This window comes from Pantoea eucrina, from assembly GCF_002095385.1.
Taxonomy (GTDB): domain Bacteria; phylum Pseudomonadota; class Gammaproteobacteria; order Enterobacterales; family Enterobacteriaceae; genus Pantoea; species Pantoea eucrina.
This window is the reverse complement of the sequence record NZ_MIPP01000013.1, coordinates 1-56,769: the sequence shown is the minus strand read 5'-3', so window position 1 is coordinate 56,769 and position 56,769 is coordinate 1. Positions and strand designations below refer to the sequence as shown.

Annotated in this window: 55 protein-coding genes, 3 tRNA genes and 2 pseudogenes (1 of these 60 only partly in view); 30 read left to right on the top strand and 30 right to left on the bottom strand. The window is 56.0% G+C overall.

Annotated features, from left to right (window positions below):
- Nucleotides 1-172: the start of a flagellar basal body rod protein FlgC gene (gene flgC, locus HA43_RS08000; protein WP_039383794.1), read on the bottom strand. It extends 233 nt beyond the left edge of the window; the window shows 172 of its 405 coding nt (coding positions 1-172); it begins with the start codon at nt 170-172; its stop codon lies off the left edge, out of view.
- 2 nt (nt 173-174) lie between these two features.
- Nucleotides 175-588 carry a flagellar basal body rod protein FlgB gene (flgB, locus tag HA43_RS07995; RefSeq protein WP_039383791.1) on the bottom strand — a complete coding sequence of 138 codons (414 nt, stop codon included), beginning with the start codon at nt 586-588 and terminating at the stop codon, nt 175-177.
- A gap of 152 nt (nt 589-740) precedes the next feature.
- Between flgB and flgA the strand changes: the two genes are divergently transcribed.
- The 3 genes from flgA to flgN all read left to right on the top strand — a co-directional run bounded on the left by flgA (nt 741) and on the right by flgN (nt 2,246).
- Nucleotides 741-1,400 carry a flagellar basal body P-ring formation chaperone FlgA gene (gene flgA / locus HA43_RS07990; protein WP_094111371.1) on the top strand — a complete coding sequence of 220 codons (660 nt, stop codon included), beginning with the start codon at nt 741-743 and terminating at the stop codon, nt 1,398-1,400.
- Nucleotides 1,401-1,503: 103 nt separating this feature from the next.
- Nucleotides 1,504-1,809 (top strand): flagellar biosynthesis anti-sigma factor FlgM, encoded by a 306-nt coding sequence (gene flgM / locus HA43_RS07985; RefSeq protein WP_039383785.1) that lies wholly within the window; start codon nt 1,504-1,506, stop codon nt 1,807-1,809.
- Between the two features lie 5 nt (nt 1,810-1,814).
- On the top strand, nt 1,815-2,246 hold the full coding sequence (gene flgN / locus HA43_RS07980; RefSeq protein WP_094111370.1) for a flagellar export chaperone FlgN: 432 nt from the start codon (nt 1,815-1,817) through the stop codon (nt 2,244-2,246).
- Between the two features lie 47 nt (nt 2,247-2,293).
- Here flgN and murJ read toward each other — a convergent pair whose 3' ends face one another.
- The 4 genes from murJ to rimJ form a co-directional block, all read right to left on the bottom strand.
- Nucleotides 2,294-3,832, bottom strand: a complete 1,539-nt coding sequence (gene murJ, locus HA43_RS07975) for a murein biosynthesis integral membrane protein MurJ (protein ID WP_039385797.1) — start codon at nt 3,830-3,832, stop codon at nt 2,294-2,296.
- Nucleotides 3,833-3,951: 119 nt separating this feature from the next.
- The gene (locus tag HA43_RS07970; protein ID WP_094111369.1) at nt 3,952-4,872 is read right to left on the bottom strand and encodes a Gfo/Idh/MocA family protein; all 921 of its coding nucleotides are present in this window, start codon (nt 4,870-4,872) and stop codon (nt 3,952-3,954) included.
- Nucleotide 4,873: 1 nt separating this feature from the next.
- On the bottom strand, nt 4,874-5,509 hold the full coding sequence (locus HA43_RS07965; RefSeq protein ID WP_094111368.1) for a YceH family protein: 636 nt from the start codon (nt 5,507-5,509) through the stop codon (nt 4,874-4,876).
- A 14-nt stretch (nt 5,510-5,523) separates the two neighbouring features.
- Nucleotides 5,524-6,120, bottom strand: a complete 597-nt coding sequence (gene rimJ / locus HA43_RS07960; protein WP_039383776.1) for a ribosomal protein S5-alanine N-acetyltransferase — start codon at nt 6,118-6,120, stop codon at nt 5,524-5,526.
- Between the two features lie 194 nt (nt 6,121-6,314).
- Between rimJ and grxB the strand changes: the two genes are divergently transcribed.
- The 9 genes from grxB (at nt 6,315) to HA43_RS07915 (ending at nt 12,729) form a co-directional block, all read left to right on the top strand.
- Nucleotides 6,315-6,962 carry a glutaredoxin 2 gene (gene grxB / locus HA43_RS07955; protein WP_039383774.1) on the top strand — a complete coding sequence of 216 codons (648 nt, stop codon included), beginning with the start codon at nt 6,315-6,317 and terminating at the stop codon, nt 6,960-6,962.
- A 108-nt stretch (nt 6,963-7,070) separates the two neighbouring features.
- Nucleotides 7,071-7,634: a lipoprotein gene (locus tag HA43_RS07950; protein WP_039383772.1), complete on the top strand. Its 564-nt coding sequence runs from the start codon at nt 7,071-7,073 to the stop codon at nt 7,632-7,634.
- 147 nt (nt 7,635-7,781) lie between these two features.
- A complete protein-coding gene (pyrC, locus tag HA43_RS07945) occupies nt 7,782-8,828 on the top strand; it encodes a dihydroorotase (protein WP_039383769.1) in 1,047 nt (348 codons plus the stop codon).
- Between the two features lie 68 nt (nt 8,829-8,896).
- Nucleotides 8,897-9,142 (top strand): DNA damage-inducible protein I, encoded by a 246-nt coding sequence (gene dinI / locus HA43_RS07940; RefSeq protein WP_039383767.1) that lies wholly within the window; start codon nt 8,897-8,899, stop codon nt 9,140-9,142.
- A 142-nt stretch (nt 9,143-9,284) separates the two neighbouring features.
- The gene (locus HA43_RS07935; RefSeq protein WP_094111367.1) at nt 9,285-9,554 is read left to right on the top strand and encodes a hypothetical protein; all 270 of its coding nucleotides are present in this window, start codon (nt 9,285-9,287) and stop codon (nt 9,552-9,554) included.
- A 283-nt stretch (nt 9,555-9,837) separates the two neighbouring features.
- The gene (bssS, locus tag HA43_RS07930; protein ID WP_039383762.1) at nt 9,838-10,092 is read left to right on the top strand and encodes a biofilm formation regulator BssS; all 255 of its coding nucleotides are present in this window, start codon (nt 9,838-9,840) and stop codon (nt 10,090-10,092) included.
- A gap of 107 nt (nt 10,093-10,199) precedes the next feature.
- Entirely contained in the window at nt 10,200-11,315 is a 1,116-nt protein-coding gene (solA, locus tag HA43_RS07925) for an N-methyl-L-tryptophan oxidase (protein WP_039383761.1), read from the top strand.
- Nucleotides 11,316-11,581: 266 nt separating this feature from the next.
- Nucleotides 11,582-12,157: a cytochrome b gene (locus HA43_RS07920; protein ID WP_071668724.1), complete on the top strand. Its 576-nt coding sequence runs from the start codon at nt 11,582-11,584 to the stop codon at nt 12,155-12,157.
- The gene (locus HA43_RS07915; protein WP_039383760.1) at nt 12,154-12,729 is read left to right on the top strand and encodes a YceI family protein; all 576 of its coding nucleotides are present in this window, start codon (nt 12,154-12,156) and stop codon (nt 12,727-12,729) included. Before HA43_RS07920 ends, HA43_RS07915 begins: the two co-directional genes overlap by 4 nt.
- Before the next feature lie 43 nt (nt 12,730-12,772).
- On the opposite strand, the gene trhO is transcribed toward HA43_RS07915, so the two are convergent.
- Complete coding sequence (trhO, locus tag HA43_RS07910) at nt 12,773-13,828, bottom strand: oxygen-dependent tRNA uridine(34) hydroxylase TrhO (protein WP_039383757.1); 1,056 nt, start codon at nt 13,826-13,828, stop codon at nt 12,773-12,775.
- Between the two features lie 260 nt (nt 13,829-14,088).
- Between trhO and HA43_RS07905 the strand changes: the two genes are divergently transcribed.
- From HA43_RS07905 to HA43_RS07895, 3 genes are all read left to right on the top strand, one after another.
- The gene (locus HA43_RS07905) at nt 14,089-15,012 is read left to right on the top strand and encodes a Kdo(2)-lipid IV(A) acyltransferase (protein WP_094111366.1); all 924 of its coding nucleotides are present in this window, start codon (nt 14,089-14,091) and stop codon (nt 15,010-15,012) included.
- A 499-nt stretch (nt 15,013-15,511) separates the two neighbouring features.
- Nucleotides 15,512-15,778: a hypothetical protein gene (locus HA43_RS07900; RefSeq protein ID WP_065649626.1), complete on the top strand. Its 267-nt coding sequence runs from the start codon at nt 15,512-15,514 to the stop codon at nt 15,776-15,778.
- Nucleotides 15,779-15,897: 119 nt separating this feature from the next.
- Nucleotides 15,898-16,296 (top strand): MysB family protein, encoded by a 399-nt coding sequence (locus HA43_RS07895; protein ID WP_071668723.1) that lies wholly within the window; start codon nt 15,898-15,900, stop codon nt 16,294-16,296.
- Nucleotides 16,297-16,298: 2 nt separating this feature from the next.
- Here HA43_RS07895 and HA43_RS07890 read toward each other — a convergent pair whose 3' ends face one another.
- The 3 genes from HA43_RS07890 to HA43_RS07880 all read right to left on the bottom strand — a co-directional run bounded on the left by HA43_RS07890 (nt 16,299) and on the right by HA43_RS07880 (nt 20,722).
- Nucleotides 16,299-16,535, bottom strand: coding sequence for a YceK/YidQ family lipoprotein (locus tag HA43_RS07890; RefSeq protein WP_039383751.1), 237 nt, complete (start codon nt 16,533-16,535; stop codon nt 16,299-16,301).
- 106 nt (nt 16,536-16,641) lie between these two features.
- Entirely contained in the window at nt 16,642-19,194 is a 2,553-nt protein-coding gene (mdoH, locus tag HA43_RS07885; RefSeq protein WP_039383749.1) for a glucans biosynthesis glucosyltransferase MdoH, read from the bottom strand.
- Nucleotides 19,187-20,722, bottom strand: coding sequence for a glucan biosynthesis protein G (locus HA43_RS07880; RefSeq protein WP_211279575.1), 1,536 nt, complete (start codon nt 20,720-20,722; stop codon nt 19,187-19,189). The genes mdoH and HA43_RS07880 overlap by 8 nt, the downstream gene beginning before the upstream one ends.
- Before the next feature lie 277 nt (nt 20,723-20,999).
- Between HA43_RS07880 and mdoC the strand changes: the two genes are divergently transcribed.
- A complete protein-coding gene (gene mdoC / locus HA43_RS07875; protein ID WP_039385787.1) occupies nt 21,000-22,130 on the top strand; it encodes a glucans biosynthesis protein MdoC in 1,131 nt (376 codons plus the stop codon).
- Between the two features lie 31 nt (nt 22,131-22,161).
- Here mdoC and HA43_RS07870 read toward each other — a convergent pair whose 3' ends face one another.
- The gene (locus HA43_RS07870; protein ID WP_094111364.1) at nt 22,162-23,622 is read right to left on the bottom strand and encodes a phospholipase D-like domain-containing protein; all 1,461 of its coding nucleotides are present in this window, start codon (nt 23,620-23,622) and stop codon (nt 22,162-22,164) included.
- A gap of 148 nt (nt 23,623-23,770) precedes the next feature.
- On the opposite strand from HA43_RS07870, the pseudogene HA43_RS07865 reads away from it, so the two are divergent.
- Nucleotides 23,771-24,912: pseudogene (locus HA43_RS07865) on the top strand (glycoside hydrolase family 1 protein).
- On the opposite strand, the gene HA43_RS19435 reads toward HA43_RS07865, so the two are convergent.
- The 5 genes and pseudogenes from HA43_RS19435 to HA43_RS07845 all read right to left on the bottom strand — a co-directional run bounded on the left by HA43_RS19435 (nt 24,900) and on the right by HA43_RS07845 (nt 29,976).
- A complete protein-coding gene (locus HA43_RS19435) occupies nt 24,900-25,073 on the bottom strand; it encodes a hypothetical protein (protein ID WP_158086437.1) in 174 nt (57 codons plus the stop codon). The pseudogene HA43_RS07865 and the gene HA43_RS19435 sit on opposite strands and share 13 nt — an antisense overlap.
- A gap of 326 nt (nt 25,074-25,399) precedes the next feature.
- Nucleotides 25,400-26,772: pseudogene (locus HA43_RS07860) on the bottom strand (efflux transporter outer membrane subunit).
- Nucleotides 26,769-27,860, bottom strand: coding sequence for an HlyD family secretion protein (locus HA43_RS07855; protein WP_039383736.1), 1,092 nt, complete (start codon nt 27,858-27,860; stop codon nt 26,769-26,771). Before HA43_RS07855 ends, HA43_RS07860 begins: the two are co-directional and overlap by 4 nt.
- Before the next feature lie 11 nt (nt 27,861-27,871).
- Entirely contained in the window at nt 27,872-29,542 is a 1,671-nt protein-coding gene (locus HA43_RS07850; protein ID WP_094111363.1) for an MFS transporter, read from the bottom strand.
- A gap of 2 nt (nt 29,543-29,544) precedes the next feature.
- A complete protein-coding gene (locus tag HA43_RS07845; RefSeq protein WP_039383731.1) occupies nt 29,545-29,976 on the bottom strand; it encodes a MarR family winged helix-turn-helix transcriptional regulator in 432 nt (143 codons plus the stop codon).
- A gap of 429 nt (nt 29,977-30,405) precedes the next feature.
- Here HA43_RS07845 and HA43_RS07840 point away from each other — a divergent pair, with 429 nt between their 5' ends.
- Complete coding sequence (locus HA43_RS07840) at nt 30,406-31,905, top strand: SulP family inorganic anion transporter (protein WP_094111362.1); 1,500 nt, start codon at nt 30,406-30,408, stop codon at nt 31,903-31,905.
- Nucleotides 31,906-32,081: 176 nt separating this feature from the next.
- Nucleotides 32,082-32,252 carry a hypothetical protein gene (locus HA43_RS19015; protein WP_039383726.1) on the top strand — a complete coding sequence of 57 codons (171 nt, stop codon included), beginning with the start codon at nt 32,082-32,084 and terminating at the stop codon, nt 32,250-32,252.
- 289 nt (nt 32,253-32,541) lie between these two features.
- Here HA43_RS19015 and HA43_RS07835 read toward each other — a convergent pair whose 3' ends face one another.
- The 7 genes from HA43_RS07835 to uvrY form a co-directional block, all read right to left on the bottom strand.
- Nucleotides 32,542-35,175 (bottom strand): hypothetical protein, encoded by a 2,634-nt coding sequence (locus tag HA43_RS07835; protein WP_128083789.1) that lies wholly within the window; start codon nt 35,173-35,175, stop codon nt 32,542-32,544.
- A gap of 461 nt (nt 35,176-35,636) precedes the next feature.
- Nucleotides 35,637-35,722, bottom strand: a tRNA-Leu gene (locus HA43_RS07830).
- Between the two features lie 11 nt (nt 35,723-35,733).
- Nucleotides 35,734-35,807: transfer RNA gene (locus HA43_RS07825), tRNA-Cys, on the bottom strand.
- A 42-nt stretch (nt 35,808-35,849) separates the two neighbouring features.
- Nucleotides 35,850-35,925, bottom strand: a tRNA-Gly gene (locus HA43_RS07820).
- Between the two features lie 149 nt (nt 35,926-36,074).
- Nucleotides 36,075-36,623, bottom strand: a complete 549-nt coding sequence (pgsA, locus tag HA43_RS07815) for a CDP-diacylglycerol--glycerol-3-phosphate 3-phosphatidyltransferase (protein ID WP_039383718.1) — start codon at nt 36,621-36,623, stop codon at nt 36,075-36,077.
- A 68-nt stretch (nt 36,624-36,691) separates the two neighbouring features.
- Nucleotides 36,692-38,524 carry an excinuclease ABC subunit UvrC gene (uvrC, locus tag HA43_RS07810; RefSeq protein ID WP_094111360.1) on the bottom strand — a complete coding sequence of 611 codons (1,833 nt, stop codon included), beginning with the start codon at nt 38,522-38,524 and terminating at the stop codon, nt 36,692-36,694.
- A complete protein-coding gene (gene uvrY / locus HA43_RS07805) occupies nt 38,517-39,176 on the bottom strand; it encodes a UvrY/SirA/GacA family response regulator transcription factor (protein WP_039383715.1) in 660 nt (219 codons plus the stop codon). Before uvrY ends, uvrC begins: the two co-directional genes overlap by 8 nt.
- A gap of 401 nt (nt 39,177-39,577) precedes the next feature.
- Here uvrY and HA43_RS07800 point away from each other — a divergent pair, with 401 nt between their 5' ends.
- On the top strand, nt 39,578-39,805 hold the full coding sequence (locus HA43_RS07800) for a DUF2594 family protein (RefSeq protein WP_039383713.1): 228 nt from the start codon (nt 39,578-39,580) through the stop codon (nt 39,803-39,805).
- Between the two features lie 29 nt (nt 39,806-39,834).
- Here the strand turns inward: HA43_RS07800 and HA43_RS07795 are convergent, their stop codons facing one another.
- The 3 genes from HA43_RS07795 to HA43_RS07785 form a co-directional block, all read right to left on the bottom strand.
- On the bottom strand, nt 39,835-40,446 hold the full coding sequence (locus tag HA43_RS07795; RefSeq protein WP_094111359.1) for an acyl-homoserine-lactone synthase: 612 nt from the start codon (nt 40,444-40,446) through the stop codon (nt 39,835-39,837).
- A gap of 123 nt (nt 40,447-40,569) precedes the next feature.
- Nucleotides 40,570-41,292, bottom strand: coding sequence for an autoinducer binding domain-containing protein (locus tag HA43_RS07790; RefSeq protein WP_094111358.1), 723 nt, complete (start codon nt 41,290-41,292; stop codon nt 40,570-40,572).
- A gap of 825 nt (nt 41,293-42,117) precedes the next feature.
- The gene (locus HA43_RS07785; RefSeq protein WP_094111357.1) at nt 42,118-42,816 is read right to left on the bottom strand and encodes an extensin-like domain-containing protein; all 699 of its coding nucleotides are present in this window, start codon (nt 42,814-42,816) and stop codon (nt 42,118-42,120) included.
- 286 nt (nt 42,817-43,102) lie between these two features.
- On the opposite strand from HA43_RS07785, the gene cycA reads away from it, so the two are divergent.
- Nucleotides 43,103-44,494, top strand: coding sequence for a D-serine/D-alanine/glycine transporter (gene cycA / locus HA43_RS07780; RefSeq protein ID WP_039383706.1), 1,392 nt, complete (start codon nt 43,103-43,105; stop codon nt 44,492-44,494).
- 41 nt (nt 44,495-44,535) lie between these two features.
- On the opposite strand, the gene HA43_RS07775 is transcribed toward cycA, so the two are convergent.
- Together HA43_RS07775 and rutR are read right to left on the bottom strand one after the other, a co-directional pair.
- Nucleotides 44,536-45,510, bottom strand: coding sequence for a metal-dependent hydrolase (locus tag HA43_RS07775; RefSeq protein ID WP_094111356.1), 975 nt, complete (start codon nt 45,508-45,510; stop codon nt 44,536-44,538).
- Nucleotides 45,511-45,529: 19 nt separating this feature from the next.
- The gene (rutR, locus tag HA43_RS07770) at nt 45,530-46,165 is read right to left on the bottom strand and encodes an HTH-type transcriptional regulator RutR (RefSeq protein WP_094111355.1); all 636 of its coding nucleotides are present in this window, start codon (nt 46,163-46,165) and stop codon (nt 45,530-45,532) included.
- Nucleotides 46,166-46,457: 292 nt separating this feature from the next.
- Between rutR and rutA the strand changes: the two genes are divergently transcribed.
- From rutA to rutG, 6 genes are read left to right on the top strand one after another with little or no spacing between them, the layout of a single operon-like run.
- Entirely contained in the window at nt 46,458-47,549 is a 1,092-nt protein-coding gene (rutA, locus tag HA43_RS07765; RefSeq protein ID WP_094111354.1) for a pyrimidine utilization protein A, read from the top strand.
- A complete protein-coding gene (gene rutB / locus HA43_RS07760) occupies nt 47,549-48,262 on the top strand; it encodes a pyrimidine utilization protein B (protein WP_039383697.1) in 714 nt (237 codons plus the stop codon). Before rutA ends, rutB begins: the two co-directional genes overlap by 1 nt.
- A gap of 25 nt (nt 48,263-48,287) precedes the next feature.
- A complete protein-coding gene (rutC, locus tag HA43_RS07755; RefSeq protein ID WP_039383696.1) occupies nt 48,288-48,683 on the top strand; it encodes a pyrimidine utilization protein C in 396 nt (131 codons plus the stop codon).
- A complete protein-coding gene (gene rutD, locus HA43_RS07750) occupies nt 48,683-49,486 on the top strand; it encodes a pyrimidine utilization protein D (RefSeq protein ID WP_039383693.1) in 804 nt (267 codons plus the stop codon). Before rutC ends, rutD begins: the two co-directional genes overlap by 1 nt.
- A gap of 16 nt (nt 49,487-49,502) precedes the next feature.
- Nucleotides 49,503-50,024 (top strand): NADH-dependent FMN reductase RutF, encoded by a 522-nt coding sequence (gene rutF / locus HA43_RS07745; protein WP_039383691.1) that lies wholly within the window; start codon nt 49,503-49,505, stop codon nt 50,022-50,024.
- Between the two features lie 45 nt (nt 50,025-50,069).
- Nucleotides 50,070-51,395, top strand: coding sequence for a pyrimidine utilization transport protein G (gene rutG / locus HA43_RS07740; RefSeq protein WP_094111353.1), 1,326 nt, complete (start codon nt 50,070-50,072; stop codon nt 51,393-51,395).
- Here the strand turns inward: rutG and HA43_RS07735 are convergent.
- The gene (locus HA43_RS07735; protein ID WP_039383685.1) at nt 51,392-52,306 is read right to left on the bottom strand and encodes a DMT family transporter; all 915 of its coding nucleotides are present in this window, start codon (nt 52,304-52,306) and stop codon (nt 51,392-51,394) included. The two genes, rutG and HA43_RS07735, sit on opposite strands and share 4 nt — an antisense overlap.
- Before the next feature lie 269 nt (nt 52,307-52,575).
- Here HA43_RS07735 and wrbA point away from each other — a divergent pair, with 269 nt between their 5' ends.
- The 3 genes from wrbA to HA43_RS07720 are packed head-to-tail and all read left to right on the top strand — an operon-like array spanning nt 52,576 to nt 54,851.
- Complete coding sequence (wrbA, locus tag HA43_RS07730) at nt 52,576-53,175, top strand: NAD(P)H:quinone oxidoreductase (protein ID WP_065649652.1); 600 nt, start codon at nt 52,576-52,578, stop codon at nt 53,173-53,175.
- A gap of 18 nt (nt 53,176-53,193) precedes the next feature.
- Nucleotides 53,194-53,424: a YccJ family protein gene (locus HA43_RS07725; protein ID WP_039383674.1), complete on the top strand. Its 231-nt coding sequence runs from the start codon at nt 53,194-53,196 to the stop codon at nt 53,422-53,424.
- A 53-nt stretch (nt 53,425-53,477) separates the two neighbouring features.
- Nucleotides 53,478-54,851: an NAD-dependent succinate-semialdehyde dehydrogenase gene (locus HA43_RS07720; protein WP_094111352.1), complete on the top strand. Its 1,374-nt coding sequence runs from the start codon at nt 53,478-53,480 to the stop codon at nt 54,849-54,851.
- Between the two features lie 50 nt (nt 54,852-54,901).
- Here the strand turns inward: HA43_RS07720 and agp are convergent, their stop codons facing one another.
- The gene (gene agp, locus HA43_RS07715) at nt 54,902-56,548 is read right to left on the bottom strand and encodes a bifunctional glucose-1-phosphatase/inositol phosphatase (protein ID WP_094111351.1); all 1,647 of its coding nucleotides are present in this window, start codon (nt 56,546-56,548) and stop codon (nt 54,902-54,904) included.
- Nucleotides 56,549-56,769 lie beyond the last annotated feature (221 nt).

The window sequence follows — 56,769 nt, the reverse complement described above, 5'->3', positions numbered from 1 at the left end:
CCGCGCCCTGGGCGGCATTGGTCTGGAAAATCACCTGCTTCGCCACGTAGGGCTGTCCATCCGGTCCGGTTACGCTGTCGGCGTTGGCCAGGTTACTGGCGCTGACGTTAAGCCGCTGCGACTGCGCGGTCATCGCCGAGCCGGCGATATCAAATATATTCAGCAATGCCATGCTTATTGCCCCTGCAGTACGCTCATCATGCCTTTAATCTGGCTGCTGATGAGGGTGAGATCGGTTTGATACTTCAGGCTGTTATCGGCGAACTGCGTACGCTCGCGATCCATATCGACCGTGTTGCCATCTGCAGCGGGCTGGTCGGGAATGCGATACAGCAGATCCATCGCGGGCTGCGCCTGCGTTTGTGCTTCAATATGGCGCGATGAGGTCACATTCAGCGCCAGACCGCTGCCCTGCGCGCGGCCGTTCTGCATCACTTTGTTCAGCTGGCTGGCAAAGTCGATATCGCGCGCCTGATACCCGGGGGTATCCGCATTAGCGATATTTGACGCCAGAATCTCCTGACGCTGTGCACGCAGGTTTAACGCTTCGGTACCGAATCGCAGTGCGGCATCGAGTTTGTCGAGCATGCTTCCTCCGCGAATGAAAATTTTGAGCTGACAGCTTAATCGGGGGATTGCAAGGGCGATCGTCTGAATAACAGCAAAAACCACGGCTATTTTTACCCTTGATTTTTTTTTGCAGCGGGTAGACTCATCAGCAACTTTCAGTGGGAGGCGTTATGCGCAGAGCAACACAAGGGCTGTTTCTGGCGGTACTGCTGCTGGCGCTGCCAGGCTATGCGGCCGATCTGAACGCGCAGCTGACATCCTATTTTAAAGCGCGCGATCCGCAGCACGCCGCTGGCATGGTGGTTATTGTTCGTACCCCATCCGCACAGTGGCCCGCCTGTGAGACGCCGCAGCTGCAGCTGCCCGGTAACAGCCGTCAGTGGGGTAATCTGAGCATCGCCGCCAGCTGCGGACAAAATCGCCGCTATCTGCAGGTGCAGGTGCAGGTGACCGGTGACTATCTGGTCGCGAATCACCAGCTCACGCGCGGCACTGCCGTCAGCGCGGCTGATTTCAGAACGGAAACGGGCCGGCTCGATACGCTGCCGGCTCGCGCGCTGGTTGACGGCACGCATCTCGCAGAGGCGATTGCCCTGCGGGATATACCGCCCGGGCAGCCGGTTACGGCTTCGATGCTGCGCCAGCCGTGGCGGGTTAAAACCGGTCAGTCGGTGATGGTCACGGCGAGCGGCGACGGCTTTAATGCCAGCAGCGAAGGCCGCGCGCTGAGCAATGCCGGCGTCGCGCAGACGGTGCGGGTACGTATGGGAAATGGTCAGGTGGTAAGCGGTCGCGTCGGCGAGGATGGGAATATTCTGATATCACTCTAAAGCGCTAAAGAACAGAGGTGTTCAGCCGATAGAGATAACAGCTAAAATATAACCCTATGCCGATTCAGTGGGCGCATTCCACTGTACTTACAGGAGCCAAGCCATGAACGTCGACAAAACCGAACCGTCAAAACCGGTCAGCACGGTACAACCCCGTGACGCCAGCGACAACGCAGGCAGAATCCGTCAGAACTCCGCGCCGGCCGCCCCTGCCGCCAGCGAAAAGAGTGCCGAAGTCAGTCTGAGCTCAAGTCAGGCACAGCTGCTGGAGCCCAGCAGTCGCGATATTAATACCGCTCGCGTTGAGCAGTTAAAAACCGCCATCCGCAATGGCGATCTGAAAATGGATACCGGCAAAATTGCGGATGCATTAATTGCCGATACCCGGAAATATTTAGAAGGCTACTGATCCCGATGGATAATCTGCTGACCACCCTGGATAAAATGCAGGATGTACTGGCTTCACTGACTCAAATCATTGAGGAAGAGCAGCAGCAGCTCGCAGCCGGTCAGGTTAACGGCAACCTGCTGCAGCGCATTACTGAAGATAAAGCCGCGCTGCTGACAACCTTAAATTATCTGGATGAGATGCGCCATAATACGGAGAAAACGCTCGGTATAGAGGCGCCCTATCGCGGTCAGCAGGATATCGCCCGGCGCTGGGCCACTATCGCGCGCGTCACGCAGCAGCTGCGCGACGCCAATCAGCATAACGGACTGCTACTGCAGCATCAGGTCGCGTTTACCCGCGATGCGCTGCAGGTGCTGAAGCCGCATCAGACCCAGGCCTTTTATGGCCCGGACGGACGCGGACTGGGTCAGGCCATGCTGCGCAGCAAAGGCTGAGGCCTCAGCCGCGACCAGGGCAGCCGGGCTGCCCTGGCAATGCGCACTCAGGCAACGGTGCGGCGGGCAAAATCGCGCGGCCGGAACCCGAGCGCGCCAAGCACCACAAAATAGGCTCCCCCGCCGACGGCACAGACCGCCGCCAGGCGCACCAGCCGCCAGGCCATCTCGCCCTCTTCCCAGGCAGGCATCACCTGCAGCATCCCCAGCAGCGCGGCGGCCATGACCGCAACCGCGATAAACAGGCGTAATAAGAAACCCATCCAGCCTGGCTGTGGCTGAAAAATATCCTGTTTGCGCAGCTGCCAGTAGAGCAGCGCGGCGTTGAGGCAGGCCGCCAGCCCAATCGACAGCGACAGCCCCGCATGTTTCAGCGGACCGATAAACGCCAGATTCATCAGCTGCGTCATAATCAGCGTCACTATCGCTATCTTCACCGGCGTTTTAATATCCTGCCGCGAGTAAAATCCTGGCGCCAGCACCTTGACCACAATCAGCCCCATCAGGCCGACGGAATAGGCGATCAGCGCGCGCTGCGTCATTGCCGCATCAAACGCGGTAAATTTCCCGTACTGAAACAGCGCCACCGTCAGCGGTCCGGCCAGAATGCCCAGCGCCACCGCGCAGGGCAGCGCCAGCAGAAAACAGAGGCGTAATCCCCAGTCCATCAGCCGCGAATACTCAGCCTGGTTGCCGCTGGAGAAGCTCTTCGCCAGCGACGGCAGCAGAATGGTCCCCAGCGCCACGCCCAGCACGCCAGAGGGAAACTCCATCAGGCGGTCAGCGTAGTACATCCAGGAGACGGAACCTGACACCAGAAAGGAGGCGAAAATGGTATTGATGATAAGGGAAATCTGGCTGACCGATACGCCGAGGATCGCCGGTCCCATCTGGCGCATCACGCGCCAGACGCCGGCATCGCGCAGATTAATGCGCGGCAGCACCAGCATACCAATCTTCTTCAGGTGCGGCAGCTGGTAGCCAAGCTGCAGCACGCCGCCTACCACCACCGCCCACGCCAGCGCCATAATTGGCGGATTAAAGTGCGGTGCGGCAAATAGCGCAAAGCCGAGCATGCTGATATTCAGCAGCGTGGGCGCAAACGCCGGAACCGAAAAGCGATTCCAGGTGTTGAGGATCGCCCCCGCCAGCGACGCCAGCGAGATCAGCATAATATAGGGGAACGTCACCCGCAGCAGCGCGCTGGTGAGGGCAAATTTATCGGCGGTATCCGCAAAGCCAGGGGCCGTGATCATAATCACCCAGGGCGCGGCGAGCATGCCCAGTACCGTCACCACAGCCAGCGCCAGCGTCAGCAGGCCTGACACATACGCCACAAAGACCTGCGTCGCCTCTTCACCCTGCTTCGCTTTGTACTCCGCCAGAATCGGGACAAACGCCTGCGAGAACGCGCCCTCGGCAAAAATCCGGCGCAGCAGGTTGGGCAGCTTAAACGCTACAAAAAACGCATCCGTCGCCATTCCGGCGCCAAATACGCGCGCCACAATGGCATCGCGGGCAAAGCCCAGCACGCGGGAAAACAGGGTCATCGAACTGACCGCAGCCAGCGATTTTAGCAAATTCATAATGAAGGGTGCGTCCTGAAAAAGTCGGGAAAAAGCGCCATGCAGCACGGGCATCCGCGATGCCCGGCGTTAGTCTACTGAGGTCGCGGCAAATGACCAGTACCGAGTGTTACAAGGCGTTATTCCCGCTCCACCTCGCGGATCAGTTTTTCTGTCAGACGCTGCGCCACCAGCGCCTGCTCGCCGCTGGTTTCAGGCATAGTCTGATTTTCCACGCAGCGGATAAAGTGATGCGCCGCGCCGGTAAAACCGCGCTGCGTCAGATGGCTTTGCCACGCAGGCGGCACCTCACGCAGCAGCCCGCGGCTGTTCTCCTGCTGCCAGTCGCGCATCTCCTCAATCTGGTAGTAGTCTCCGTCGCAGACCGCGGTGACCACCTCCCGCTGCGTGCCGGCGCGCCGGTGCATACTGGTAGAGACCTGAAGCCCGCCGGCGCTGAAATGGTGCTCTGCGTAGAGCAGTGCGCCTTCATCTGTGGTCCGGATATGGCCATCACCCGGCTGCAGTTTGCCCCCCGCCAGCCACAGGGCGGTATCCACCACGTGCAGATAATCATCCAGCAGCGTAAAGCGCAGCCCCTGCGGACCCACGCTGTCCATGCGATGCTTTTCAATCCGCAGCGAGGCGGCGCGCGGCATTTCCTGCTTCAGCTGCTGATAGCGCGGGGCAAAGCGCCGGTTAAACGCCACCATGAGTTTGCGCTGCCGTTTTTCCGCCAGCGCGACCAGCGCTTCAGCCTGCTGCAGCGTCTCTGCCAGCGGCTTATCCACGCAGACATCTTTGCCCGCCAGCAGCAGGGCCTGAACCACTTCAAAATGTGAGGCGGTGCTGCTGTGCACGAACACGGCGTCGCAGGCGGCGGCCAGGGCGTCAAGCCGGTCAAAACAGGGAATACGATAGCGGGCGCATACCGCCTCCGCCTTAACCTGATTGGGTGAAAACGCCCCCACCAGCTGCCAGCTTTCTGCCTGCGAGAGCACCGGCAGCCAGGCTTTCTGCGCAATCCCGCCTAAACCGGCAATACCAATTCGCAGCGTCATCTTAATGCTCCTGTGCCAGCAGCTGAGTCAGCTGCATCTGCAGTTCAGCCACCTGCTGCTCCAGCGCGGCAACCCGATCGCTAAGCTCCGCTTCACCGGCGGCGGGAGACGGCGAGCAGGTCGTCTCCTCTGCGGCCAGCAGGTGCCGGTAGCGGCTTTCGCGGCGGCCCGGCTCACGCGCCATTTTTGCCACCAGCGGTCCCTCCTGCCGGCTCATCAGCCCCTCCAGCGTCTGTTCGGTCTCACTGACATCGCTGAACTCATACAGCCTGCCGCTGCGGGTACGCAGCTCGCCTGGCGTTTGCGCCCCGCGCAGCAGCAGCAGGGTCATCACCGCGACTTCGGCGGCGCTGAGCTGCAGCTGACCAAACGCAGAGTTACAGAAGCGCTGCGCATATTTGCTGACTCGCTGGCTGGCGCCGCTGCTGGCGGTGACCAGGTGCTTTTTAACCAGCTCATCCAGCTGCGCCTGCACCTCCTCTTCGCTGAGCGTCATAACCGGCTCGCGGTTCGATTTCTGATTACAGGCGGCTACCACACCGTTCAGCGACAGAGGGTAATATTCAGGCGTAGCGATCTGCTTTTCCAGCAGCGCACCCAGCACGCGTAGCGCCTGGGAAGAGAGCGCGATTTTCATGGATCCGTTTCCTTTTAAAATTGAGTGCGCTTATCCGGCGTCCACGCGTGCCAGGTCAGCGCCGTCAGTACGTGATCCTGCCAGCAGCCATCAATAAGCAGATAGTTTTTTGCATAGCCTTCCTGCTCGAAGCCGAGCCGTGCCAGCAGATCGCCGCTGCGCTGATTGTGCGGCATATAGTTAGCCATAATGCGGTGCATGCGCTGCTGTCGCTGCATATAGCGAATAGCCGACTGCAGCGCTTCAAACATCATGCCCTGCCCCTGCCACTTTTCGCCCAGCGAATAGCCGAGATAGCAGGCGTGAAAGGAGCCACGCAGCACGTTGCTGAAATTTGCCACGCCGCGGATCTCATGTTCATCGGGGTCCATCAGCACAAAATAGAAAGCTGAGCCCTGCTTATGCAGATCGCCAATCAGGCCGAGCCGCGCCTGCCAGCCGGAGGGATAGCAGTGGCTGTCATCGCGCACCGGCTCCCACGGTTTGAGGAACGCGCGGTTTTCTGCGTAATAGTCTGCCAGCCGCCAGGCGTCGCGTTCATGCACCAGACGCACCACCAGACGATCGGTCGTAAGCCGCACGCGCGGGCCTGCAGAGCGATAGCCAAACATCGAATCTCCTGAAATCCTTAGCGAAAGAGAGCGGAACGCCGCTGGCGTTTTCTTCACTATAACCGCCCCACAGGCTGCGACACAACGTTGCTGAACAGGGGCAGGGTTTGCCCCTTCCACGGTTCTCTTCCATACTTCCGGCAGGATCGGAAAAAGGGTGAATCCCTCACCCGGAAAACCACAGGAGAAACGGGATGAAACTTTACATCTACGATCACTGCCCCTTCTGCGTCAAAGCGCGCATGATTTTTGGCTTAAAGAATCTGCCGGTAGAACTGGTGGTTATGCTCAATGATGACGAGGCGACGCCGGTAAAATTAATCGGCCAGAAAATGGCGCCGGTATTGCAAAAAGCGGACGGCAGCGCCATGCCGGAGAGCATGGATATTGTGCATTGGGTAGACAAACAGGATGGCGAACCGCTGCTGACCGGCAGAACCAATCCCGCTATCGCCGACTGGCTGCGCCACGTCAACGGCTATATCAATAAGCTTTTAATCCCGCGTATCGCCGATGCTGCTTTTGCTGAATTTGCCACCCCGGAAGCGCGACGCTATTTTCACGATAAAAAAGAGGCGAGCCTCGGTGATTTCACCGAGCTGCGTAAACATGCGCCTGGCCTGATCAAGAAGATCAGTGACGATCTGCGCCAGCTGGATCGGCTGATTGTGAAGCCTAACGCCGTTAACGGCGAGCTGTCCGAGGATGATATCAACCTCTTCCCGCTGCTGCGCTCACTGACGCTGGTGTCCGGCATCGACTGGCCAAGCCGCGTCACCGATTACCGCGATAACATGGCGAAACAGACGCAGGTTAATCTGCTCTCTTCTATCGCCGCCTGAATGTTAAACCGGGAGGAACCCGTTCGCGGGTTTCTCATCTTATCTGATGACACCTTGCGCCGATTCAGGCAGGCTTAGCGCTGTTTGCCACACCGGAACGAGGATGCAATGAAAAAGAAATTTTATGGGATCGCGGCGCTGTTCGGCATGCTGCTGCTCAGCGGCTGTAATCAGTTGACGCAATACACCATCACGGAACAGGAAGTGAACCAGGCGCTGCAAAAGCGCAACAATTTTGAAAAAGAGATCGGCGTATCCGGCCTTATCAATGCGCATATCGTACTCAGCGATCTCAGCAGTGAAATCGGACGTGAAGAACCTGACCGCGTCACCCTCTCCGGTAAAGCGAAAATTGATGTCACCTCACTGTTTGGTCCGCAGCAGGCTGAGATGCTGCTGAAAATGAAGGCACAGCCGGTTTATAACGCGCAGGAAGGCGCTATCTATCTGCACAACCTGTCGATTGTTGATGCGCAGGTCGTACCGGAAAAAATGGCGTCGATTGTGAAAACGCTGACCCCCTATCTCAATCAGTCCCTGCAGCACTATTTCAATGAACGGCCCGCCTACCTGCTGAGCGCTGACCGCAGTAAAGGCGAAGCGCTGGCGAAAAAGCTGGCGAAAGGACTGGAAGTCAAACCGGGTCAGCTGGTGATCCCTTTCACCGACTGATACCGTCCCGTGCGGCCAGCGTTTATCTGGCCGCACGGGTCATCGCTTTCCGGCGATAAAAAGCCGTGCAAACGGTTGCCTGCCCGCTTAAGATATCGCCCCGGCCTGAATGCGCCATTCTGTTTTCACTTAAGCCGGAGCCTGACCATGACCTCTCAACCTCAGCACATCACCATTCGCCGCCCTGATGACTGGCATATCCACCTGCGCGACGGCGTGATGCTTGAAAGCGTACTGCCCTATACCAGCGCCGTGAATGGCCGGGCGATTGTCATGCCAAATCTGGTGCCGCCGGTCACCAGCGTGGCGGCGGCCCGTGAGTATCGCGCGCGCATTCTTGCCGCCCTGCCCGCTGCGCACAATTTTACGCCGCTGATGACCTGCTATCTGACCGATTCACTCGAACCCGATGAGATTGAAGCGGGGTTTCGCGCGGGCGTATTCACCGCTGCCAAGCTCTATCCGGCACACGCTACCACTAACTCAAGCCACGGCGTAACAAACACCTCGGCGATTGCTGCGGTGCTGGATCGCATGCAGCAGATTGGTATGCCGATGCTGGTGCATGGTGAAGTCACTGATTCCCACATTGATATTTTTGATCGCGAAGCGCGCTTTATTGAGACCGTACTGCATCCGCTGCGCCAGCAGTTTCCCGGCCTGAAAGTAGTCATGGAGCACATCACCACAAAAGAGGCCGCTGACTATGTGGCTGAGGGCAATGCGCTGCTGGGCGCAACCATTACGCCGCAGCATCTGATGTTTAACCGTAACCATATGCTGGTGGGCGGGATCCGTCCTCATCTTTATTGCCTGCCTGTTCTGAAGCGCAACACACATCAGCAGGCGCTGCGTCAGCTGGTAGCCAGCGGCCATCCGCGCGTTTTCCTTGGCACCGATACTGCGCCCCACCTGCGGCATGCCAAAGAAGCAAGCTGCGGCTGTGCGGGCGTCTTCAACGCGCCGACCTCTCTGCCTGCCTACCTTACCGTGTTTGAAGAGCTTAACGCCCTGCAGCACTTTGAAGCGTTCTGCTCAGAAAACGGTCCGAATTTTTACGGCCTGCCGCTTAACGAGGGAACGCTGACGCTGGTCCGCGAACCTTGGCAGGTGGCTGAAAGCGTCACCGCAGGCGACGATACGCTGGTGCCGTTTCTTGCCGGCGAAACGCTGAACTGGCGCATTAAAGAATAAGCGATAACTGCTTGCCTTCGGCATTAATATACTGTACAAATAACCAGTATATTAAACCGGAGGCGTCTATGCGTATCGATATTACCGTAGCGAAAAACCGCCCGCTGCCCGCAGGTGCACTCGATGCGCTTAGCGCGGAGCTTTCCCGTCGTATTGCACACGATTTTCCTGAAGGCGAGCACCACGTTAATGTGCGCTATGCCACCGGGAATCAGCTGAGCGTGACCGGCGGCTGTAAAACTTCACGCGACCGCATTACCGATCTCCTGCAGGAAACCTGGGAAAGCGCCGACGACTGGTTTACTCACGATTAACCGCCAATGTGCCGTTTTTGCCGGGTTTCGCCCCGGCTTTTTTTGTTTCATTTCCCCTCGCCAGAAAAACAGCCGCCATCTAGACTCAGGTTTATCGATCCCCTATTCTTGCCTCGCCATGCTTACAGGAGGTGTTTGACCGATGATCACAGATAAACCCGAAGAGGCGATGACCTTTGGTGAACTGCTGGCGCTCATTGCCGAGCAGCAGCGCCGTTTAACCGTCCTTGAAACTGCCTTTACCAGTCTGACGCTTTCGCTCGATGCGCCCGCAGTCCAGCTGCTTGCCCATAACCTGACGCAGGAAGCGCAGAACCAGCAGCACGATGCCTCGCTGCAGCAGCAATTTTTCCGCCTGGCGAAGACGCTCCGGCAGCGCACAGATCCGCTCTCTGCTGAAGCGCAGCCCTGATATTCCGCGACTGAGTCCGGCATGTTCCGCTGAAGTTTCTGTCGCTTTCGCCGATAAAACAGGTAATGTTGCCGGGCTGGTTACGTCTGTAGCAGGAAACCAGCCCGTTATCTTCCGGCGCTTTTACAGCATTTTCTGGTGCATTTCGCAGTCATATAGCCGCATTTCATTACTATTGACCTGTCTGACCGCTATTTCATGTTATAATTAGCTCGCTAGTGCATGTAGCAGCCGCATTGAACCTCAAGAAGCACTTCGTTTAACGAGTAATAAGGAGGTTATAATGGACAGTAATAAAGACGTCATCCAGACTCATCCCCTGATTGGATGGGACATCAGCACCGTTGACAGCTATGACGCTATGATGATACGCCTGCACTCGCTCTCCTCGCAGGATCAAAAAGAAGAAGAAGCTGACGTCGGTTTGACCTACTGGTTAACCACTGACGTTGCCAGACAGTTTATCTCCATACTGGAAGCTGGCATTGCTAAAATAGAATCTACTGAGCAAAACCTGCGCGATAGTCGCAAGCACTGACCGTTCCTGTTGCGCGAAAAAGGCACCCATAGGGTGCCTTTTTCATATCGCTCCCGCTTTTGGTATGCTGTTGAAAAATTTCGCCGTTTTGCAGGAGTGTTCGTGTCATGGTTTACGATCTGATTATCGTGGGCAGTGGGTCAGTCGGGGCCGCTGCGGGTTTCTACGCTACGCAGGCTGGCTTATCGGTGCTAATGATCGACAGCGCGCATCCCCCGCATCAGCAGGGAACACATCACGGCGAGACCCGCCTGATTCGCCACGCCTATGGTGAAGGAGAGCGTTATGTGCCGCTGGTGCTGCGCGCCCAGTCACTGTGGGATGCGCTGGAGCAGCAGAGCGGCGAGCGTATCATGCATCGCAGCGGCATTCTCAACCTGGCACCCGCTCATTCGCCATTCATTGAGAATGTTATTCACAGTGCGAAAACCTGGCAGCTGGATGTCCAGCTACTGCAGGCGGATGAGGTGCGGCAGCGCTGGCCGCAGTTTACCGTGCCGGATGGCTACATCGGCGTCTTTGAGCCGAAGTCGGGCTATCTGAAATGTGAAGAGGCGGTGCGCAGCTGGATAAAACTGGCTGAACAGGCTGGCTGTGCACAGCTGTTTAATTGCCCGGTCAGCGATATCGGTCGCGACGGCGAGCTGCAGCAGGTCACCACGCTGGATGGGATCTATCGTGCGCGCAAGCTGCTGGTCAGCGCCGGTACCTGGGTCAGCGAGCTAATAGCCGATCTGCCGGTTACGCCAGTGCGTAAAGTGTTTGCCTGGTATCAGGCTGACGGCCGCTACAGTGAAAACAATCACTTTCCCGGTTTTACCGTAGAGACGCCAGACGGCAGTCACTTTTACGGGTTTCCGGCAGATAATAACGCCCTTAAAGTGGGCCGGCACGATGGTGGTCAGGTCATGCAGACCCCGCAGGATCGCAAACCTTTTGGTGCTGTGGCCTCAGATGGCAGCGAAGCGTTTCGCTTTTTGCGGCAGTTCCTGCCCGGCGTCGGCGTCTGTTTACACGGCGAGGCGTGCAGCTATGACAATACCCCTGATGAAGATTTTATTATCGATACCCTGCCGGATGAACCCAACCGCTTAATCATTACCGGCCTTAGCGGTCACGGTTTTAAATTTGCCAGCGTTCTGGGCGAGCTTGCCAGCGAATTTGCTCAGGATAAACCTTTCAGTTTCGATCTTACGCCCTTTTCTTTACGGCGCTTTTCCTGATACTCAGGCTGGCAGCACCGCAGCTGCCAGCCCTCCCATTTACATTTGTTTACGCCCGACACTCAATAATGCCTCATCCTGTGTAGTAATTATATTTATTACCTTAAAATGCCCTGCTTTCAGTCAATATTACTGAAGCAGTAGCGCGCCGCTATTTTAAAATTTTGACAACGATCCGCTTTTTTATAGAAAAGTAAGGCTCATTGCTTTTAGTTAATGAATTAAGGATGCTTGCAGCACTTATTTCATGGACAGGAATAAAGGCTATGTGGCGCAACACTGCAGATCGATTCGGCCTGCTCTCAATTATTATCCACTGGAGCATGGCGGTTGCCCTCTATGCGATGTTTGCCCTGGGATTATGGATGACAGGCCTGGGCTATTATGACAGCTGGTATCATACTGCACCGGACATTCATAAAAGCGTCGGGACAATACTGTTTATTCTGCTGTTGCTGCGCCTGCTCTGGCGCTGGCACTCCCCTGTACCCGCCCCGCTCGCCAGCTATTCTGCCACGGTTCGCCGTACCGCCCGGGGTGTGCATGCCCTGCTTTATCTGCTTTTCCTCCTGCTGCTCGTTAGCGGCTATCTGATTTCTACCGCTGACGGTAAACCGGTCTCTGTATTTGGCTGGTTTAACCTGCCGGTAGTCGTTGCTGGCGGACCACAGCAGGCGGACCTGGCAGGCACGCTGCATTTGTGGCTGGCCTGGAGCCTGGTTCTGCTTTCAGCGCTGCATGCGCTGGGGGCGGTCAAACATCATATTATCGATCGGGACGCGACGCTCAGGCGCATGCTCGGTTTACGCTCACGTTCACTCTCTCAAAAGGATGTATCATGATCAGAAAAACGCTTCTGGCCGTCAGTGCCGCCGCGCTGTTTGCCACCAGCCTTAATGCCAGCGCCGCAGAGTATAAAATTGATAAAGAGGGGCAGCACGCATTTGTACAGTTTCGTATTCAGCACCTCGGCTATAGCTGGTTATATGGCACATTCAAAGATTTTGACGGCGGATTCACCTTTGACGATGCTAATCCGGCAGCCGATAAAGTGAATGTCACCATTAATACCGGAAGTCTGGATACCAATCATGCTGAGCGCGACAAACACCTGCGCAGCGCAGATTTCCTTAATACCAGCAAATATCCTCAGGCAACGTTCACCTCAACAGAGGTTAAAAAAGAGGGAGAGCGTTATAAAGTCACCGGCAATCTGACGCTGAACGGCGTAACAAAACCCATTACGCTGGATGCGCGCCTGATGGGTGAAGGTAAAGATCCGTGGGGCGGTTACCGGGCAGGTTTTGAAGCCAGCGGCGAGGTCGTTCTGAAAGAGTTTAATATCAGCAAGGATCTGGGCCCTGCCTCTCAAAAGGCTGAGCTGATTATCTCTGTAGAGGGAGTACGTCAGTAAGCGGCAAGCCGCCTGAGATCACTTCCTCAGGCGGCACCCGTCATTATGACTTATCGGGCGCGGGAATGGTCATCGTCATATTCAGCAGACCACGCGATTTGTTAAACACCTTATTGCCGTTTTCGCGTCCGGCACGACGTGCGCGCTGCTCTTCAGGCGACAGTTTTGCTTCTTCCATGCAGATTGGGCTGCAGCAGTTCTGATATTTTTCAGCGCAGGCGGGACACTGAATAAACAGCAGATGGCAACCGTCATTAACACAGTTAGTATGGCTGTCGCACGGCGTACCGCACTGATGGCAGCTGGAGAGAATATCATCAGAAATACGCTCGCCCATACGCTCATCAAAGACAAAATTTTTGCCTTTGAAACGCACCGGTAATCCCTGCTCGCGCGCGCGGCGCGTATATTCAATAATGCCGCCTTCAATGTGATAAACATCATCAAAGCCGTTATGCTTCATCCAGGCGCTCGCTTTTTCGCAGCGAATACCGCCGGTGCAGTACATCACAATTTTTTTATCTTTCTTATCCTGCAGCATATCGACTGCCATGGGCAGCTGATCGCGGAAGGTATCCGCAGGCACTTCCAGCGCATTATCAAAATGGCCCACTTCAAACTCATAGTGGTTACGCATGTCGACAAATACGGCATCAGGATCGTCCAGCATCGCATTAACGTCTGCTGCCTTCAGGTAGCTGCCCACATCGCTGGCGTCAAAACTGCCATCGTCGATGCCATCGGCAACAATACGGTCGCGCACTTTCAGGCGCAGCACCCAGAATGATTTACCGTCATCGTCCAGCGCAATATTCATGCGCAGATTATTCAGCGCCGGATCAAAAGCGTACAGCATCGCTTTCATCGCTTCATATTTCCCGGCCGGCACGCTGATCTGCGCGTTAATCCCTTCCCGGGCCACATAGACACGACCAAATACGCTAAGCTGCGTCAGCGCAATATAGAGGCGATCGCGGAACGCTTTGGGATCGGCAATCTGGAAATATTTATAAAAAGAGACTGTCGTACGCGGCTCTGTTTCCGCCAGCATGCGATCTTTCAGCTCTTTATTGGAAACGAGGTTATGTAACACTGGCATGGTGAACACCTGTTAGCAATGAGAGAATTTCAGGGCGCACATGATACCTGAATTCACAGCTGTGCCTAGCCCCCGAACCGAATTGGTGGTGATACACGCGTGCCGATTTTCTGCGCTGTTCGTCTGTTAATGCGGCAAACACCAGCCTGACGGGTGTTGTGAACGCGGTGTGATTACAGTTAACGACAAAAAATGGCATAATTGCGTTAAATAACAGAAACCGGACTCTCTGGTACAGAACGCAGGATACTGATTCTTCCATGACCCAACTTCCGCAATTTACCCGTGAACTGCTTCATCCGCGCTACTGGCTCACCTGGCTGGGCATTGGATTTTTATACGTGCTGGTTTTACTTCCCTACCCGCTTCTGTATGCATTTGGTTGCGGCCTGGGGCGTATTGCCATGCGTTTTATGAAGCGCCGCACAGAGGTTGCGCGACGCAATCTGGAGCTCTGCTTTCCTGATATGCCCATCAGCGACCGCGAGGCGATGGTTAAACACAACTTTGAATCAGTCGGAATGGGACTGATTGAAACCGGCATGGCCTGGTTCTGGCCCGACTGGCGTATCCGTAAATGGGTTAAGCCGGAAGGACTGGAGAATGTGACTCAGGCGCTGGCAGAAAAGCGCGGAATTCTGCTGATCGGTATGCATTTTCTGACGCTTGAGCTGGGCGCTCGCGTTTTCGGCATGTACAACCCGGGTATTGGTGTGTATCGCCCGAACGATAACAGACTGCTCGACTGGCTGCAGACCTGGGGTCGGATGCGCTCGAATAAAAGTATGCTGGATCGCAAAGATCTCAAAGGCATGATCCGGGCACTGAAGAGTAATGACATCATCTGGTACGCGCCAGATCACGACTACGGCCCGCGCAGCAGCGTGTTTGCCCCTTTCTTTGCCGTTAAGGAAGCAGCCACCACAACCGGAACCCATATGCTGATTCGGCTGGCTAATCCCAGCGTGGTGCCTTTCCTGGCACGTCGTCTGCCGGACGGACGCGGCTACGAGCTGAAACTGATGCCGGATATTCGCCATCAGTTCTCACTGGAAAGTGAGCTTGATACGGCAACGGTGATGAACCGCGTTGTTGAAGAGACGGTGTTACTCGCGCCTGAGCAATATATGTGGCTGCACCGCCGCTTTAAAACCCGTCCGGAAGGCCAGCCGTCGCGCTACTGATGCAGCACAGCGTTCAGGCTATCAGCGATATCTGATAGCCTGAACCGCACCTGATATGTCCATCAGATCCAGCATTATTTCTGGTTTCGTCTGAAAATCATTAGCTCCGGTAACAGGTTATGTTACCGGATTTGCCTGCACAGGCGCTCTGCAGCAGGCAATCAGCCGTCTGACACCGGCTTTCTGGGCCACACTTATCAATTAAAAGAGTGCAATCTGGTCCTGATCATCTATAATTCCAGGCCTAATCCTATTTATTTTTTTCAAAATCGTTTGACTTACTTATCAATGCAGAAAAATTGACTTATTTTACAATGCGTTGTCGATAAAACAGGCTGCTTATTCCATATTGTCATTTTAAAAATTTTTTTAATTACTTTATTACACTGGTTCACTCCGCTGATTCCGGTTAATTTCAGTTGCAACAGTTAACCAATTAACTGTTCTCAGAAAAATAAAAAAGATTACACACAGCAAATCTCATGCAGGACAAAATAATATGAACAAAGGTCATTATTATTACGTTACGATCGGTACCGATCAGGAAGGCTATCATCTGCTGCATCGTAAAGAGTGCAAACGGATGCCGCTTAAAGAAGATATGGTGTTTATTGGCACCCTCTATAACCTGAATCAGGCGCTGGCCACCGCGCGTATTAACTTCAAAAAAGTAAAGCCGTGTATCAAATGCTGTATTCGCTACTCTGCACCGGTAATGCGCGAAACTGTCCGTCCGGTTCTGCACTTTCCGCAAAAAATGCTCTGATGCGTATGGGCGGGTGATTTTTTCCTCACCCGCCCGTACTGCTCGCCTGCCCGCCTGCGTTCTGCAAATTTTCGTCTATCCTTCTGTAAAATCCCCTTTTTACAGTCAAGGAGTCATCAATGGATCTGTTCAGCACTTTAGAAGAAGCAATTGAAGCCGCACGTGAAGAGTTTATGACCAGCCAGCAGGGCGTATCCGAAGAGGATGTCAACGTCAGCCAGTTTGGCCTGCAAAAATATGTCATGCAGGATGGCGACATCATGTGGCAGGCGGAGTTCTTTGCCAGTGAAGATGAACAGGGTGATTGCCTGCCGCTGCTTAGCGGTGAGGCGGCGCAGGCGGTATTTGACGGCGATTTCGACGAAATTGAGATGCGTCAGGAGTGGCAGTCTGAAAATACCCTGCACGAATGGGATGATGGCGAATTTCAGCTGGCGCCACAGCGCGATCTTGAAGAGGGTGAAGTGGCTGCTGAAGAGTGGGAAGATGACAACACGGATTCAGATAATCTGGCGTAATCTCACTCATAAGGCCCATGCTGCGCGTCAACCGGCAGCAGCAGCGTGTCCACTATCAGCGACAGCGGCAGATCGAGGATGGTGACGATGCGCCACGGGCCGTCGCGCACATCCCACTGCACGCCGGGATAATAGTGGTTACCGTGCCCCTGTCCGGGCACGGTACGGCTGATAATGCTGCCGCACCCGCTCAGCATCAGCACACTGCCTGCCAGTATGACCGCCAGAACGCTTTTCACATCGCTTATCCTCACTGATTGACCTGCTACTATACCTGCCCTGCCCGGCTTTAGCAGCGGCAATAAAAAAGCGGCATCGCTGCCGCTTTTACTGTTTTACTGCTGCTCAGGCACGCGGTGGCAGTGCCTGCGGATTCAGCGTCAGCTTCTGATAGCTCTCCAGCCACTGATGATACTTATCCGCGTTTTCCCACAGCCGGGTATGCACGCGCGCCAGAACCACAGGATCGCTGATCAGCTGCAGACGCTGTTCGCGATTCAGTTTTTCCGGTGCATCGCTCAGCGCCTGATCGACATGCCGGTCACGGGCGTGATCCAGCAGCGTGCTCTGTTTATGACGCGACGTAGCCAGTGCGGTTGCCAGCGCATTGAACGCCGGGTTAAACAGCGCATGCATAAAGCCATGCTTCAGCGCCCGCTCGCGGTTGATCTGCAGATAGTGATCTGTATCAACCAGCTCTTTTGGCGGCTCATACTCTTCCGGGATCAGGAACAGTTTCGCCCGCCGGCTTTTCAGACCCACGGTCGCGCGGCTCGACATCACCGACACAAACGGCGACAGGATCAGCGAGAAGACAATAGGTGCCAGCCACCACAGGAAGTTGAGGTCCAGCACGCCCATGCCCACGGCCCAGACGATGCCAAGCAGCATCTGCGAACCGTGACGGCGGAACGCTTCGCTCCACGGAGTGGCATCATCATCACGCTGCGGTGAATTCCAGACCACCTCCCAGCCGAGGAAGGCGCTGACCACAAACACGGTGTGGAACAGCATGCGCACCGGCGCCAGCAGCACCGAGAACAGCATCTCCAGCATCAGCGAGATGAACAGACGCAGCGCGCCGCCATAAGCCTTAGCCCCTTTGCACCAAATCAGCACCACGCTCAGCAGCTTCGGCAGGAACAGCAGCACCAGCGTGGTGGAAAAGAGCGCAATAGCCAGATCGGGACGCCATTGCGGCCAGACCGGGAAGAGCTGACGCGGCTGCAGGAAGTAGGTCGGCTCCATCAGGGTATGGACCACCTGCAACGCCGTGGAAAGCGCAAGGAACATAAACCAGAGCGGCGCCGAGAGATAGGACATAACGCCGGTCAGGAAGACGGCACGGTGCACCGGATGCATCCCTTTTACCAGGAACAGGCGGAAGTTCATCAGGTTACCGTGACACCAGCGACGGTCGCGCTTTAGCTCATCCAGCAGGTTAGGCGGCAGCTCCTCATAAGAACCCGGCAAATCGTACGCGATCCAGACGCCCCAGCCGGCGCGGCGCATCAGCGCAGCTTCAACAAAGTCGTGCGAAAGAATTGAACCGGCAAATGAGCCTTCACCCGGCAGCGGCGCCAGCGCACAGTGCTCGATAAAGGGCTGTACGCGAATAATGGCGTTATGTCCCCAGTAGTGCGACTCGCCCAGCTGCCAGAAGTGCAGCCCTGCGGTAAACAGCGGCCCGTAAACGCGGGTGGCAAACTGCTGGCAGCGCGCATAGAGCGTATCCATACCGGAGGCTTTTGGCGAAGACTGGATAATCCCGGCATTCGGGTTCGCTTCCATCATACGTACCAGACCGGTCAGGCACTCACCGCTCATCACGCTGTCAGCGTCCAGCACCACCATGTAGCTGTAGTTGCTGCCCCAGCGGCGACAGAAGTCATCGATGTTACCGCTTTTACGCTTCACGCGGCGGCGGCGGCGGCGGTAAAAAATCTTGCCCGCTCCGCCCACGTCGCGTACCAGCTCCATCCACGCTTTTTGCTCGGCAATCGCGATATCCGCATCGTAGCTGTCGCTGAGAATATAGACATCAAAATGCTCAGCATTCCCGGTGCGCTTTACCGACTCCCAGGTGGCGCGCAGTCCGGCAAAAACACGCTCCACATCTTCGTTACAGATGGGCATGATCAGCGCGGTGCGGTGCTCCGGGTTCAGCGGCTCATCACCCGTGGTTGAGTAAGAGATACTGTATTTATCGCGTCCAATCAGCAGCTGCAGGAACCCCATCAGCGCCGTCCAGAAGCCCGCCGATACCCAGCAGAACAGAATAGCGAACAGGAACAGAATGCCGGTCTGCAGAATATAAGGCAGGATCAGCTTCACCGACTCGATCCAGTTCTGCTGAAACAGCCCGACAGGATCGAGCAGCGTCCAGCCCTGATAAGGCAGAATGGTTTTCATATACCAGGTCGCGACCACGGTCTGCGCGATGGTCAGAATCAGCAGCGTATAGCGGCGCATCGAACCGACATGACGCCACTTATCCTCCGCGCGCTGCTCCTCTGCGGTTGCGTAACGCGGTTGCACTTTTTGCCCGCGCAGCGAGTTCCAGGCGCGCGCCAGCGGATTGGTACGCCAGGCTTCCGGGAACATCAGCGAGCGTTTAACCGGCGGCATCGCTTTTAACGTCGTGCGATCGAGATAATCTTTACTGAACTGCTGGCCATCCGCTACCGCATCCGGCCATGTCATCGCTATGCGTGATGAGACAGATTTCAGCGGCGCATCGTCAGGCCGATCGCTGGCTGCGTTATCCTGCCCCAGCACCGTATGAATGGCGTGGAAGGCGGGCGCATTTTGCAGCGATGTGCTGAGCCGCGCGCGACCTGCCGCATCAAGCGGCAGCGCCTCCACATAAGATTGAGGTAAAAAAGTCGATTTATTCATTGGCAGGTAACTGATAGCTCCAGGTTTCCGTCAATGTCTTGTCACCGCTTACCAGCGCGGCGCGCATTTCGGTTGATTGCTTGCTGTCTTTCACGCGCAGACGCAGCACCAGACGCCAGCCTTTGGTCACCGGATTGTAGCGTACGCTCTGCTCAACCACTTCGGCGTTATCGCCAACGCTAACCTGCGGTGCTACCTGCGTATCCTCCGGCAGCATGCTCATCGCTTTACCGGTGAAGTCGAGGGTAAAGGCGACAGAACCATCAGGCTGGCGGACCAGATTAGACTGTTTCACATCACCCGCAGAACGCAGGGTATCTTTGACCCAGGCAACATCATCCTGATGCAGCTGATTCTCATCGCGGGTGAAGTGCAGACGATAGTTGAAATTCATCTCTTTGCCCGCGTCAGGCAGTTTTTCCGGCGTCCAGAAGGCGACGATGTTGTCATTGGTCTCATCCGCAGTCGGGATCTCAACCAGCTCAACGCGCCCTTTACCCCAGTCACCCTGCGGCTCAACCCAGGCGCTTGGACGCATATCATAGCGATCGTCGAGATCCTGATAGTGGCTGAAGTCGCGTCCGCGCTGCAGCAGACCAAAACCTTTCGGGTTTTCAATCGTAAAGGTGCTGACCGCCAGATGGCGTGGATTGTTCAGCGGGCGCCAGATCCATTCACCGTTACCGGCGTGGATCGAGAGGCCGTTGGAGTCGTGCAGCTCCTGACGGAAGTTGCTGACCGGCGAAGGCTGATTAGCACCAAACAGGAACATACTGGTCAGCGGTGCCACGCCCAGTTTACCCACGTTATCACGCAGATAAACTTTAGACTGCACATCCACCACCGAGGCTTTGCCTGGCTTCAGCACAAAGCGGTAGGCTCCCGCAGCGCGCGGTGAATCAAGCAGCGCGTAAATAACCAGCTGCTTCGCCTGAGGTTTCGGGCGCTCGATCCAGAACTCTTTAAAGCGCGGGAACTCTTCACCAGAGGGCAGCGCGGTGTCAATTGCCAGACCGCGTGCGGAAAGACCATAGACCTGGTCTTCCCCGATTACGCGGAAGTAGCTGGCACCAAGGAAGCTGCTGATCTCATCCTGCTTTCCTTTGTTATTCAGCGGATAGAGTACTTTGAATCCGGCAAAGCCGAGATTTTTTACCGCATCAGCGTCATGTTTGACGTTGCCGAAATTGAAATAAGCCGGATCGTATTTAATTTCACTCACCGATGAGGCGGTGACTTCGTTAATCTTCACCGGCGTGTCGAAGTACATCCCCTGATGGTAAAACTCGAGCTTAAACGGCGTGCGCAGCTTGCCCCAGTATGCCTTGTCGTGGTTAAACTGGATCTGCTGATAATCCGCAAATTTCATTTCACGAAATTGAGAGGGTAAATTACTTTTTGGCGCTTCAAAACCTTTACCTGCCAGGGCCTTAGCCTGTTTTGCCACATCATCAATGTTAAACGCCCAGCTATTATTTGCGTACAGCGCCAGCAGTACTGCTGCGCTGGTCCAGCGCATCTTCACCAGCCCGCTATTATTTTTCACTTTATTTAGCACATCCCCCCCTTTCGTGTGCTCAGATCAAACCCACTCATCTTAATGGATTATTCGGTTTTCCGACAGCTTATGTAAAACATTGTTCCGCGCAGCGCCAAGCCTCCAGAGCACTTTTCGGAATATTAAACCCGGCAGTTTAAGAAACAGAATCAACTGATAGTATAGGCTGTTAACCGGCAACAGAATGTTCTGCTGCACGATCTGGTTTCAGGGTGAAACCAGCCTGTATAGGATGAACCGGAAGCTTATGAGCGCTGTAAAACCTGAACGCGAATATTTTCTCGACTCGATTCGAGCTTACCTGATGCTGCTGGGGGTGCCGTTTCACGTCTCGCTGATCTACTCGACACAGCGCTGGTCCGTAAACAGCCAGGATGCCACGCTGTGGCTGACCATTTTTAACGATTTCATCCATGCATTTCGCATGCAGGTGTTTTTTGTTATCTCCGGCTATTTTTCCTACATGCTTTATCTGCGCTACCAGCCGGCACGCTGGCTGAAAGTCAGGCTGGAGCGCGTGGGCATTCCGCTGCTCGCCGCTATCCCGCTGATTACGCTGCCGCAGTTCTTTCTGCTGAAATATCTCACTCACAAGCTTGATGGCTGGGATCGCTTTTCAGCGTATGACAAATACAATGCTCTGGCGTGGGATCTGATCTCGCACCTCTGGTTTCTGCTGGTCCTGGTGATCCTGACGGCGCTGGGTATGCTGACATTTCGCTGGCTGCGCAACCAGCAAAGCACGCGTAACTATCAGCAGACAGGCTGGGGTAGCGTAACGCTGGCACTGCTGGGCTACGCGCTACTGTGGTGCCTGCTGCGTCGCACGCTGCTGCTGCTGACGCCGGGCATCATGATGGATGGACTCTTTACCATTGCGGTTATGCAAACGCTGACGTATCTGCCGTTCTTTATGCTGGGCGCGCTGAGCTGGAAACATCCGCCGCTGAAAGCGCTGTTTGTGCGGTTCAACCCGCTGATCTGCTTTGGCACCGTGCCGGTCTTTATCGCCTACTACCTGAATCAGCGCTATGGCAACGGCGACGGCTGGCTCTATGAGACCGATATGCTGCTCTCAACGCTGATGGGCGTGTGCATGCTGAACGTCTGCTATAGCGTCGGGCACCGCCTGCTGAACAGCCACTCTCCGCGTATCGTTTATCTGGTTAACGCCTCGCTGTTTATCTATCTCGTCCATCATCCGCTCACTATCCTGTATGGGATATATGTGACGCCGCACATCAGCAATAACACGCTGGGTTTCTTTGTTGGGCTGATAACGGTATTTGCCGCAGCGTTTGCGCTTTATGAGATCCACCTGCGTATCCCGCTGCTGCGCTTTCTGTTTTCCGGCAAAAAGGCGGCGCAGAAAGGGTGAGGCTGCACCGGCGGCGCGTTTCAGCGCGCCGCTACAGCAGCCACTCTACCGGCAGCCGCCATACCAGCCGCACCAGCAGGCGCTGCAGCAGCGTTGACTGCGGTTCATGTTTATGTACCACTTCTGCGCCCTGCTCATCCTGTTCTATCCAGTTCACCCGGCCCCACTTGTCCAGCCGCAGCGTCCAGGCCCGATGTTGCATACCGCGACTGAAGCGATCATGCGTCTGGCGCGCCAGGGCTTCACTCTCAATGACCAGTCCCATTTCGGTGTTCAGCACCGCAGAGCGGGGGTCAAAATTAAATGAACCCACAAAGACTTTGCGATTATCAACGGTAAACGTTTTTGCATGCAGGCTGGAGCCGGAGTTACCCGTTAACCCGCGATCGTGCGGTGGTTCGCCGGCGTGTGCCTGAGGTTTCAGCTCATATAGCGCAATACCGTGACGCAGCAACTTTTTTCGCCAGCGCGCATACCCGGCATGCACCACGGTGACATCATTGGCCGCCAGTGAGTTGGTCAGTACGGCGATACGCACGCCGCGCCGGCGCAGTGACAATAGCTGCGCCACCCCGGCGCGGGTCGGGACAAAATAGGCTGAGATAATATCGAACTGCTGCTGTGGCGTGCCGATGACCTCCAGCATCCGCTGCGGCAGCAGGCTGCTGCGTCTGGCTTTGCCCAGCCCTTTGCGCGGATCGTCGCTCAGCAGGCGCGCCTCAGCCCAGGTCATCGCCAGCGCGCCCTGCTCCAGCTGGCTGACAAAATCGGAGTGGTTAAGACGCGCCAGATAACGCTGCACCGCCTTGCTCTGCTGCCACTCCGGCGGCAGGCGCACCGCTTCGCCCTCATCGCTGCGCACGTCCACTACGCTGCGCAGCGGCGATACCGCCTGGCTATGCCAGTAGCGCTCGAAATCTGCGGTAACCTCATCGACGACCGGCCCGATGGCCAGCACGTCGAGATCGGTAAACAGGGGCTCATTGCCGGTACCAAAATATTCATCCCCGACGTTGCGCCCCCCCACCAGCGTTGCGGCGCCATCTACCGTCAGACTTTTATTATGCATCCGGCGATTGAGGCGCGCGAAGTCAGTCAGGTAGCCCAGCGCGCGCAGCGTGCGGAATGAAAACGGGTTAAACAGCCTGACCGAAATGTTCGGATGACGTTCCAGCTCCGCCAGCGTGTTATCCAGCCCCGGCGTATTGTTATCATCCAGCAGTAAGCGCACCCTGATACCGCGGCCGGCAGCGTCCAGCAGCGCGCTGAACAGCAGGCGTCCGGACATGTCGTTATGCCAGATGTAGTACTGCACATCGATAGTGTGCCGCGCCATGCTCATCAGCAGGTAACGCGCAGCAAACGCGTCAAGCCCGTCGTTAAGCGGATGGATGCCGCTCAGGCCGGGATGCTGCGCGCACTGCTGCGCCACGCTTTGCCGTAATTCATCGCCCGCGGCTAACTGGCCGGGCAGCGCTGCTGCTTCGCTCATACTGGATCCCTGAATACGTAATCACGCTTATTATTGGCATTGTCGCTGTGGCAGGCAACCTGCACGCCTGACCGGCAGAGCCGGCTGCTAATTTAGTCTAGACTTAGCCCGTGGTTCTGCATCGGGCGATTACCCTGAGGAGTGAAATATGACCGCGTTACTGCCTCATTATCAACCCCGGCTTTTTCGCAGTTTTTTTCAGGGCAGCTTTCCCTGCTCTACCGCCTGTCGCAGCGGCGGCCGCCGTCTGGATATGGTTGTCAGTAGCGGACACGATATGCTGCTGGACAAAGATTACGCCGCGCTGGTGCGGGAAGGTTTGCTCACGGCGCGCGACGGTGCGCGCTGGCATCTGATTGAAGCGACGCCTGACCACTACGACTGGCGCTCCTTTCTGCCAATGATCCATGCGGCCGCACGCCACAATATGCAGATTATCTGGGAGCTGGCGCATTTTGGTTATCCGGCACACCTCGATATCTGGAAACCGGCGTTCGTTGAGCACTTTGCCCGCTATGCACGCGCTATGGCACAGCTGATGCGCGATGAGGGCGTGGAGCAGCCGTTTTTTACCCCGATTAATCAAATCTCATTCTGGGCCTGGGCCGGGGCTGATGTTTCATGGCTCGATCCTTACGCCAGCGAACGCGGACGCGATCTGAAGCGCCAGCTGGTGCGCGCCTCGCTGGCCGCGATGCATGCGATCCGCGATGTCTATCCTGAAGCACGCTTTGTGCTGACCGATCCGCTGGTGCAGATCGCTGCGGATCCGGATAAGCCAGAGAGTGCCGGGCATGCTGCCCGGCAGCATGAGATGCAGTTTGAAGCATGGGACTGGCTGGCCGGGCGCGCTGAACCGGGACTCGGCGGACAGGCGGACTTTCTCGATATTCTGGGCCTGAACTACTATCCCGACAACCACTGGTTCTGGTCAGGCGATACCCTGCCACCCGATCATCCGCAGCGTCAGCCCCTGCACCAGCTGCTGCTGGCGTGCTGGCAGCGCTATCAGCGTCCGCTGCTGCTGGCGGAAACGGGGGCTGAAGGCGATGCGCGCGCGCCCTGGCTGCGGCACGTCAGTGCGGAAGCGCGGCTGGCGCTGGCTCAGGGCGTTGCGCTGGAGGGAATTTCACTCTATCCGGTGGTGGAGTATCCCGCCTGGGCGGACGATCGCCGCTCTCCCGGCGCCTGTTCGGGCTGGGCGATCCTAACGGTAATCGTACTCTGCATGAGGGACTGGCCCTGGAGCTGCGCGGTCAGCAGATCAAATGGCAGCGTCAGGAGCGCTGAGCGTGACGGGAAGCGGGCGCACAGCTTCTGGCGTCCTGCAGCGTATCGGCAGGACGGCGCACATCGGTAAGCCAGGTCATGGTAACAAGAAAAATCACGCCAATCAGACAGGCACAGAGTAAGGCGATGATAGCGATCAGTTTATCGTCGCGAGCGTCCATTTAGCTCTCCTTGCAGGCGTTGATACTGCGTTGCAGGCGTTAGCTCATCCACAGAGTGAGCATCAGGACAAAGATTATAAGCGTTACCGAAGTGACCGCAAGAACCACGATAGCGAAGTGCGCATCATCAAGCGGTTGACGGTGAGACTCGTCGTTATCGTCAGGTGGGGACGGCAAACTCATGAAAACTCAATAGCGTAAGCAGAATCAGGGCAAAATTGCGCGCTGAGTGTAATGGAAAGTGATAAATATTTCACGACTATTTCTGTGCGAAACAGATACCGCGCGTGACTTTATTACTTTCCTGCTACCGCCAGGATCCCGCTTCAGGCGGCGTGCCAGCCGCCACCCAGCGCCCGATAGAGATCGATTTGCGCCTGCAGCAGATTATTTTTTACCGAGACAATATTAAGCTGCGTGCTGAACAGCGTACGCTGTGCATCAAGCTCATCAAGATACGAAGCATAACCATTCTGATAGCGATTCCGGGCAATCCGGTACGCTTCCGCTACAAACTGCTCCTGCTTTTGCAGTTCCGCCAGCTGCTCCTGATTACGGCGGATCGCATCCAGCGCATCCTCTGTTTCTGAGAAAGCGTTACGCACCGTTTTTTCATAGCTATAGAGCGCCTGATTGCGCGTAGCCATCTGCACGTCAACCTGTGCCGTCAGCGCTTCGCGATTAAGCAGCGGTGCCAGGATACTGCCCCCCAGGCTCCAGAGACGAAACGGATTATCCAGTAGCGTATGCAGCTCGCTGCTTTGCAGCGTGCCGCTGGCGGTGAGGTTGAGTGAAGGCAGCAGTCTGGCGCGTGCGGACGCCAGAGAGGCATCTGCTGCCAGCAGCTCACGCTGCGCCTGAACAATGTCGGGACGCCGGTTCAGCAGCTGCGACGGCAGCAGCGCGGGCAGAGCGTGCGGCCGGATGTTGTCAAAGCGATGGCTGCGTGCGATTTCACGCGGGTTCATGCCCGCCAGAACGCTTAATGCGTTCTCCTGCTGCGCGATCTGATGCTGCAGCTGCGGAATTTGCGCGCTGGCCGTCTGGTACTCTGACTCCGCCTGCATCCACTCCAGTCGCGACGTATAGCCGGTTTCAAACTGCGCCGGGCAAGCTGGCGGGAGTTTTCGCGCGTTGCCAGCGTCGCCTGCGTCACGCGCAGCTGTTCATCCAGCGAGGCAAGCGTAACGTAGCCCGATGCCACTGAGCTGGCAACGGTAAGCTCAGCCGCCGCCGCAGCAGCGCGCTGCGCCTCCAGCGTCGCCTCCGCCGCGCGTATGCTGTTACTGCGGCTGCCCCAGAGATCGACCTCATAATTAGCCTGCAGTAAACCCTGAAACACCGCGCTTTCATAAGGCTGGCCGGTTGCCGCCGAGAGCGAACGCTGACGGCTGGCAGCCACACCGGCAGAGAGCGCCGGAAAGTTATCGCCCTGCGCCGCGCGCACCTGCGCCCGGTACTGATCGACCCGCGCCCGGGCAAGAAGAATATCGCTATTATATTTCAGTGCCTGACTGACCAGACGATTCAGATCGCTGTCGCCAAAGGTGCGCCACCATGCGGCTTCCGGCGGCGCCTGCGGTCCGGTCCGATCGCGCCACTGCTCCGGGATGGGCAGCGAAGCGGGCGCTTTTTCAACCTGGGTCGCACAGCCGCTGAGCAGCAACAGCGCAAGTGATAAAGGTAACAGTGGCTTCACGGCGTCTCCTTCGCCGGCTCTGCGGCAGTATCGATGCTGACCTCCACTGACATGCCCGGACGCAGCAGCTGCTGCGCATCGGGATCGAGGCCGATCCGTACCGGAATGCGCTGCGCAATCTTCACAAAGTTTCCGGTGGCATTGTCGGGGGAGATGGCGCTGAACTCTGAGCCAGCCGCAGGAGAGATAAACTCTACTCTGCCGCTGAAGCGACGGCCGTTAAGCGCATCAACGCTAAACGTTACCGGTAAGCCCGGGCGAATATGTGCCAGCTGCGTCTCTTTAAAATTGGCAATCACCCACTTTTTATCCGGCACCACCGAAGTGAGACGCGTACCGGCGGTAACATAGGTTCCTTTACGCACGGAGAGCTGTCCCAGCTGACCACTATCAGGTGCCACAATCCGGGTGTTAGCAAGGTCGATATTCGCCAGCTCCAGCGCCGCACGGGCGTTAGCCACGTCAGCTTCCAGCGAAGCGCGGTTTACTACCACGGTTTGCAGATTCTGTTGCGCTACGGCAACCTGCGCTTCGGCCTGCCGCATCTGCGCCTGCGCCTGCGCATCCGCGGCACGCGACGCATCACGCTCGCGCACCGAAAGCGACCCATCCGACGCCAGATTTTCCACCCGTTTCAGGTCGAGCCCGCTTTTCTGCCTCTGTGCCCGGGCATTCTCCAGCGCGGCTTTATTGCTGAGAATGGTCGCTTCAGCGCTTTTTCGCTGCTGCTGATTATTTTTCAGTGCCGCCACTTTCATCTCCAGCTGCGCCTGAGCCTGATGCACGCGCTGACGATAGATACGATCGTCAATGGTCATCAGCAGCTCGCCCTGCTTCACCGGCTGCAGATCCACAACTTCAACGCCGGTCAGATAGCCGCTGACCTGCGGACTGATAAAGGTGATCTGACCGCGCACATAGGCGTTTTCCGTGGTCTGTACGCTGCTGGTAAACGGCCAGAGCTGCCAGGCATAAAGAATTACCAGCACACCCACAATCACAATTCCCGCGCCAGCGGCGATGGAAAGCGTGCGGCGGCGATGCGCACGTTCGCGCTCAGCCACCTGCAGATCATCCTGTTGACTCATCTCTTCTCCGTTTAGTTCGCTGAGGGCGCTGTCTGACGCGGCTCATCATGATGATTTTTCGCCTGCCGCCACGCAAGATAACGCTGACGCGACAGCCGCCATAATACCCACAGCAGCGTGCACATCGCCAGGGCTGCCGTGAGCAGATAAGTGTCATTATACGCAAGGACGTTCGCCTGCAGCGTGGCGACGGTCTGCAGCTGGCTGCTGCTCTGGGCGCCCAGCAGCACGCTATCGGTCAGCTGACTGCGAAACAGCGCGCTGTACTGATCCAGCCGTTCCGTCACGTTAGGATCGAGCTGCGAGAGTTGGTCGGCCAGCAGGCTGGAGTGATACTTCTCCCGCCAGGTCTGAAACGTTCCGAGAATGGCTGAACCAATCAGCCCGCCCAGATTCTGGCTCATACCAAACAGCACCACAAAGCTGACCAGGTTTTTCGGCTGCGTCACCACGCTGCCGATCCCCAGCAGCATCGCTGGCGCCAGGAAAAAGGCGCTGCTGAAGCCCAGCAGGAACTGGCTAAAATAGAGGTTGTGCGCGCGCGTCAGCGGATTTGACTGCGCGTCCATCAGCGAAGCCACAATCATAATTGCCAGCGAGGTTACAATTGGCCAGTTAAGCTGGCCAGGCTTGATGGTCAGCGCACTGGCGATGATGCCGCAGATGACGCCGGCAATAATGGCCAGCGCCAGGCCATGCAGCTGATCGTTAAGCAGCCCCAGCTGCTGCAAAAAGCCGATCGCCCCGGTGTTCTGCTCAGCCAGCACAATACGGATCATGATCATGGCGATACCCAGCCGGACAATCATGCCGCTACTCAGCCAGCGGGTGTTGATCAGTGGATTGGTCCGGTTATGCTCCACCACAACGGCTGAAACAATCAGCACCAGCGCCAGCGCCAGACAAACACCCAGCCACGGCGTGGTAAACCACCATTCGATGCGTCCCAGTGACAGCACACCGCACAGCAGCGCCATACCCGGTGCCAGCAGCAGAAAGGTGACAAAATCGAGTTTTTCAAACGCTTTAATGCGGTCTCCCGGGGGCAGCCTGACCACCAGCACGCAGCCGAGCGCAATCAGCGCCAGCCCGAGCTCAAACAGATAGAGACCACGCCACTCCTCCAGCTGCAGCAGCTCGGTAGAAAAGAGTCGCGCCAGCGGGATCGCCAGCTGGGAAGCCGTGATACCGATCACCAGCGCTTTCAGCCGGTGTTTTGCCGGCCACGCCTGTACCTGATAGTAGATCCCCAGCGAACTGAGCGCGGCAGCCACCATTCCGTGTGCGGTGCGCACAATAATGGCGGAACTGAGATCGTTGGCGAACAGATGAAAAAACGCCACGATGACATACAGCACCAGAAACGCTTCGGTAAACAGCCGCAGGCCAAACTGCTGGCGAAATTTTACCAGCAGCAGGTTAATTGAAATGTTTCCCATCACATAAACCGCCGGCAGCCAGGCGATCTCATTGCTGTAAGCGGCAAACGTCCCCTGCAGATTGGTCAGGTTTGCCGTGACCAGCGCGTTGCTGAGCGCGCCGGTCAGCGTGATCAGCAAGCCAATCAGGCCAAACGCGACGCGCTTGCCTGGCGAATGCAGCGGCGTGGAGGGGGAGCCTGGCAGCATCGGCTTTTCATGCGGCAGCCATTCCCGCTGCGCGTAGGGATTACGTCTGGCCATGCTCAGGCGCTACCCAGACGATCGAGCAGCTGCTGCAGCACCGTCTCCGTGACAGCCAGCGCAGCGGGATCGATATCAGCCAGCAGCTGACTGCGCAGATCGTCTGCCTGCGCTTTGACCTGAGTAAACGCCTGCTCTCCCTGCGTCGTCAGCACCAGCAGACGCTTACGCCGATCTTCGGGCGTTTGCAGACGAGCCAGCAGCTGCTGCTTCACAAGCCGATCCACCAGTGGCACCACGCTCGCGTCCTCCAGACCCAGCTGCTGCGCCAGCGCTTTCTGCGTCAGCGGCTGACTGGCGGTGGCGACGCTGGCAATCGCCATCCAGCTGCTCATACTCAAATCGCTCTCTTTCAGCCGGCGATCGACCGCCAGCCGCCATGCGTGAGCCGTCTGATGTAAAAGCCGGGAAAAGGGCTGCGGGTAGTCGGTCAAGATTAGCCACCTAATGGTTAGATACCTAACTAAAAGAAGGCGTAATTATAATTCACGCCGCTATAAAAGGGAAAAGGTTGTATCGATTTGAGATAAACACCTGTACATGTCAGACCACAGCCTGCCGTAATCCCCGCTAACCGGCTAATATCGCACAAAATGCTTAAGAAATTAGTTGTACACAAACCCTGTTTTTGTATAACTTTAGCGCCATGAATCGGCTGACGATTCAGTAACGAATGATGCTTTTGCGTCGCCTCTGCAGGTGTTTTTGGATTTCCACCTGCAGAGGTTATTTTTTACCCTGCTGCTCTCTCTCTTTCGCTGGTCTGGACCACCAATGACCGGTAACATTCGCACGCTAAACATCCTGTTTTTCTGCTGCCTCGCTGCCGCATACGCTTTATAACTTAAGAGTCCGCACACGTTATGAATTCACAAACCGATCGCAATAGTGCTGACGCGGGCGATTTAACGGTCGCCCGCGTTCTGCGTTCACCCGCCCTGCTTACCCGCGAATGCCTGGCCGGGGTGATCACCGCGCTGGCACTCATTCCTGAAGTTATCTCTTTCTCTGTTATTGCGGGTGTTGATCCCAAAGTCAGCCTGATCGCTTCGGTCGTGCTCTGTCTGACGCTTTCACTGCTGGGCGGGCGTCCGGCGATGGTGACCGCGGCGGCCGGTTCAGTGGCGCTGGTTATTGGCCCGATGGTTCATGCGCACGGCGTGGCCTATATTCTGCCTGCCGTGATTCTGGCGGGCGTTATTCAGATTGTGTTTGGCGTCACCGGCCTTTCGCGCATGATGCGTTATATCCCGCGTTCGGTGATGCTGGGCTTTGTCAACGCGCTGGGCGTACTGATTTTCTTTGCGCAAGTGCCGCACGTCTGGGGCCATTCCGCGCTGGTCTGGGGCCTGTTTGCCGCCACGCTGGCCATTGTGCTGCTGCTGCCGCGCGTACTGAAAAGTGTTCCCTCACCGCTGGTTGCCATTGTCGTGGTTACCGCCGTCGCTCTGCTGCTCGGTTATCGCGTACCCAGCGTGGGCGATGAAGGTCCGATGAGCGCCGGGCTGCCCGGGTTTACCGAACTGCTGGTGCCGCTGAACCTGCAGACGCTGCAGATCGTCTGGCCCGCCGCGCTCTCCGTTGCGTTTGTTGGCCTGATGGAGTCGCTGCTGACGGCAAAGCTGGTGGACGATCTTACCGACACGCCGTCAGGAAAACGGCGCGAATCCTGGGCGCTGGGCATTGGCAATATTCTCGCCGGTTTCTACGGCGGCATCGCCGGCTGCGCCATGATTGGGCAGACAATTGTCAACGTCGAACTGGGCCGCGCGCGTACCCGGATTTCAACCATAGCGGCGGCACTGGTACTGCTGCTGCTGGTTACTGGCCTGAGCCATATCATGGCGCAGATCCCGATGGTGGTTCTGGCGGGCATTATGATGGTGGTGGCGGTGAAGACCGTTAACTGGCACAGCCTGCAACCCGCAACGCTGAAACGGATGCCGTGGTCAGAGACGCTGGTGATGGTGGTGACTGTCGCGATCACCGTCTGGACCAGCAACCTGGCGATTGGCGTGCTGCTCGGCGTGATTCTGGCCATGATGCTGTTTGCCCGGCGTATCGCCCATGTTATTCATGCCGAGCGCACGCTCAGCCCGGAAGGGGATCGGGTTCACTACACCGTACGCGGTCCGCTATTTTTTGCCAGCAGTAATGACCTGTTCGAGCACTTTGATTATGGCCACGATCCGAGCCAGGTCACTATCGATCTGACGCACGCTCAGATCTGGGACGCCTCCAGCGTCGCCGCGCTGGACTCTATCGAATACCGTTATCAGCGTCACGGTGCCACAGTTACCTTTACCGGTCTGGATAACCGCAGCAGCGATTTTCGCGATCGCCTGAGCGGCAACCTCGGTTAATCCGCCTGTCAGCAGGGCGCCTCTGAGCGCCCTGCCCGCGCGCTCCGCGCTGTTTCTGCCCGTCCTTATGTCTTAAATCTCCCGTTTCGCTTGCAAGTTAGCCCTTCAGCGGCTTTGCTTAACGGCGCAACGCGCTGATTGGCAGGCGTATAAAAGCAGTTTATTAAGGGGATTGTATGTCGTGGATTATGAAAGCAGGTCTGGTAGCGGTTACGCTTTTTTCACTGGCAGGCTGCATGCAGCATAGTGATGCCGTGGGTGCCGACGGTCGTCCGCACGCGCCAAGTAACCAGCCGGTGCCAGGCGCCAGCGAAGGCGAAGGCCCGGTCGGCCAGCCGCAGGGTTAATTTTCGCTACCCGCTGCGCCGGGTAGTTATTGCCCATTCGGGGTATTGACAGGCTCTCTTTGCTGACATTCCGCGTATGAAATCGGGGTTAGCTGTTAGCTTTACTCTTTGCCGACTTTGTCATAAGCAGACCGCGCCAGGGCTATTTTTTGCGGCTCTCTCTCAGCTCTTCTCTCCGATGACAGGTCCTGAAGCCCGTGAGTCCGGTTAATATCAGGGAGACGCTCTGTCATGACTTCCTGAGCTAATTGGCCTAACAACGTATCTACTTCTCTCTCATCCGGTCGCGCTACGGATACCTTTTTTCTATCAGGCCTGCTACCTGATTGAACAGGTGCTGCTCTTCAGCAACCAGCTTTTCAGTAACCCTCTCCATGTCAGTCAGACGTTGCTTTAGCTCTCCCTCAGTGAGATTTTTCTGCAGAGCCCAGGTGAAAGCCGTAATAGCAGCGTCAGCTTCATTTCTTAACCGGTCTGCCGTACTGATAATCGGCCCCAGATTAGCCGGCACACTCGTCTTACGCGCTGCAGCCGTTCCGGATTTGGCTGCCAGCGCTTGCAGTATGGCCTGCATTTTCTTCCCCATCTCTTCTCTTGTACTCTGCCAGGCATCCATGCGGGCATGATAATCCCGGCTGACACGGGCATCGATTTCGCTTCTCTCACGGGCATGTCTGGCCCTGAGATCCTGCCCCCCGGCAACCATATTATCAACGTGGCGATTGAAGGCGTTCCACGCCTGGCGGTCCGCTTCCCTGCGTTTTGCCCGATCTGCTGCTGCCTTAAGTGCCAGCCTTTCTCTGTCCTGCTGAATATTCCTGTCTCGTCGCGAAAGAAGCCCGGTCAGCCTCTGCTCTTTCTGTATAAAACCTTCACGAGTGCTCAGCTGGGTCAACTTTTCTCTGATGCGCTCAGCTTCAGGCGATGGCGCTGCAGACGATCCGGGCTTCCATGCCGTGCCAATGTCAGGATCCCGCTCCAGCTCCGCAGATAATGCGCGCGCAGCTCGCTGAGCCTGCGCACCCTTTCCTGCCGTACTCAAAGTGCGGATTAACCCATCATTCCAGGGGTGCATATTTTGCTGACCACGGTTTTCCAGCAGATGATCCTTTAGCGGGTTGAGCATTGAGGCCAGGGGTGGGTCGCCTGTCGGGTTTTCTTCACTTTTAAGGGTATCGTCTAGTGTCTCAAAGTAATCCGTCGCCAGAGCCTGGCTGAACTCACTGCTCATTTGTGAATAGCCGGCAGGGGAAATATCTTTATCTAAAATAGTCTCAAGCATCTCTTTACCCGGATGGCGCGCCACATCAGCCAGCTGCGGACCCAATTTAAGCAGGGCATTGAGTTCGCGCTGCCGATCCTGGTTCGACATTCCGTGCTGATGTTTCAGCGTTGTCAGGGTTCTGATTGAGCGTAATTTCTTTATTTCAGGTGAGGCGATCTCAGAAGAGGGGTTATCCGGCGCTGAGGCGAAACCAGCATGGCCGACCGGCAGTGCATCGGACCAGGCCTTTTTCAGCTGAGAAGCGGTGACCGCAAAGCCAGCCTCTTTTAAATCCTTTAATACCTGTTCTTCACTGCTGCGGGAGGGTAATTCAGTTTCCTTTAGCCAGGTGCTCAGTGCTGAGCGCGTTACCGCACCACTGCTGCTGCTCGCCAGTGAGGCTAAGGGCGTCAGTCTGTTTGGCAAGACGGTTTCAGCGGTTTCAGCGGTTTCAGCGGTTTCAGCGGATTTTGCGAAGGCTGACGCATCGGGACAATGGTTGCCGATAACTCTGAAGTTGCTTTCGTTTACGTACTCAAGGCTATTTTTACTGACCAGAATATGGGACAACCGTATATCGGAGGTGTCAACCAACCGGATTGACGTATCCGGAAAAATCCTGCCTATGATTTTTTTTAACTTTGAGCGGGTATTTAACTCTTTATCAGACACGCCGATTTTATAAACAGAAAATGGAGAAGCGACAATAATCTCAATGGGTTTATTCGGGTTAAGCGCTTTTATTTCTTTCAGTACATCTTTAAGGGCGTTCTTATCTGCGGCTATTGTTAAGTGCGCTCCTGCTAAAAAATTTTCATGTCTGAAAGTAATCGTAAGGCAACTGCTGACTCCCGGATAGCAGATACGATCGCGGGCTACGCCGGTTTTATCTTCTCTGAGCACCACGGCTGCCGCAACAGGCTCCTGGTCACGGGCCGCAACATGCGTAGTAACCGGCTGCGCCGCTTCACCAAAAGCCAGTTTATACGGGGGTAATTCGCCATATCGATAGCCATGAGGTTTACCAATATAAAAAAACTCACGCTCTCTGTTGTTGAGCTGATCGAGAGCAGAAAGCAGCGTTAGCTTGTCTATCTTTCCTGTTTTGAGCAATCGCCCGCCATGCTGCAGAATCAGTTGTGGTACGGAAATAAACTCGTTTTTATCCGCCTCACTATCAGCATCTACTTTGAGGAGGAGTTTCCCTTCTGCCATAAATTTTTTAGCTGTTTTCTCATGGCTACTGAAAGATAATATGGCTCCCTGGCTGCTGTGCCCGGCAGTATGCTCAAACAACTTTGCCAGATAATCATCAAAACATTCCTCCTCGTTTTCCTGCGTATTGCGGGTTACCCCCGCGCTCGTCACAGTATGCGGATCCGCATAGTGGGCACGATACAGAAACCCATCTTTTATAGCGTAATCGGCGTCTCTTATTTTCTGTTCAGAATCAAAACAGACATCCCGCTTATTAAAAATATTGCTTAACAGCGTTCCCGACTGGTTTTTTTTCAGCGTCGCCGCCAGCGCCAGGTGCTCTATGACATAGGGATCGCTAAAGAATGAGTCCAGAGATACACAGTCCTCTGGTGCAGTGGCATCTGCCGGAGGCTGAGCAACAGGAACAGACTGCGCCGATGCTTTGTTAATAGTAAACATAGTAATCTCCATATCTTTACTGGCTTCGCGCCGGGATCCCTTCCGGCAGCAGCAATCACATTTTAAAGCGCAGACTTCTGACGTGAAAATCCGGAAAAATTGGGTTTATCGATAAGGTGGATGACTGGTTTGCCCGAAATCCGCGATGCGGCAAAAAGTATAGATGCGGCTTTTGAAGAACAACTTTCATAAATCGACCATTAACTACGCTATGCAGCGTTGCCAGCACCTGCCCGGCGCTTTATCAATTAATCGCAGGAAAAACATGAATCATGTCACCTGCGCAGGTTCTGTTTTGCAGTGAAAGATCAAAACGGCTGTTATCCAGGTATTATGATTTGGGATTGGTTATGCAGGCACGCACGGTGGGGCGTCAGGAATGAAAAACAGCAGACACAAAAAAACCGCCTGAAGGCGGTTACGACATTACTTATAGTGCTTTTTTAATTCGGTGTTTTGTATGGTGCCCGGGGCGGGACTTGAACCCGCACGACCATAAGCCGAGGGATTTTAAATCCCTTGTGTCTACCGATTTCACCACCCGGGCAGGGTATAAACTGGAGGCGCGTCCCGGAGTCGAACCGAGGTAGACGGATTTGCAATCCGTTGCATGGCCACTCTGCCAACGCGCCTTTATTCTGATGTGCAACCGGTCAGTGACCCATTGCTGAAACTGGAGCGGGAAACGAGACTCGAACTCGCGACCCCGACCTTGGCAAGGTCGTGCTCTACCAACTGAGCTATTCCCGCATAACTGCTGCTTTACCGAACTTGCTGTTTTTATTCAGCTTCTTGCAGCTGTGCTGCCGTTCGATGCGATGCATTCTACTTATCTCACGCAGTGAGTCAATAAAATTATCACCCACTGCGTCTGTTTGCTGCTTTTTGAATCGTATCGATCAGCTATCGAGCAGATCGCCGCGTGCTGCGCTCAGATACTGAAACATCGACCAGAATGTCAGCACTGCCGCGATATAGAGTGCGACCACGCCAACGCCTACTACCGTAGCATCAGGACGCCACAGCAGCGCAACCAGTGAGAGCATCTGCGCCGTGGTTTTGACTTTACCAATCCATGAGACGGCAACGCTGCTGCGCTTGCCAATTTCCGCCATCCATTCACGCAGCGCAGAGATAATAATCTCGCGGGCGATCATGGTGGCAGCAGGCAGGGTTATCCACCACGCGTGGAAATATTCCGCAACCAGCACCAGCGCCATAGCGACCATGACCTTATCAGCCACCGGATCGAGAAATGCACCAAAGCGCGTGGTTTGTTTCCAGCGACGCGCCAGAAAGCCGTCAAACCAGTCCGTTATGGCGGCAATAACAAAAATCAGCGCTGTCGCAAAAGGCGCCCAGTAAAACGGCAGGTAGAACGCCAGTACAAAAAAAGGAATCAAAAAAACGCGAAACAGGGTAAGACACGTTGGGATGTTATATTGCATATGCCAGTAACTGTCTGGTGTGTGTAGGGTTTAACGTATGTTCCTACATTGCCCCCCCTGTTTCAATGTTAGTGTTTCAGCGAGTGGTATATTTTTTCAGCCAGGGCAAAGGAGATACCGGGCACGCGGGCGATTTCATCCACGCTGGCGTTCATCAGCGGCTGCAGGCCTCCCATATACTTCAGCAGCTGCTGACGCCGTTTAGGTCCGATGCCTTCAATACTTTCCAGCGCGCTGGTGTTCTTCACTTTGGCGCGTTTTTTACGGTGGCCTGAAATTGCATGATTGTGAGCATCATCACGAATATGCTGAATGACATGCAGGGCTGGCGAATCCGGCGGCAGAGAAACGCCCTCACCTTCCGCTTCAAAAAACAGCGTCTCCAGTCCCGCCTTGCGATCGCTGCCTTTAGCGACACCAAGCAGAATCGGGTGCTGTTTATCCCAGCTGACATCCAGTTCCGCAAATACCTCTTTCGCCTGCGCCAGCTGACCCTTACCGCCATCAATCAAAATGACATCCGGAATTTTATCCTGCTCCAGCGCTTTGCCATAACGGCGGCGCAGCACCTGATTCATCGCCGCGTAATCGTCGCCCGGCGTGATCCCCTCGATATTGTAACGCCGGTAATCAGAACGCAGCGGGCCATCCTGATTAAACACCACGCAGGAGGCGATAGTCTGCTCACCCATGGTATGGCTGATATCAAAACACTCCATGCGCTGAATGCTCTCCAGCTTCAGCCAGGAAGCCAGCGCGGCAAGCCGCTGCTGAATAGTGGAGTGCTGCGACAGCTTAGTGGTCAGCGCCGTTGCCGCGTTGGTGCGCGCCAGCTTGAGATAGCGTGCCCGATCGCCGCGCGGCTTGGTCTGTATATTGACTTTGCGACCAGCCAGCGTACTGAGTGATTCAGCCAGCAGGTTGCGTTCTGCCAGGTTAAAATCCAGCAGGATCTCTCCGGGCAGGGTGCGCGCCTCGCTTCCCTGCAGATAAAACTGCCCGACAAAGGTCTGCACCACTTCCGTCAGCTCAGTGTCAGGCGGGACTTTGGGGAAATAGCTGCGGCTTCCCAGTACTTTCCCCTGGCGGATAAACAGCACGTGCAGACAGGCCATGCCCGCATCATAGGCCACGCCCATGACATCAAGATCGTCACCCTGATTTGAGACAAACTGTTTTTCAGTAATGCGGCGTACGGCCTGAATCTGATCGCGCAGCCGCCCCGCCTCTTCAAAACGCAATCCCTGACTTGCCGCCTCCATATGCACTACCAGCTGGTTGATGACCTGATCATCTTTACCGGCCAGAAACAGCCGCACATAGTCTGTCTGCCGGGCATACTCCTCTTCGCTGACCAGACCGGCTACGCACGGACCGAGGCAGCGTCCAATCTGATACTGCAAACAGGGACGCGAGCGATTGCGGTAGACGCTGTTCTCGCACTGGCGAATAGGAAAGACTTTCTGCAGCAGGCCGAGCGTCTCGCGTACCGCGTAGCCATTCGGAAACGGACCGAAATATTCACCTTTGGCGTGTTTGGCACCGCGATGCATCGCCAGCCGGGGGTGTGTATCACCGCTGAGAAAAATATATGGGTACGATTTATCATCGCGCAGCAGCACGTTATAGCGCGGCTGGTAAAGCTTGATGTAGTTATGCTCCAGCAGCAGCGCTTCGGTCTCAGTATGCGTAACCGTAACGTCGATATTGCAAATATTACTGACCAGCACATCCGTTTTACGGCTGCCAGTCTGCGCACGAAAGTAGCTGCTGAGGCGTTTTTTAAGGTCTTTGGCTTTACCGACATAGATCACCGTACCGGCCGCGTCATACATTCGGTAGACGCCAGGCTGGCTGGTTACGGTGCTGAGAAAGGCTTTGGGATTAAAGAGTTCACTCACTACTTATTAATGGCTCCGCGTTGAACAGACCATGACGAATGGCCAGATGCGTTAACTCTACATCACCGCTGATGTTTAGCTTACTGAACATACGATAGCGGTAGCTGTTAACGGTTTTCGGGCTCAGGTTCAACTGTTCGGATATCTCCGTAACTTTTTGTCCCCGGGTAATCATCAGCATAATCTGCAATTCCCGTTCCGACAAACAACTGAAGGGCGATTCCGCTTTCTGCGGCTCGATTTGGCTCAGCGCCATTTGCTGAGCGATATCTGAGGCGATATAGCGCTGTCCAGCGTGGACGGCGCGAATGGCGCTGACCACCTCCTGAGGCGCAGCGCCTTTGCTCAGATAGCCTGAGGCGCCCGCCTGCATTACCCGGGCCGGCAGCGGGTTTTCGGTGTGAATAGTCAGCATAATGATGCGAATATCGGGGTTGTAGCGGACAATTTTGCGCGTCGCTTCCAGTCCGCCGATACCCGGCATATTCATGTCCATCAGAACGACATTCACCGTGTGCTGACGGCACCATTTTACTGCATCCTCTCCGCACGCCGCTTCGCCGGCAATGACCAGTCCTTTGATATCTTCCAGAATGCGACGAATACCGGCACGTACCAGTTCATGGTCATCAACAAGCAGCAGGCTGATCAACGGGACATACTCCGCAGGTTAGAAAGGTAATTAAAAAAGAGCGTAATCTTAGCGTTTTTTATGCGCATTGAACATCAGACATACCAGAACAACCTGCGACGCAATGATCTAAATCAAATAATTAAATCTTTTCAGAAAAAAATCCATTTTCTGCAAACTAAACAGCTTTTTTATTTAACATTTCATTGAATAACAGCATGTTGTAATAAATCTGCCTGTTTTCTTTTTTTAAGCCGAAAAAGTATCAGGCGAGCCAAAACGGTCTGCACTGCCCTGCCTTTAACTGGATCGAATAATGATTTTTCTGGCCTCTGAATGAGAAAGCAAACCTATGATATACTCTCTGTTTTATGCACGGAAAGACAGAATCTGTGTAAATCGATACCACCAGGGAGTTGAAGATGAGTGATGAAGATTTCGTAACGTCGCGTGACACTCAGGCACTGGCTGATGAAGTTGCCTGCCTCAAAATGATGATTACTCTGATTCTCAAAGGCATGGGACAGGCAGACGCCGGTAAAGTAATTATCAATATGGAACGCTATGTGCAAAATGCGCTGGCTGATAAGCCCCAGGCTGAAGTATTCAGCAACACGATCCGTCAGATCAAAACCGCTTACCGTCAGTAAGCGGCCAGCCCCGTGCGCTGCACGGGGTATTAATTGTGCGCCTGCCAGTTAACGGAGACGCCGAGCGAAGGCAGCACCTCTTCCGGACTAAAGCGCCGCGTGCCGCGATATTTTTCCGCCAGTGCCGGCTGTTCAACCGGGATACGGATAGCGAACAGATTATCTTCCGACTGGATCAACCCTGGCGTCAGCGGTTCATAAACCACATTATGCTGTGCAAACATCTTCTCCAGCATCGGCGTGGCCGAGCTAATCAGATACTCCATGCCGCTCAGCTCTGCCAGCTGCACCGAGTGCCACAGGATATTCAGCGGTAATTCCGCATCCACCTCCAGCCGTGCTGAGTAGCGTGACATCTCCCAAACCTTATCCTGCGCAAACGGCAGAAGAATACCTTCAGCCACTTCCGGTTCATGCCACGGCAGTAATCGCGCGCAGCCACAAATGCCTTTACGTGCATTCCAGGCGATAAGCCAGGTCACGTCTGAACGGTCGTAGCGATCGTACTCCTGCCCCGGTGTGCTCAGCCGCGGAGGAATTGACCAGCCTTCGCCACGCGCAAACACGCTATAACGATAGGTACCCAGTTCGGCTAGCAGTGAGGAAGGCATATCCTTTAGCTGTGTTTGAATTATTTTCATCATGCGCCTCTGACATCCCCATGTGTGCAATGATTTTTATCGTGCCAGCCTGGCTAAGTTTCCGGCGCAGGGTAGACAACTCAATACGGATAGGGAACTACCAGTATTAGTAGTTGCCTTTTGCTATATCAGACCTGTCGCTGCGGCATAACACGCTATCTGCGTTTTATTTGAAACGTTAAAACGTTTTTGCATGTTTTTTTGGTGAAAATTCACCGTATGTTCTGATATTGCCAAAATAAGCGAAATCTCTGCCGAGGTTTTTCCTTCAGCTGTCCATTTCAAAATTTCCAGCTCCCGCTCGCTAAATCCCTTAGCCAGCACCACCATTGAGCTATCTTTTAAGCGCTCAAGAACCCGTAAGCTCAGGTCCGCCAGAAAGTTTATCTGTACCTCAAGCTCAACGGTTCGGTGCCTGGAGCGTCCGGGCTGACGTGATGCTATTGATAATATACCAATGGCACGATTTGATGCCATCGCTGAGCAAGAAAAGCCGCTCAGGATTCCCGCTGCCTGCGCATCTGGCCAAAGATTAGCCGCCCCGGTGAAAATCTCAGCACACCACTCAATCCCTTTTCCGGGCTGCTGACAAAGCCGCAGTACAGGATCGACGGCATAGTAGTTATGCCGCTCATAATGCAGGATCCAGGATTCAGGGTAGGTGCTGAACAGGAAAAAACGCGGTCGGGTGAAGGGAACCGGCTGCTGCACAAAAAAGGCAAAGAAGTCGAATCCCAGAGCGACGATTTGCTTTTGCAACAGTGCTTTTAATTGCACCACCTCCGTCAACCCCTGAAACGCTTTTGCTGTTTCGGCTCGCCAGACAAAATAATTATCGGTAGTCATTATTATCCTGACGTATTTAACGTCTTTTATTAACCTGATGCTTGTCCGATTATATCGGTGAGACGTAATCTGAACAGAATGAATAAAAAGGCTCCTGCTGTAGATTGCGTTATACAGCCGGAAAGTTATCGAATTGTTGCCATAAAGCGAGCGCCGCAGTGACCTGACTGCCGGGCCTCAGGCGCATAAAGATACGTGAAACCAGCATAGGATTTTTCTGATAAAGTTTCAATCTTCCACCCATTAAAATTAATTATTAGATGGATAAAAGTTTAGCATCGATTTTAAGTAAAATAATGATTAGCAGAGACATTTACCTTCAGTTAAAAGCGCTAAATGATTTAGTCATGGACGATTTTTAATTCCACTGATAAATAAAGTTACCTCCGGCAATCGGCAACCCTGAGCTATCTGTATCCGCACCACGCTGATGCCTGCGCCATGCGCGACTACGCATTTTATCGGCATAAACTGCCTGCCGCAGTTGCATACGCTGTCATCAGCCGCTGGAATGAAAACAGAGTGAGGCGGATAACCAATATAATTCTGTTTTAACGCGATGATGTCCGCTGCAGATAGCCTGAACAATCTGACGCTGGCACCCGGTTTTTCTTTTGGAGAGTAAATAAATTCACCGGAGATATCTCATTATTAAAACAGATGAGTGTTATTTAAGGCAGACTTATTTCAAACACAAAAATTAGTCGGGTAATGGTTCTCATTTGTAATCACGCCTTCTGCGTCTTTGAGGGACTGGATCTAAAATAGCGTTGGCGCAAATTAACTATTAAGCTGCCCGGCTTTTAAAATTAACAGCCTGCCGCATCAGCGGCAGAATCCACCGCCGCGCATGCCCAGATGAAAGTGTGTGGTATGAGCTGCGTTGTAGTCTGGTCCCAGTGCGTTTCCAAAGCTGGCACAGCCGTTGCGCCAGAGTGCATGCAAACCCGCCGCGCTGCTGGCGGGCTGCTGCCAGTTTCTGGCGACCCGTAACCAGCGGCCATCGGCCAGCTGAAAAGCGGTGACATCCCACGCCTCTGCCGTAGCGTGTTCGCTGCGGCGTCCCTCCTGGCGATGATAGACGTTGCGGCAGGCGTAGCTGCCAACATGCTCAATACGCCGCAGCGGACTGGTGATACCCGCCTGCTGTAATGCAGCATTACTGCGCGTGACATACATCGTACTTGCCACGGCCATCGGACAGCTGACAAGAAAACTGCTGCTGAGCGTAACCGGCCCAAACTGGCTGATACGAACCGGCTGTTCAATTGTGCAGTTACCCCGCACCGGAGGCGTCGTGCGAAAACTTACCCGTCCCTGCGCACTGGCGCGCTCCAGCACCGCCAGACAGGCGGCTGGATCGTGACGCAGTTTCTCCAGCTTGTAACGTGTTATCCAGCCTGGCGCATCCGTGACGTTAAGCGGAATAAACGGATTCCACTGCGCCGGAAGCTGCGATTTCAGCCAGGGCAAGCTCGACCACCCCACCAGAGCAATTATTCCTGTCGCAATGAGTGCGCGCACGGTCTCTGCCTTATCACTTTGCAAACCTGTGACTAAGTGTAGCTGGCTTGCCTCATCTGCCTGTTCTTCCGGGAAAAAGTGCTGCTTATTTACGCAAAGTGACTAAAAGAGCAACCATGTAAATATTTGCTGACAGAGCAAAAAACGCAAAAGGTCACAAAGGTTAAAAAACAATTACCAGACCCGGTGGCCTTTCCTCTATCTTATGCGCTCTTGCCCTGTGCAAAGGCACGTATTTCAACAGCCATCAGAGCTGACACAACATCAAGACAGGAAAGCTATCTTTATGGTTGATCAATCCAAAGCAGCCCTCAGTGAGGCTGAACAGCCGGAAAAACTCCGGCGCAACCTGCATAACCGTCATATTCAGCTTATTGCGATTGGTGGCGCTATCGGAACCGGGCTCTTTATGGGGTCAGGCAAAACCATCAGCCTGGCGGGGCCGTCGATCGTTTTTGTTTATATGATCATCGGCTTCATGCTGTTTTTTGTTATGCGCGCAATGGGAGAGCTGCTGCTCTCTAATCTGGAATATAAATCGTTCAGCGATTTCGCGGCCGATCTGCTCGGCCCGTGGGCGGGCTATTTTACCGGCTGGACCTACTGGTTCTGCTGGGTCGTTACCGGCATCGCTGACGTGGTTGCCATCAGCGCCTATTTTCAGCTCTGGTTCCCCGGATTCTCTATCTGGATGAGCGCGCTGCTGTGCGTCTTTGTCTTTCTGGCGCTGAATATTGCCACCGTCAAACTCTTCGGGGAAATGGAGTTCTGGTTCGCAATTATCAAAATTGTCGCCATTGTTGCCCTGATTATTACCGGTATTGTGCTGGTCAGTACGCACTACCCTTCACCCGGCGGCAGCACGGCATCGCTCAGCAATATCTGGCAGCATGGCGGGATGTTCCCGAAAGGGCTGAGCGGCTTTTTCGCCGGCTTCCAGATTGCCGTGTTCGCTTTTGTCGGTATTGAGCTGGTAGGCACCGCCGCGGCAGAGACCAAAGATCCGCACAAGGTCCTGCCCCGCGCCATCAATGCCATACCGCTGCGCATTATTATGTTTTACGTGCTGGCACTGCTGGTGATCATGGCCGTTACGCCATGGAATCAGGTGATGCCGGATCGCAGCCCGTTTGTAGAGATGTTTGTGCTGATTGGCCTGCCCGCTGCTGCGAGCATCGTTAACTTTGTGGTACTGACCTCAGCGGCCTCGTCAGCCAACAGCGGCATCTTCTCTACCAGCCGCATGCTGTATGGCCTGGCAGAACAGGGGGTAGCGCATAAGGCGTTTGGTCGTCTCTCCGCGCGCGCCGTGCCCACCACCGGCCTGTTCTTCTCCTGTCTCTGTCTGCTGGGCGGCGTCGCGCTGATCTACCTGATCCCGGACGTGATGACGGTGTTTACCATGGTGACCACGGTATCCGCCATTCTGTTTATGTTTGTCTGGACCATCATTCTCTGCAGCTACCTGGCCTACCGTAAACAGCATCCGCAGCGTCACGCGTCGTCAACGTTTAAGATGCCGCTGGGCAAAATTATGTGCTGGGTCTGCATGGCATTTTTTGCTTTCGTGCTGGTGCTGCTGACACTGCAGGAGGATACCCGTCAGGCGCTGATGGTTACGCCGCTGTGGTTTATGCTGCTCACCATGGGCTGGCTGCTGCGACGCCGTAAAGCCTGATCCCGTTCTGTTTAAGGCCCGCATCAGCGGGCCTTTTTCATTTATAACCGCTGCCGGAACTGATGCCAGGCACGCTGGAGTGACGGGTGTGCGGCCGCCTCACGCTGCGGCGCCGCTGCTGGCGCTTCCGGCCTGCCAAGATTAAAAGTAAAGGTGTAATCGGGCGCCTCACCCATACGCAAATCGCTAATCAGCGTATTGCCTGCCTGCTGACGCAGCGCGTAAAAACCGTGACTGAACCAGACAACGCGCTCCGCATGCCACTGCCCTTTAAAAGGGGTCAGCAGCGCCATCTGACGATCGTGCCACGCAATCTGTAACGGCCGCCCGGGTGAAAACAGCGACCAGTACGCTTCGCCATAGCGATCGGGCGTAATAATGACCGTGCGCCAGACCAGCGTGTTGAACGCCGTCGGCGTGACCAGCAGCCGCTGTGATACAACGTGTTGCTGCGCCAGCTGCTGTTCAATCTGCCGCGTGGCGACGCCCTGTATCACCATGCTCCAGCCCAGATAAAGCGTGCTGATTAACAGGCCCAGGCGGGTCCAGCGCACGCCGGTGGCATCACGCCGCCATAGCGCTACGCCCAGTGCGATAAGCAGCGGCAGCGTATAGAGCGGATCGACAATAAACATACTGCCGATGGCAAACGGATAGTCAGTGAGCGGCAGCCCAAGCTGCGTACCATACACGGTAGTGAGATCGAGCAGCGGATGGGTGATCAGCGCCAGCCAGAGGGCCAGGCACCAGCTGCGCCAGTGCGCTTTGCTGCGGGTGATCCCGGCGGCCAGCCAGCCGGCCAGCGGCGCCAGCAGCGTCAGGATCAGCAGCGCATGGCTCTCGGTGCGATGCAGCGTCATATTGCGTATTGCGTCGCCGTGATCGACGAACACATCCAGATCCGGCAGCGTGCCGGCGACTGCCCCCGCCAGGGCCGCCTGCCATACCGGTACCCGGCGGTTCATGACGGCAACGGTAACTGCAGCGCCCAGCGCCAGTTGCGACAGCGAATCCATGCTTCTCCTCCCTCAATCGTTAGCGCACGCGAATGCCTTCGATAATCATCCGCTCTACGTTCTGCAACGTCTGTGCAAAAAAGTCGGGATCCTGCAGCGTCTGCCCGGTGACCGCCTCAACCTGCGAGGCAAAGTCAGCATAGTGCTGCGTGGTGGCCCAGAGCATAAAAAAGAGATGCTGCGGCTGAACGGCAGCCAGCTGTCCGGCGCTGATCCACTGCTCGACTATTGCCGCCTTACTCTCTACCAGTGCTTTCAGGTCGCCCGCCAGTTCACCACGCAGCAGTGGTGCGCCCTGCAGCATCTCCAGACAGAACAGCCGCGATGCCTGAGGATGATCGCGGGAGACCTCAAGCTTCAGGCGAATATAGTGGCGAATGGCCGTCAGGGGATCCTGGTCGGCGCGCAGCGCGCGCAGCGGTGCCAGCCAGACATCCAGAATCTCTTTCAGCACGGCGACATACAACACTTCCTTTGAAGGGTAATAGTAGAGCAGATTTGTTTTTGACACCTCTGCTCCCTCAGCCACCCGGTCAAGGCTGGTGCCATGAATACCGAACTGGGAAAACAGCGCCAGCGCCGCCTGCAGGATAGTGGCGCGTTTTGCGGTCGCCGCCTGCGAACGACGGCGCGGTTTTTTCTCATCATTTTTCATGCTGTTACCTCTCCCTGTCGTGAATTCACATCATAACACAGCTGGCAGATATGGCGGGCTGCACCTTTTTTGCCCGACGGCTGCCTGATTGCTGTGCATTTGTTTTGACCAAATGGTCTGAAAATCGCGGTGCCGTCCCGGCTGGCCGATCGGCGGTTCATATCCTGATGATAAATATAAAAATTATTTATGTGGCACGCGACTTGCAACTAAGAGAGAGCGCCGCCCGCAGGATGCGTGCAGGAAGCAGCGCAGCGCGTGAAACCGTCCTATCAATGCAAAGAGGTGACATATGAAAATTGGTGTCTTTGTTCCGATTGGCAATAACGGCTGGCTGATCTCTACGCATGCGCCGCAGTACATGCCTACTTTTGAACTCAATAAAGCGATTGTGCAGCGCGCTGAGCACTATCACTTCGATTTTGCACTCTCAATGATCAAGCTGCGCGGCTTCGGCGGCAAAACGGAGTTCTGGGATCACAATATGGAGTCCTTTACGCTGATGGCCGGCCTGGCGGCGGTCACCTCGCGGATTGAGATCTACGCCACGGCTGCCACGCTGACGCTGCCACCCGCCATCGTGGCGCGTATGGCTGCGACCATCGACTCAATTTCTGGCGGACGCTTTGGCGTAAACCTCGTCACCGGCTGGCAGAAACCAGAGTATGAGCAGATGGGGATCTGGCCGGGCGATGACTATTTTGCCAGCCGTTATCAATACCTGACTGAGTATGTCACGGTGCTGCGCGATTTATGGGGAACCGGCCAGAGCGACTTCAAAGGTGATTTTTTCACGATGAACGACTGTCGCGTCAGTCCACGGCCGCAGAAGCCGATGAAGGTGATATGCGCCGGACAGAGTGATGCGGGCATGGCATTTTCAGCTCAGCATGCCGACTATAACTTTTGCTTTGGTAAGGGCGTTAATACGCCAGCCGCCTTTGCACCGACCGCAGCCCGCATGAAGCTTGCTGCTGAGCAGGCGGGCCGCGACGTCGGCTCCTACGTTCTGTTTATGATCATCGCCGCCGAGAGCGACGAAGCGGCCCGCGCAAAATGGGAGCACTACAAAGCGGGCGCCGACGAAGAGGCACTCGCGTGGCTCACGACTCAGAGCCAGCAGGATACCCGTTCAGGCAGCGATACTAACGTGCGTCAGATGGCTGACCCGACCTCCGCCGTTAACATCAATATGGGCACGTTAGTTGGCTCCTTTGCCAGCGTGGCACGCATGCTGGATGAAGTGGCTCAGGTTGATGGTACGCACGGCGTGCTGCTGACCTTTGATGATTTCCTGGAGGGTATTGAAGCGTTCGGCCAGCGCATACAGCCGCTGATGCAGTGCCGTCGCAACGTGATCGCCGCGGCGCAGGAGGTAGCATAATGAAAACCGTCACCTGCGCACACACCGGCACCACACCGCATATCACTCTGCCCGCCCGTCCGGAGGCGATCGCCCTGCCTCCGGCTCAGAGCGCGCTGATTGTCGTCGACATGCAGAATGCCTACGCCACTAAAGGCGGCTATCTCGACCTGGCGGGATTTGATGTCTCTGCCACCGAGCCGGTTATCGCCAGAATTCATCAGGCGGTCACCGCGGCACGCGCTGCCGGCGTACAGATTATCTGGTTCCAGAACGGCTGGGACAGCGATTACACCGAGGCGGGCGATGCGGGCTCCCCCAATTTTCACAAATCTAATGCGCTGAAAACCATGCGCCGCCAGCCTGAGCTGCAGGGCACCCTGCTGGCGAAAGGCACCTGGGATTATGCGCTGGTGGATGCGCTGACGCCCGAACCGGGCGATATTGTGCTGCCAAAACCGCGCTACAGCGGCTTTTTCAATACGCCGCTCGACAGCATGCTGCGCAGCCGCGGGATCCGTCATCTGATTTTTACCGGCATCGCCACCAACGTCTGCGTCGAGTCCACGCTGCGTGACGGCTTCTTTCTGGAATATTTCGGCGTGGTACTGGCTGACGCCACGCATCAGGCCGGACCTGATTTTGCGCAGCAGGCCGCGCTGTTCAATATCGAAACGTTTTTCGGCTGGGTCAGCGATACACAAACGTTCTGCGAAGCCCTGCAGGGTCAGTAACTTTTCGTTATCAGGAGATCAGACTATGCCCAAACGCGTCATTATCCCGGCTGGCAGCAGTACGCCGATCGCCCCGTTCGTACCCGGAACGCTGGCTGACGGCGTGGTGTACGTTTCCGGCACCCTGCCGTTCGATGCGGACAATAACGTGGTTCACGTCGGCGATGCGGCCGCGCAAACCCGCCACGTGCTGGAGACCATCAAAAACGTCATTGAAACCGCCGGCGGCTGCATGGCAGATGTCACGTTCAACTCTATTTTCATTACCGACTGGCAGCACTACGCCGCCGTGAATCAGGTCTATGCCGACTATTTTCCCGGCGATAAGCCCGCGCGCTTCTGTATTCAGTGCGGTCTGGTAAAACCTGACGCGCTGGTTGAGATTGCGTCTGTGGCGCACATCGGACAGGCGGAGGCGTAATGAAGCTGGATATCCACGGGTTGACCACTGCCGATGCGCCCACGCTGGTCCTCGCATCAGGCCTTGGTGGCGTTGCCGGATTCTGGCAGCCACAGCTGGCGGCGCTCAGCACCCGCTACCGCGTTGTCACATACGATCAGCGCGGCACCGGGCGCAGTGCAGCACCGCTGCCTGAGGGTTACAGCCTGGCGATGATGGCAGCCGAGCTGGCGGAGGCGCTGGAACAGCATCAGATCGCGCGCTACAGCGTGGCTGGCCATGCGCTTGGGGGGCTGATTGGTTTGCAAATGGCGCTGGATCACCCCGATCGGGTTGAGCGCGTGGCGGTCATTAACGGCTGGCTGACGCTCAGCCCCCATACCGCGCGCTGTTTTAAGGTCAGAGAGGATCTGCTGCTGCAGGCGGGTACCGAAGCCTTTGTACGCGCTCAGCCGCTGTTTCTCTATCCTGCCGAATGGCTGGCGCAGCATCAGGCGCGCGCTGAGGCAGAAGAGAGGCATCACCAGCAGCACTTTCAGGGCGCAGAGAATCTGTTGCGTCGTCTGCACGCGCTGAAAACGGCAGATTTTCGTGCCTGCGCCGCGCGCATCACCCAGCCGGTGCTGGCGATCTGCAGCCAGGACGATCTGCTGGTGCCGTGGAGCTGTTCAGCACAGCTGGCGGCAGCGCTGCCGCAGGGCCAGCTGCTGACCATGCCGTGGGGCGGCCACGCCATGAGCGTGACCGATAGCGATAATTTTAACACGCTGCTGCTGCGCTGGCTGGCTGAGACCGCTCAGCCCGCCTGTCTGGCAGCGGGCTGAGATCAGGAGTCTGAACATGAGCCTACATGCCCTTCCGGATTTACCCGCAGTCGATCGCGACACCTTTCGCAACGCTATGGCGCAGCTGGGTGCAGCCGTTAATGTTATCACCACCGATGGCCCGGCAGGCGTGGCTGGCTTTACCGCCTCCGCCGTCTGCAGCGTGACCGACTCCCCGCCGACGCTGCTGGTCTGCCTGAACCGCTCCGCCTCAGCCTGGCCGGCGTTTCGCGATAACCGTGCACTCTGCGTCAATACCCTCTCGGCAGACCAGCACGCCCTCTCCACGCTGTTCGGGGGCAAAACCGCGATGGCGGATCGCTTTGCCGCCGCGCAGTGGCAGACGCTTGCCAGCGGTGCTCCGCTGCTGGAGGCCGCGCTGATCTCCTTTGACTGCGAGATAACACAGCGGGTCAGCGTTGGCACACACGATATTCTGTTCTGTACGGTGCTGGCCGTGGCCCAGGGCGAGGCGCGCCAGGGGCTCGCCTGGTTCGATCGCGGTTATCACACCTTCTCCCGGCAGGATGCCCGCTGATACCGCATAACGCGGCCTGTTCTACTCACTCTCAGGAGATGATCTATGGCGAGTACCTGGTTTCCACGCTGGCGCGTTAAGTCAGCAATGACCGACGACGGCTTGATTGCCCCGGACGAGACGCTGCCGCTCGGGCAGACGCTGGTGCTTGGGCTGCAGCATGCGGTCGCAATGTTTGGCGCAACGGTACTGATGCCGCTGCTGATGGGGCTGGATGCCAATCTCGCTGTGTTACTCTCCGGGATCGGTACGCTGCTGTTCTTTTTTATTACCGGCGGGCGCGTACCGAGCTATCTCGGTTCCAGCGCCGCTTTTGTGGGCGTAGTGATTGCGGTCACCGGTTTCACCGGCCAGGGCCTTAACACTCACCTCTCCGTGGCGCTGGGCGGCATTATCGCCTGCGGCGCGCTCTATACCCTGATTGGTCTGATTGTGATGAAAGTGGGTACCGGCTGGATTGAGCGCCTGATGCCGCCGGTCGTCACCGGCGCCGTCGTTATGGCGATTGGCCTGAACCTGGCGCCGATTGCGGTGCACAGTGTTTCTGCCACCCTCTTTGACAGCTGGATGGCGGTGCTGACGGTGCTCTGTATCGGACTGGTGGCGGTCATGACGCGCGGGCTGGTACAGCGCCTGTTGATCCTGGCAGGGCTGATCGTGGCCTGGGCGTTCTATGCGCTGCTGACCAATGGCTTCGGCCTCGGTAAACCGGTGGATTTCAGCGGCGTGGCGCACGCCGCCTGGTTTGGCGTGCCGCATACGACCGCCCCTGTGTTCGACCTGCAGGCGATAGTGATGATTGCGCCGGTCGCCATTATTCTGGTCGCTGAAAATCTGGGGCATATTAAAGCGGTAGCAGCTATGACCGGACGCAATCTCGATCCGTGGATGGGCCGGGCGTTTGTTGGCGACGGTCTGGCCACTATGCTCTCTGGCTCTGCCGGCGGCAGCGGCGTAACAACCTATGCCGAAAACATAGGCGTCATGGCGGTTACGCGCGTCTACTCTACGCTGGCGTTCGTCGCCGCGGCCCTGATCGCAATACTGCTGGGTTTTTCACCGAAATTTGGCGCACTCATCCATACCGTGCCAGCACCGGTCATAGGCGGCGCGTCTATCGTGGTATTTGGCCTGATTGCGGTGGCCGGTGCCCGTATCTGGCTGCAGAATCAGGTCGATCTCGGGCAGAACGGTAATCTGATCATGGTCGCTACCACGCTGGTTCTGGGCGCCGGCGATTTTGCGCTTAAGATCGGCAGCTTCACGCTCGGCGGTATCGGCACCGCGACCTTTGGCGCCATTATCCTGAACGCCATTCTGCAGCACCGTAGCCGCGCGCCGGCCGGTTCAGCTGCACAGCCACACGGTTAAGGCTTCTGCGGTGCCTCATCGGGCACCGCTTTCTTACGCCGCAGCCGCAGCTCACTGACAATCACGCCACAGACAATCAGCGCACCGCCCAGCAGCGCGGCCGCAGGCAGTCGCTCCCCCGCGAGACGCCCGACAATTCCCGCCCAGACCGGCTCTCCGGCATAAATTACCGTAGCGCGTACCGGTGACACACTGCGCTGGGCCCAGTTCATCGTCACCTGAATCAGGGCGCTGGCGGCGCCCAGGCCTGCAGCGCTCAGCACCAGCGGCAGAGAAAACGACGGCAGCGCTTCACCATTCGGGATCATAAACAGAAAGGCGCAAGCGGAGGCGACCAGCAGCTGCACCAGCGTTACCCGCCGCACATCCACCTGTCCGGCATAGCGGCTAATCAGAATGATCTCGGCAGCAATCGCCAGCGTGCTCAGCAGGGTCGCGCTCTCCCCGGCGCTGAGGGCGATGCCGCTCTGTTGCGGCCCCGCCACCAGCACCAGGCCGCTGAACGCCAGCGCAATGCCCAGCCATGCCATAATGCCCGGCGGCCGGCGCAGCACCAGCCACTGCAGCAGCGGCACCACCGGAACATAGAGCGCCGTCAGAAAGGCAGACTGGCTGCTGGAGATAGTCTGCATCCCCCAGGTTTGCAGGCCATAACCGCCCGCAATAGCCAGGCCAATCATTGTGCCCGCTCTGATTTCAAGCCAGGTCAGCGCGCGCAGATAGCGCCAGAAAAAACAGGCCAGCAGCAGTGACGCCGTGGCAAATCGCAGTCCGACAAAAAAAAACGGACCGGAGTATGCCATGGCGCGGTGCACCACCAGAAACGTGCCGCCCCAGACCATGGTGATGAAAATCAGCACCAGTTCCTGACGGGTAATGCGCAGATAAAGACGTGCAGGTAACGCAGACATAGAACACCTGATAAGTAGCCAGGCGTCATTCTGGCGTAACCCGGCCCGCAGGCGCAACAGCCGGCCGGGGTTATCTGCTCAGCGTGCAGCAATGTGATTCGCGTTCAGAATTACGACTCATCTGAAAAAATGCCATTTTAATACTAAAAATCATAACGTTAAATTTTTAAGCGTGCTAAATCTCAGCGGGCAGCTACGCCATTTCCCGGCAGCCCGCGCATGCTCTTCTATACTCTTTTTACTTATCTTACCGGGAGGTTAGAACCACAATGGCAAAAGTTCTGGTGCTCTATTACTCAATGTATGGACATGTGGAAACCATGGCGCAGGCGGTTGCAGAAGGCGTGCAGCGCGTCAGCGGAGCCGAAGTGACTATTTTGCGCGTGCCGGAGAGTATGGATGCGGCGCGTTTTGCTGAGGTTGGCGGCAAGGTCGATCAGCAGGCAGCTGAGGCAACGCCGGACGATCTGACGCAGTATGATGCCATTATCGTCGGCACGCCGACCCGCTTTGGTAACATGTCAGGCCAGATGCGCAACTTCTGGGACCGTACCGGCGGGCTGTGGGCCTCAGGCGCACTGCATGGAAAACTGGCCAGCGTGTTTACTTCTACCGGTACCGGCGGGGGCCAGGAACTGACGATAACGTCAGTATGGACTACGCTTGCCCATCACGGCATGGTCATTATTCCAATCGGCTACGGCACTAAAGAGATGTTTGATATCTCACAGGTGCGCGGCGGAACGCCTTATGGTGCGTCGACGCTGGCAGGCGGCGATGGTTCACGCCAGCCCACGCCTGAAGAGCTGCAAATTGCCCGCTATCAGGGTGAACATGTCGCCACTCTGGCGGTAAAACTCAAAGGATAAACTCAACAGGAGATCATTATGTCTACAGACCAGTCCAGAGCACATCGCGTCGGCGAATGGGCGAAAATTCGTCAGACGTCCCCGGAAATTGCAGAAGCGATCTTTGAAGTTGCCAATTACGATGAAAAACTGGCAGAGCAGATCTGGGAGCAGCAGGGCAATGATGATGTGCTGATGCGCGCGTTTGATAAAACCGATCAGGATGTTCTGACATGGGACAACGTCCCTGTCGAGCGCAAAAACGTGTGAGAACCGGCGGGCATGGCCCGCCTTTTTTATGGCAACACCAACAGGGGGACGCGATGACGGCTTACCAGAGCATCAATCCGGCAAATAATCAGCTGCTGAAAAACTGGGAGACACATGATGACGCCCGGGTGTACCAGGCGCTCGAAACCGCAGATGCGCTCTACCACTCAGCCTGGAGCAAAGGTGACATCCAGCCACGCCTTCAGGTGCTGAGCCGCCTGGCCGATCTCATGGAGCAGCGCAAAGAGGAGCTGGCCACCATAGCGAGTCGCGAAATGGGCAAGCTGATTGGTCAGAGCCGTGGTGAAGTCAGCATCTGCATCAGCATTGCGCGATATTACGCTGAGCATGCCGCTGCTTTTCTGCAGCCTCAGCCCTACGCCAGCGAAATCGGGGAAGCCTGGGTGGAATATCATCCGATTGGCGTTATCGTTGCGGTTGAACCATGGAACTTCCCTTATTATCAGCTGATGCGTGTTCTGGCACCTAATCTGGCGCTGGGTAATCCGGTGCTGGCAAAACATGCCAATATTGTGCCGCACTGCGCGGATATCTTTGAGCAACTGGTACGTGAAGCGGGTGCACCAGAAGGTGCCTGGAGTAATTTGTTTATCTCCAATGAGCAGGTGGCGGATCTTATCGCTGACGATCGCGTTCAGGGCGTGGCGCTGACCGGCTCCGAACGCGCCGGCAGTGCGGTTGCACAGCAGGCGGGCAAACACCTGAAAAAATCCACTCTTGAACTGGGTGGCAATGACGTCTTTATTGTTCTGGACGATGCTGACCTGGATGAAGCGGTACGCCAGGGCGTGCAGGCACGTCTGAGCAACTGCGGACAGGTCTGCACCGCTGCTAAACGGTTTATTGTGCACGCGCAGATCGCCGAGGCGTTCATGAGCAAATTCAGCGCCGCGCTGCAGTCCGCTGTGCCGGGCGATCCGCTGGATGAAAAAACCACGCTCGGACCGCTCTCTTCCCTTGATGCGCGCGACCGGCTGGCGCGACAGGTTGAAGAGGCGGTAGAGCATGGCGCAGAGCTGCGCTTTGGCGGGCGCATTATTGAAGGCGTCGGATGCTACTATCAGCCCACTCTGCTGACCGGGCTGACGCCCGATAATCCCGCTTATTATCAGGAGTTTTTTGGCCCGGTTGCGCAGCTCTATATTGCAGAGAGTGATGAGGCTGCCGTGGCGCTGGCGAACGATTCACACTATGGCCTTGGCGGATCTATCTGGACGCGGGATATGGCGCGCGCGCGCCGGCTGGCGTCACAGATTGAAACCGGCATGGTGTTTATCAATTCACAGAGTGACACCGCAGCTGAGCTCCCCTTTGGCGGGATAAAACGCTCCGGTTACGGGCGTGAACTTTCCGATCTCGGTCTGAAAGAGTTTGCCAATCAGAAGCTGGTGGTTATTGCCGGCTGACGACCAAAAAAAACCCCGCCAGAGCGGGGTTTTTTATAGCCTGCTGCCGGTTAACCTGCGGTAGCAGGTTGCTGAGCTGGCTTTGCCTCAGCGGCGGGTTTACCGGATGCCGCCTCCGGCTGCGCGTTTTGCGCTGCAGCAGCATCAGCTTTCGCTTTATCTTCTGCTGCTTTGTCCGCTTTCGCTTTATCAGCCGCCGCTTTATCAGCGGCTGCTTTGTCCGCTTTCGCCTTATCAGCAGCGGTTTTCTCTGCGGCAGCGTCTGCTTTCGCTTTATCAGCAGCGGCTTTATCTGCGGCGGCGTCTGCTTTCGCTTTATCAGCAGCCGCCTGTTCAGCTTTAGCTTTAGCGTTATCGTCAGCCGGTTTCTCTGCGGCAGCTTTCGCGTCCGGCGCATTGTCTGCTGCCTGCTGCGGCTTCGCTTCCTGCGCGGCCGCAGGCTGCATAGGCGTCCCCTGCAGTGCGCTGTTCAGCGCCGCAGAGAACTGCTCCCAGCTGCAATAGCCATTGGCATCAGTATCACAGCCGGCAAGCTGCAGCGTGACACGTTTTGGCGGATTTTTGAGGCTCAGCACATCTGCGTTACGCAGCTGATCGGCGGTCTGATAGACATACTCTATTTTCAGCAGATCTTTGTTATTTTTGCCATCGTGCCAGCGTTCAAATACAACCTGTCCGCCGATAGGGGTTTTCTCATCGTTGCCCGGCAGAGTGTAAGGCTTCACCTGCAGCGCGCTGAGCAGCGAGGCGATATTTGAATCGTGCCCTACCATCAGCGTCACTTTAGGTGCGCCGGCCTTATCTTCATCAACCAGCTGGCTGCGGATGTAATCCACCAGCGGTGCAGCAACTTCACGCGCAACCTCTGGCGAGCTGAAGAGCGCATCCTGATAACCGTTTTTGACTGACGCCAGCTCTTTCCACTGCTCAGGCGTTTTAATCTGCCCCCAGGCAACCTGCTCTGCCGGGAAACCTTCGTAATATTGCAGCGTGAACGCATCAACAAGGGAATTACCGATTTTCAGCGGACCGCTGACGCCTGGCTCTTTGCCATTATCTGCGCTGAAAGTGTTATCACCGCTGTCCAGCGTGCACTGCTTTTTACCATTGCAGGCAGGCGACGATTTATAATCAACAATCTTTTCCAGACGCTGCAGCGCAGGCTTCAGTGCCAGCTTCTCATTTTCTGCCGTCATCGCCGCCAGCGCTTTTTTGTTAAACGCTTCGCTGTCATCGGTAATCACCGGATTAAAGATGGGATCCATCGTTCCCATGGCATCCTGATGCGTTACCGCAACGTCACAGCCAGGAAAGGCACCCGCAGCAAAAAACTGTGCGGTCGCAACGGTGCGCTGCAGGCTATTTGCATAAATAAAAACATCGCTGGTATCCGGGCAATTGCCGCCAGCCAGCAGCCCCTGCTGCGTCAGCCACTGACGGGTATATTTACCCATATAGACTTCCAGCACGCCACCTTTGGTGGTGAGTTCACCGCCCGGCACATCCCATTGCGGCCAGCTCTTTTTAGTGGATTGCTCCAGTGCGCTGCCGTTTGTCGCCAGCGGCGCACGCAGATTGTGACGGCTCAGCATCAGCACCTGCTGCAGCTGCATATCCCCTTCTGCTGCGGTCGCTGACAGGCTTACCGGAAGCGCCGCAACAACTGACAACGCGCAAAGACTCAGTTTTTTGATCATTGTGCCCATTCCATAATTCATCAGTGAAACACTCTGGCATTCAAACGATTAGCCCGCCAAAGAGCGAATTACCGCACAGTGTAACTCAGCTTGCTGACGAAAATCGCCCGCTGTTTATAAAAACTGTGAATGGACTATAGCAGCAAACGTCAGGGTTAGAGCAGCAGGAAGGGTCGGGGCGGGAAAAGCAAAAAGCCCGCATCGCTGCGGGCTTCTTTAAA

Coding starts and splice junctions, on each gene's coding strand:
- HA43_RS07790 (WP_094111358.1), bottom strand. CDS start 41,292: ATGACTACCGATAATTATTTTGTCTGGCGAGCCGAAACAGCAAAAGCG.
- HA43_RS07870 (WP_094111364.1), bottom strand. CDS start 23,622: ATGAGCGAAGCAGCAGCGCTGCCCGGCCAGTTAGCCGCGGGCGATGAA.
- mdoH (WP_039383749.1), bottom strand. CDS start 19,194: ATGAATAAATCGACTTTTTTACCTCAATCTTATGTGGAGGCGCTGCCG.
- HA43_RS07920 (WP_071668724.1), top strand. CDS start 11,582: ATGTGGCGCAACACTGCAGATCGATTCGGCCTGCTCTCAATTATTATC.
- HA43_RS07775 (WP_094111356.1), bottom strand. CDS start 45,510: ATGGATTCGCTGTCGCAACTGGCGCTGGGCGCTGCAGTTACCGTTGCC.
- rutG (WP_094111353.1), top strand. CDS start 50,070: ATGGCGAGTACCTGGTTTCCACGCTGGCGCGTTAAGTCAGCAATGACC.
- rutD (WP_039383693.1), top strand. CDS start 48,683: ATGAAGCTGGATATCCACGGGTTGACCACTGCCGATGCGCCCACGCTG.
- solA (WP_039383761.1), top strand. CDS start 10,200: ATGGTTTACGATCTGATTATCGTGGGCAGTGGGTCAGTCGGGGCCGCT.
- pgsA (WP_039383718.1), bottom strand. CDS start 36,623: ATGCAATATAACATCCCAACGTGTCTTACCCTGTTTCGCGTTTTTTTG.
- HA43_RS07735 (WP_039383685.1), bottom strand. CDS start 52,306: ATGTCTGCGTTACCTGCACGTCTTTATCTGCGCATTACCCGTCAGGAA.
- HA43_RS19015 (WP_039383726.1), top strand. CDS start 32,082: ATGTCGTGGATTATGAAAGCAGGTCTGGTAGCGGTTACGCTTTTTTCA.
- HA43_RS07935 (WP_094111367.1), top strand. CDS start 9,285: ATGATCACAGATAAACCCGAAGAGGCGATGACCTTTGGTGAACTGCTG.
- rimJ (WP_039383776.1), bottom strand. CDS start 6,120: ATGTTTGGCTATCGCTCTGCAGGCCCGCGCGTGCGGCTTACGACCGAT.
- HA43_RS07855 (WP_039383736.1), bottom strand. CDS start 27,860: ATGAGTCAACAGGATGATCTGCAGGTGGCTGAGCGCGAACGTGCGCAT.
- grxB (WP_039383774.1), top strand. CDS start 6,315: ATGAAACTTTACATCTACGATCACTGCCCCTTCTGCGTCAAAGCGCGC.
- HA43_RS07795 (WP_094111359.1), bottom strand. CDS start 40,446: ATGAAAATAATTCAAACACAGCTAAAGGATATGCCTTCCTCACTGCTA.
- HA43_RS07835 (WP_128083789.1), bottom strand. CDS start 35,175: ATGTTTACTATTAACAAAGCATCGGCGCAGTCTGTTCCTGTTGCTCAG.
- murJ (WP_039385797.1), bottom strand. CDS start 3,832: ATGAATTTGCTAAAATCGCTGGCTGCGGTCAGTTCGATGACCCTGTTT.
- HA43_RS19435 (WP_158086437.1), bottom strand. CDS start 25,073: ATGGACGCTCGCGACGATAAACTGATCGCTATCATCGCCTTACTCTGT.
- flgN (WP_094111370.1), top strand. CDS start 1,815: ATGGATAATCTGCTGACCACCCTGGATAAAATGCAGGATGTACTGGCT.
- HA43_RS07900 (WP_065649626.1), top strand. CDS start 15,512: ATGAACAAAGGTCATTATTATTACGTTACGATCGGTACCGATCAGGAA.
- flgA (WP_094111371.1), top strand. CDS start 741: ATGCGCAGAGCAACACAAGGGCTGTTTCTGGCGGTACTGCTGCTGGCG.
- rutA (WP_094111354.1), top strand. CDS start 46,458: ATGAAAATTGGTGTCTTTGTTCCGATTGGCAATAACGGCTGGCTGATC.
- HA43_RS07915 (WP_039383760.1), top strand. CDS start 12,154: ATGATCAGAAAAACGCTTCTGGCCGTCAGTGCCGCCGCGCTGTTTGCC.
- mdoC (WP_039385787.1), top strand. CDS start 21,000: ATGAGCGCTGTAAAACCTGAACGCGAATATTTTCTCGACTCGATTCGA.
- HA43_RS07965 (WP_094111368.1), bottom strand. CDS start 5,509: ATGAAAATCGCGCTCTCTTCCCAGGCGCTACGCGTGCTGGGTGCGCTG.
- HA43_RS07895 (WP_071668723.1), top strand. CDS start 15,898: ATGGATCTGTTCAGCACTTTAGAAGAAGCAATTGAAGCCGCACGTGAA.
- agp (WP_094111351.1), bottom strand. CDS start 56,548: ATGATCAAAAAACTGAGTCTTTGCGCGTTGTCAGTTGTTGCGGCGCTT.
- HA43_RS07840 (WP_094111362.1), top strand. CDS start 30,406: ATGAATTCACAAACCGATCGCAATAGTGCTGACGCGGGCGATTTAACG.
- rutC (WP_039383696.1), top strand. CDS start 48,288: ATGCCCAAACGCGTCATTATCCCGGCTGGCAGCAGTACGCCGATCGCC.
- pyrC (WP_039383769.1), top strand. CDS start 7,782: ATGACCTCTCAACCTCAGCACATCACCATTCGCCGCCCTGATGACTGG.
- trhO (WP_039383757.1), bottom strand. CDS start 13,828: ATGCCAGTGTTACATAACCTCGTTTCCAATAAAGAGCTGAAAGATCGC.
- HA43_RS07720 (WP_094111352.1), top strand. CDS start 53,478: ATGACGGCTTACCAGAGCATCAATCCGGCAAATAATCAGCTGCTGAAA.
- bssS (WP_039383762.1), top strand. CDS start 9,838: ATGGACAGTAATAAAGACGTCATCCAGACTCATCCCCTGATTGGATGG.
- HA43_RS07850 (WP_094111363.1), bottom strand. CDS start 29,542: ATGGCCAGACGTAATCCCTACGCGCAGCGGGAATGGCTGCCGCATGAA.
- rutF (WP_039383691.1), top strand. CDS start 49,503: ATGAGCCTACATGCCCTTCCGGATTTACCCGCAGTCGATCGCGACACC.
- HA43_RS07970 (WP_094111369.1), bottom strand. CDS start 4,872: ATGACGCTGCGAATTGGTATTGCCGGTTTAGGCGGGATTGCGCAGAAA.
- HA43_RS07905 (WP_094111366.1), top strand. CDS start 14,089: ATGACCCAACTTCCGCAATTTACCCGTGAACTGCTTCATCCGCGCTAC.
- cycA (WP_039383706.1), top strand. CDS start 43,103: ATGGTTGATCAATCCAAAGCAGCCCTCAGTGAGGCTGAACAGCCGGAA.
- flgB (WP_039383791.1), bottom strand. CDS start 588: ATGCTCGACAAACTCGATGCCGCACTGCGATTCGGTACCGAAGCGTTA.
- flgM (WP_039383785.1), top strand. CDS start 1,504: ATGAACGTCGACAAAACCGAACCGTCAAAACCGGTCAGCACGGTACAA.
- rutR (WP_094111355.1), bottom strand. CDS start 46,165: ATGAAAAATGATGAGAAAAAACCGCGCCGTCGTTCGCAGGCGGCGACC.
- HA43_RS07800 (WP_039383713.1), top strand. CDS start 39,578: ATGAGTGATGAAGATTTCGTAACGTCGCGTGACACTCAGGCACTGGCT.
- dinI (WP_039383767.1), top strand. CDS start 8,897: ATGCGTATCGATATTACCGTAGCGAAAAACCGCCCGCTGCCCGCAGGT.
- wrbA (WP_065649652.1), top strand. CDS start 52,576: ATGGCAAAAGTTCTGGTGCTCTATTACTCAATGTATGGACATGTGGAA.
- HA43_RS07950 (WP_039383772.1), top strand. CDS start 7,071: ATGAAAAAGAAATTTTATGGGATCGCGGCGCTGTTCGGCATGCTGCTG.
- HA43_RS07725 (WP_039383674.1), top strand. CDS start 53,194: ATGTCTACAGACCAGTCCAGAGCACATCGCGTCGGCGAATGGGCGAAA.
- rutB (WP_039383697.1), top strand. CDS start 47,549: ATGAAAACCGTCACCTGCGCACACACCGGCACCACACCGCATATCACT.